Source organism: Hymenobacter miniatus, assembly GCF_016427455.1.
In the GTDB taxonomy this organism is placed as follows: domain Bacteria; phylum Bacteroidota; class Bacteroidia; order Cytophagales; family Hymenobacteraceae; genus Hymenobacter; species Hymenobacter armeniacus.
Map to the genome: position 1 here is coordinate 1 of NZ_JAELXR010000014.1, position 57,671 is coordinate 57,671.

43 protein-coding genes, 1 tRNA gene and 1 riboswitch (1 of these 45 running past the window's edge) are annotated in these 57,671 nt (G+C 64.3%); of the genes, 16 read left to right on the forward strand and 28 right to left on the reverse strand.

Annotation, left to right across the window (positions count from 1 at the left end; translation table 11 throughout):
- Positions 1 to 285 precede the first annotated feature (285 nt).
- Positions 286 to 358 (reverse strand) — tRNA-Gly (locus tag JAO73_RS18600).
- A 92-nt stretch (positions 359 to 450) separates the two neighbouring features.
- Between JAO73_RS18600 and JAO73_RS18605 the strand changes: the two genes are divergently transcribed.
- Genes JAO73_RS18605 through JAO73_RS18615 form a run of 3 tightly spaced genes read left to right on the forward strand, consistent with a single transcriptional unit; the run spans position 451 to position 2,404 of the window.
- Complete coding sequence (locus JAO73_RS18605; protein ID WP_198978733.1) at positions 451 to 720, forward strand: hypothetical protein; 270 nt, start codon at positions 451 to 453, stop codon at positions 718 to 720.
- Between the two features lie 29 nt (positions 721 to 749).
- A complete protein-coding gene (locus tag JAO73_RS18610; protein WP_198978734.1) occupies positions 750 to 1,295 on the forward strand; it encodes a GNAT family N-acetyltransferase in 546 nt (181 codons plus the stop codon).
- Between the two features lie 17 nt (positions 1,296 to 1,312).
- Positions 1,313 to 2,404, forward strand: coding sequence for an alpha/beta hydrolase family protein (locus JAO73_RS18615; RefSeq protein ID WP_198978735.1), 1,092 nt, complete (start codon positions 1,313 to 1,315; stop codon positions 2,402 to 2,404).
- Between the two features lie 21 nt (positions 2,405 to 2,425).
- Here the strand turns inward: JAO73_RS18615 and JAO73_RS18620 are convergent, their stop codons facing one another.
- The gene (locus tag JAO73_RS18620; RefSeq protein ID WP_198978740.1) at positions 2,426 to 4,696 is read right to left on the reverse strand and encodes a B12-binding domain-containing radical SAM protein; all 2,271 of its coding nucleotides are present in this window, start codon (positions 4,694 to 4,696) and stop codon (positions 2,426 to 2,428) included.
- A 110-nt stretch (positions 4,697 to 4,806) separates the two neighbouring features.
- On the opposite strand from JAO73_RS18620, the gene JAO73_RS18625 reads away from it, so the two are divergent.
- Positions 4,807 to 5,307 carry a hypothetical protein gene (locus JAO73_RS18625; RefSeq protein WP_198978741.1) on the forward strand — a complete coding sequence of 167 codons (501 nt, stop codon included), beginning with the start codon at positions 4,807 to 4,809 and terminating at the stop codon, positions 5,305 to 5,307.
- A gap of 27 nt (positions 5,308 to 5,334) precedes the next feature.
- Here JAO73_RS18625 and JAO73_RS18630 read toward each other — a convergent pair whose 3' ends face one another.
- Complete coding sequence (locus JAO73_RS18630) at positions 5,335 to 7,074, reverse strand: hypothetical protein (RefSeq protein ID WP_198978742.1); 1,740 nt, start codon at positions 7,072 to 7,074, stop codon at positions 5,335 to 5,337.
- Between the two features lie 224 nt (positions 7,075 to 7,298).
- Here JAO73_RS18630 and JAO73_RS18635 point away from each other — a divergent pair, with 224 nt between their 5' ends.
- Positions 7,299 to 7,649, forward strand: coding sequence for a four-helix bundle copper-binding protein (locus JAO73_RS18635; RefSeq protein WP_198978743.1), 351 nt, complete (start codon positions 7,299 to 7,301; stop codon positions 7,647 to 7,649).
- 180 nt (positions 7,650 to 7,829) lie between these two features.
- Here the strand turns inward: JAO73_RS18635 and JAO73_RS18640 are convergent, their stop codons facing one another.
- From JAO73_RS18640 to JAO73_RS18650, 3 genes are read right to left on the reverse strand one after another with little or no spacing between them, the layout of a single operon-like run.
- Positions 7,830 to 8,402 carry a helix-turn-helix domain-containing protein gene (locus tag JAO73_RS18640; RefSeq protein WP_198978744.1) on the reverse strand — a complete coding sequence of 191 codons (573 nt, stop codon included), beginning with the start codon at positions 8,400 to 8,402 and terminating at the stop codon, positions 7,830 to 7,832.
- Between the two features lie 5 nt (positions 8,403 to 8,407).
- Positions 8,408 to 8,767: a hypothetical protein gene (locus tag JAO73_RS18645; protein WP_198978745.1), complete on the reverse strand. Its 360-nt coding sequence runs from the start codon at positions 8,765 to 8,767 to the stop codon at positions 8,408 to 8,410.
- A gap of 54 nt (positions 8,768 to 8,821) precedes the next feature.
- Positions 8,822 to 9,406: a thioredoxin family protein gene (locus JAO73_RS18650; protein WP_198978746.1), complete on the reverse strand. Its 585-nt coding sequence runs from the start codon at positions 9,404 to 9,406 to the stop codon at positions 8,822 to 8,824.
- A 173-nt stretch (positions 9,407 to 9,579) separates the two neighbouring features.
- On the opposite strand from JAO73_RS18650, the gene JAO73_RS18655 reads away from it, so the two are divergent.
- Complete coding sequence (locus JAO73_RS18655; protein ID WP_198978747.1) at positions 9,580 to 9,849, forward strand: hypothetical protein; 270 nt, start codon at positions 9,580 to 9,582, stop codon at positions 9,847 to 9,849.
- An 87-nt stretch (positions 9,850 to 9,936) separates the two neighbouring features.
- Here JAO73_RS18655 and JAO73_RS18660 read toward each other — a convergent pair whose 3' ends face one another.
- From JAO73_RS18660 to JAO73_RS18680, 5 genes are all read right to left on the reverse strand, one after another.
- Positions 9,937 to 10,974, reverse strand: a complete 1,038-nt coding sequence (locus tag JAO73_RS18660; protein WP_198978748.1) for a YncE family protein — start codon at positions 10,972 to 10,974, stop codon at positions 9,937 to 9,939.
- 27 nt (positions 10,975 to 11,001) lie between these two features.
- Positions 11,002 to 12,963, reverse strand: a complete 1,962-nt coding sequence (locus JAO73_RS18665) for a TonB-dependent receptor plug domain-containing protein (RefSeq protein WP_198978749.1) — start codon at positions 12,961 to 12,963, stop codon at positions 11,002 to 11,004.
- Between the two features lie 162 nt (positions 12,964 to 13,125).
- Positions 13,126 to 13,349, reverse strand: a riboswitch (cobalamin riboswitch).
- A 15-nt stretch (positions 13,350 to 13,364) separates the two neighbouring features.
- Positions 13,365 to 14,219 (reverse strand): transporter, encoded by an 855-nt coding sequence (locus JAO73_RS18670; RefSeq protein WP_198978750.1) that lies wholly within the window; start codon positions 14,217 to 14,219, stop codon positions 13,365 to 13,367.
- Between the two features lie 83 nt (positions 14,220 to 14,302).
- The gene (locus JAO73_RS18675) at positions 14,303 to 16,762 is read right to left on the reverse strand and encodes a TonB-dependent receptor (protein WP_198978751.1); all 2,460 of its coding nucleotides are present in this window, start codon (positions 16,760 to 16,762) and stop codon (positions 14,303 to 14,305) included.
- A gap of 95 nt (positions 16,763 to 16,857) precedes the next feature.
- Complete coding sequence (locus JAO73_RS18680; RefSeq protein WP_198978888.1) at positions 16,858 to 18,180, reverse strand: Nramp family divalent metal transporter; 1,323 nt, start codon at positions 18,178 to 18,180, stop codon at positions 16,858 to 16,860.
- A gap of 272 nt (positions 18,181 to 18,452) precedes the next feature.
- On the opposite strand from JAO73_RS18680, the gene JAO73_RS18685 reads away from it, so the two are divergent.
- Positions 18,453 to 19,439, forward strand: coding sequence for a cation diffusion facilitator family transporter (locus JAO73_RS18685; RefSeq protein WP_198978752.1), 987 nt, complete (start codon positions 18,453 to 18,455; stop codon positions 19,437 to 19,439).
- A gap of 93 nt (positions 19,440 to 19,532) precedes the next feature.
- Here the strand turns inward: JAO73_RS18685 and JAO73_RS18690 are convergent, their stop codons facing one another.
- Positions 19,533 to 22,166 carry a T9SS type B sorting domain-containing protein gene (locus JAO73_RS18690; protein WP_198978753.1) on the reverse strand — a complete coding sequence of 878 codons (2,634 nt, stop codon included), beginning with the start codon at positions 22,164 to 22,166 and terminating at the stop codon, positions 19,533 to 19,535.
- A 536-nt stretch (positions 22,167 to 22,702) separates the two neighbouring features.
- Between JAO73_RS18690 and JAO73_RS18695 the strand changes: the two genes are divergently transcribed.
- A complete protein-coding gene (locus JAO73_RS18695) occupies positions 22,703 to 25,147 on the forward strand; it encodes a T9SS type A sorting domain-containing protein (protein WP_198978754.1) in 2,445 nt (814 codons plus the stop codon).
- A 79-nt stretch (positions 25,148 to 25,226) separates the two neighbouring features.
- Here JAO73_RS18695 and JAO73_RS18700 read toward each other — a convergent pair whose 3' ends face one another.
- Positions 25,227 to 26,627 (reverse strand): PQQ-dependent sugar dehydrogenase, encoded by a 1,401-nt coding sequence (locus JAO73_RS18700; RefSeq protein ID WP_198978759.1) that lies wholly within the window; start codon positions 26,625 to 26,627, stop codon positions 25,227 to 25,229.
- A gap of 146 nt (positions 26,628 to 26,773) precedes the next feature.
- Here JAO73_RS18700 and JAO73_RS18705 point away from each other — a divergent pair, with 146 nt between their 5' ends.
- Positions 26,774 to 27,226 carry a GNAT family N-acetyltransferase gene (locus JAO73_RS18705; RefSeq protein WP_198978761.1) on the forward strand — a complete coding sequence of 151 codons (453 nt, stop codon included), beginning with the start codon at positions 26,774 to 26,776 and terminating at the stop codon, positions 27,224 to 27,226.
- 23 nt (positions 27,227 to 27,249) lie between these two features.
- On the opposite strand, the gene JAO73_RS18710 is transcribed toward JAO73_RS18705, so the two are convergent.
- The 9 genes from JAO73_RS18710 to JAO73_RS18750 form a co-directional block, all read right to left on the reverse strand.
- Entirely contained in the window at positions 27,250 to 28,140 is an 891-nt protein-coding gene (locus JAO73_RS18710; protein ID WP_317191246.1) for an ABC transporter permease, read from the reverse strand.
- A gap of 71 nt (positions 28,141 to 28,211) precedes the next feature.
- Positions 28,212 to 29,333 (reverse strand): glycosyltransferase family 61 protein, encoded by a 1,122-nt coding sequence (locus JAO73_RS18715; RefSeq protein WP_198978762.1) that lies wholly within the window; start codon positions 29,331 to 29,333, stop codon positions 28,212 to 28,214.
- 4 nt (positions 29,334 to 29,337) lie between these two features.
- Positions 29,338 to 30,408, reverse strand: coding sequence for a glycosyltransferase (locus JAO73_RS18720; RefSeq protein WP_198978764.1), 1,071 nt, complete (start codon positions 30,406 to 30,408; stop codon positions 29,338 to 29,340).
- Between the two features lie 123 nt (positions 30,409 to 30,531).
- A complete protein-coding gene (locus JAO73_RS18725; RefSeq protein WP_198978766.1) occupies positions 30,532 to 31,512 on the reverse strand; it encodes a glycosyl transferase in 981 nt (326 codons plus the stop codon).
- 69 nt (positions 31,513 to 31,581) lie between these two features.
- Complete coding sequence (locus tag JAO73_RS18730) at positions 31,582 to 32,586, reverse strand: glycosyltransferase family 2 protein (protein WP_233169284.1); 1,005 nt, start codon at positions 32,584 to 32,586, stop codon at positions 31,582 to 31,584.
- 222 nt (positions 32,587 to 32,808) lie between these two features.
- Positions 32,809 to 33,759, reverse strand: a complete 951-nt coding sequence (locus JAO73_RS18735; RefSeq protein ID WP_198978768.1) for a glycosyltransferase family 2 protein — start codon at positions 33,757 to 33,759, stop codon at positions 32,809 to 32,811.
- The gene (locus JAO73_RS18740; RefSeq protein ID WP_198978770.1) at positions 33,756 to 34,811 is read right to left on the reverse strand and encodes a glycosyltransferase family 2 protein; all 1,056 of its coding nucleotides are present in this window, start codon (positions 34,809 to 34,811) and stop codon (positions 33,756 to 33,758) included. The genes JAO73_RS18735 and JAO73_RS18740 overlap by 4 nt, the downstream gene beginning before the upstream one ends.
- A gap of 10 nt (positions 34,812 to 34,821) precedes the next feature.
- Positions 34,822 to 35,706, reverse strand: a complete 885-nt coding sequence (locus tag JAO73_RS18745; protein WP_198978774.1) for an FkbM family methyltransferase — start codon at positions 35,704 to 35,706, stop codon at positions 34,822 to 34,824.
- Between the two features lie 32 nt (positions 35,707 to 35,738).
- The gene (locus JAO73_RS18750) at positions 35,739 to 37,001 is read right to left on the reverse strand and encodes an ABC transporter ATP-binding protein (RefSeq protein WP_198978781.1); all 1,263 of its coding nucleotides are present in this window, start codon (positions 36,999 to 37,001) and stop codon (positions 35,739 to 35,741) included.
- A gap of 334 nt (positions 37,002 to 37,335) precedes the next feature.
- Here JAO73_RS18750 and JAO73_RS18755 point away from each other — a divergent pair, with 334 nt between their 5' ends.
- Entirely contained in the window at positions 37,336 to 39,465 is a 2,130-nt protein-coding gene (locus tag JAO73_RS18755; protein ID WP_198978782.1) for a right-handed parallel beta-helix repeat-containing protein, read from the forward strand.
- Positions 39,466 to 39,569: 104 nt separating this feature from the next.
- Here the strand turns inward: JAO73_RS18755 and JAO73_RS18760 are convergent, their stop codons facing one another.
- The 4 genes from JAO73_RS18760 to JAO73_RS18775 form a co-directional block, all read right to left on the reverse strand.
- Positions 39,570 to 40,640 (reverse strand): acyltransferase family protein, encoded by a 1,071-nt coding sequence (locus JAO73_RS18760; RefSeq protein ID WP_198978784.1) that lies wholly within the window; start codon positions 40,638 to 40,640, stop codon positions 39,570 to 39,572.
- A gap of 100 nt (positions 40,641 to 40,740) precedes the next feature.
- Complete coding sequence (locus JAO73_RS18765) at positions 40,741 to 41,352, reverse strand: DNA-3-methyladenine glycosylase (protein ID WP_198978786.1); 612 nt, start codon at positions 41,350 to 41,352, stop codon at positions 40,741 to 40,743.
- 5 nt (positions 41,353 to 41,357) lie between these two features.
- Positions 41,358 to 43,268, reverse strand: a complete 1,911-nt coding sequence (locus JAO73_RS18770) for a carboxypeptidase-like regulatory domain-containing protein (protein ID WP_198978788.1) — start codon at positions 43,266 to 43,268, stop codon at positions 41,358 to 41,360.
- A gap of 80 nt (positions 43,269 to 43,348) precedes the next feature.
- Positions 43,349 to 44,350 (reverse strand): aspartate-semialdehyde dehydrogenase, encoded by a 1,002-nt coding sequence (locus JAO73_RS18775; protein WP_198978793.1) that lies wholly within the window; start codon positions 44,348 to 44,350, stop codon positions 43,349 to 43,351.
- Positions 44,351 to 44,893: 543 nt separating this feature from the next.
- Here JAO73_RS18775 and JAO73_RS18780 point away from each other — a divergent pair.
- The 4 genes from JAO73_RS18780 to JAO73_RS18795 all read left to right on the forward strand — a co-directional run bounded on the left by JAO73_RS18780 (position 44,894) and on the right by JAO73_RS18795 (position 52,399).
- Positions 44,894 to 46,666, forward strand: a complete 1,773-nt coding sequence (locus JAO73_RS18780) for a right-handed parallel beta-helix repeat-containing protein (protein ID WP_198978794.1) — start codon at positions 44,894 to 44,896, stop codon at positions 46,664 to 46,666.
- Between the two features lie 268 nt (positions 46,667 to 46,934).
- The gene (locus JAO73_RS18785; RefSeq protein ID WP_198978795.1) at positions 46,935 to 49,505 is read left to right on the forward strand and encodes a lamin tail domain-containing protein; all 2,571 of its coding nucleotides are present in this window, start codon (positions 46,935 to 46,937) and stop codon (positions 49,503 to 49,505) included.
- A 69-nt stretch (positions 49,506 to 49,574) separates the two neighbouring features.
- Positions 49,575 to 51,146: a DUF1800 domain-containing protein gene (locus JAO73_RS18790; protein ID WP_198978797.1), complete on the forward strand. Its 1,572-nt coding sequence runs from the start codon at positions 49,575 to 49,577 to the stop codon at positions 51,144 to 51,146.
- Between the two features lie 35 nt (positions 51,147 to 51,181).
- Positions 51,182 to 52,399, forward strand: a complete 1,218-nt coding sequence (locus JAO73_RS18795; protein WP_198978799.1) for a DUF1501 domain-containing protein — start codon at positions 51,182 to 51,184, stop codon at positions 52,397 to 52,399.
- A gap of 152 nt (positions 52,400 to 52,551) precedes the next feature.
- On the opposite strand, the gene JAO73_RS18800 is transcribed toward JAO73_RS18795, so the two are convergent.
- Together JAO73_RS18800 and JAO73_RS18805 are read right to left on the reverse strand one after the other, a co-directional pair.
- Positions 52,552 to 53,313, reverse strand: coding sequence for an alpha/beta fold hydrolase (locus JAO73_RS18800; protein ID WP_198978800.1), 762 nt, complete (start codon positions 53,311 to 53,313; stop codon positions 52,552 to 52,554).
- A gap of 105 nt (positions 53,314 to 53,418) precedes the next feature.
- On the reverse strand, positions 53,419 to 54,549 hold the full coding sequence (locus JAO73_RS18805) for a LacI family DNA-binding transcriptional regulator (protein ID WP_190928701.1): 1,131 nt from the start codon (positions 54,547 to 54,549) through the stop codon (positions 53,419 to 53,421).
- A 258-nt stretch (positions 54,550 to 54,807) separates the two neighbouring features.
- Between JAO73_RS18805 and JAO73_RS18810 the strand changes: the two genes are divergently transcribed.
- Positions 54,808 to 55,839, forward strand: a complete 1,032-nt coding sequence (locus tag JAO73_RS18810; RefSeq protein WP_198978802.1) for an arabinan endo-1,5-alpha-L-arabinosidase — start codon at positions 54,808 to 54,810, stop codon at positions 55,837 to 55,839.
- A gap of 143 nt (positions 55,840 to 55,982) precedes the next feature.
- Positions 55,983 to 57,671, forward strand: partial view of a bifunctional transaldolase/phosoglucose isomerase gene (locus tag JAO73_RS18815; protein ID WP_198978804.1) — the 5' portion only. It continues 1,131 nt past the right edge of the window; 1,689 of the gene's 2,820 nt are visible here — the first part of the coding sequence; its start codon is at positions 55,983 to 55,985; the stop codon falls past the right edge of the window.

Consider the following 57,671-nt stretch of genomic DNA (forward strand, 5'->3'; position numbering starts at 1 on the left):
GAACCGGCGCCAGTGCGGCGCCGAACCGGCGCCAGTGCGGCGCCGAACCGGCGCCAGTGCGGCGCCGAACCGGCGCCAGTGCGGCGCCGAACCGGCGCCTTTACTTCGCACTTCGTGCGAAGCCCCTATTTTGAAATGCTATGCTTGGCTCTAACCAAGCACAATGCGGATAGTATGCCATACAATAACACTTTAGAAGACCTAAAGGCATATTGTTTAAACCGTCGTTTAAACCAAAAGTAAAACAGCCACCTAGCTCAGAAGCTAAGTGGCTGTTAATCAATGAGCGAGAAACGAGGTTCGAACTCGCGACCCTCAGCTTGGGAAGCTGATGCTCTACCAACTGAGCTACTCTCGCAGGGTGACTTGGTGTGTCAAAATTACGTTAAAGAAACGGATTAGCAACTGGCACCAACCCCAACTTAGGCCTTCGCGTAATAATCAAACGCTATGCCTACTCCTCCCCTACCTCCGCCTACGCGCCGCTTGGTCGGTTTTCTACTCGTGCTCAGTGGGGTGTTGCTAGGCATTGGGATGATGCTGAAAGTATACGTGTCCGTGTACATGTGGTACGTAAATGGCGCGCAGAGTGCGCCGGCTTTGCTGCTTTCGGCTTATTTGGTGGGGTTGCTGGCCAGTGGCTTGCTGGTGCGCATGGGCCTGCGCATGCGGCGCGGCGAAAGCGACCGCCGGGACCCCAACACCAACGAAATGCTGTAACTCGCCGCCCGGCGGGCGACCTTTGTCTCATGTCATCTCCTCTGCGCATCTCATTGGCCAAGGCCAACGCCGGTACGGCGGCCCAACTGGCTGACCTTGGCCGCCAAACGTTTCACGACACCTTTGCGGCCTCTAATGGCCCGGCTGACATGGCCGCCTATCTTGCCGAGAACTTCGGGCCCGACATTCAACTGGCCGAGCTGCAAGACCGCGAAAACACCTTTTTGCTGGCCCACATGCAGAACGAGTTGGTTGGCTATGCCAAGCTGCGTGACAACTCTTCGCTGGGCCTCGCGGAGGGGCAGAACCCGGCCGGACGCCTCGAAATTGAGCGGCTGTACGTGCGCGACGATTGGCAGGGCACGGGCCTGGGGGCGGCGCTGATGCGCGGCATTCTGGCCTTGGCTGAGCAACTGCACTGTACGGCGGTGGTGCTGGGCGTGTGGGAAAAGAACGACAAAGCCCGGGCCTTTTACCAGCGGTTTGGGTTTCGGGAAATTGGGCAGCACGAATTCCGGCTGGGGCAGGACGTGCAAACCGACCTCATCTTGCGCAAGGGCCTGGCCGGGCGCTAAACCCGCTACTTTTGCGCATGCTTCTTCCCCCCGCGTTCTGTTCGACCAGCAAGCTGCCCGTCCGCTTATGCTTGTGGCCCGCGCTACTGGGCATGGCGCTGAGCATCGTGGCTTGCCAACCGGAGCAAAGCGGCGACACGCAGGCCACTCCGCCACCCGTGGGGCATTTTGAAGGCAGCCTCAGCCCGGCCAAGCAGCCCGAGCTACGGGCCGCGCTCGACATCAACCACCCGAGCCCGGGGCACTACGAGGCCGAACTGACCGTGCCCGCTGTTGGCACGCTGAGCTTCGTGGCCGACACCATCTTGTTTGCCAACCGCCGACTGACTTTGCGCCGCCCGGCCCGGCCCGGCCACGTGCTCACCCTCACGCAGGACGGGGATTTTTGGCACGGTACCCTGGCGCTGGATTCGGTCACGATGCCCGTCATTCTGCTGAAGCGCGGGACGCCCCGGCCCCGTACGTATCGGGTTGAGAAATCGCCCCGGCCTAACGGTCCGTTTTGGCTGTTTGCTCCGGCCGATACCAGCACGCCCGGCCCTGCCTTGGTGTTGCTGCCCGATTCTGGCACTGCTCCCACTGCCGCCCTGTGGGCCGACGCGCTGGCTCGAAACGGCATTGTGACCTTGCTGTTGCCGGCCGATGATTCGTCCAACACCTCCAACACCACGTTCCTCCAAAACGCTTTAGACGTGCTGCGTCACACCGCCGGGGTCGACACGGCCAACGTTGGTGTGTGGGCGGCGGGGGCGCAGCCCGTCGGCACAACCTTAGGAATTTACCTTTCGCGGGGTGCAAAGCAAGGGCAGCCTCAATCCGATGAAGGCAGCATCCGTCTGTCGTTTTTCATTGCTCAGAATGCGCAGTTGGACGATGCCAGCCGCAAGACTTTCCAGAATATGAAGGCGGAGCGAGTGCCGGTGTTGGGCTTGTATGGCGGCGGAAACGCCCGGGCCGCCGCGGCGCTCCAGCGGGTGTTGGGCGGGCGGCGTGGCACCGTGCGCGTGTACCGTAGTACGGGGCCCGATTTGCTGGTGCCGGGCGATGTCAGCCCGCGCTTTGGGGCGGGGCTGCCGGAAGACGTGCTGCAGTGGTTGCCGCGGAAGTAACGGCGGAGGCAAGCCCGGCTTTTATACCAGCAGCAAGCCCTTTTCGCGCAGCAACGCCCAGGCCGGGCTTTGCAGAAATGCTTCGAATGGGCCTTCCGACGTTGGAAAACCGGCTGCTGCGTCCTTGAGCAGCACTTTGGCGTCGTAGTCGTGGCTGAGTCGCGTGAGCAGCTGGTGCAGCCAGCGGCCGGCGGCCTCGGTGGTTTTTACTTCGAAGTCTTCGGCTTGCTCGTAGCAGGTAAGCACGGCGCGAGGAGCTTTTTTGCCCGCTTCAATGCGAATATCGGGGGCGTTGCCGAGCCAGAACAGGCGCTGGTTTTGCCGGGTAAAATCCGGCTTTTCGGGGGCTTGCAGGGCCTGCTGCACGAGGTGGCGCGGGGTGCTGGGGCGCGGCGTTTTGAAGTCGAACCAGGTGTGCAGGGGCTCGTCGAGGGCCACGTGGTGCAGGTAGTTGTAGAGCGACTTGGCCAAGCCGGGGCCGAAGGCCTCGTGGTCGGCCCCGAGGGGGTCGTCGTGCCAGAGGTCGTTCCAGGCGAAGCCGGCGGGCGCCGGCCCGATGGCCTGCACCTGGTACTTCGCCGGATTCTTGCCCACGGGCGAGTGGGCGGTCATCGAGAAGCGGTGCCAGTAGCCGCTCTGCACCACACCGGCAGCGAAAAGCTGGCGCACCACTTCCAGGCTGTCGATGGTTTCCTGCGCCGTTTGGGTGGGAAAACCATACATCAGGTAGGCGTGCACCATGATGCCGGCCTGGGTGAAGCCATCGGCCACGCGGGCCACCTGGGCGATGGTGACGCCCTTTTCCATGAGGGCCAACAGGCGGTCGGACGCCACTTCGAGCCCACCGCTCACGGCAATGCAGCCCGAGGCGGCCAGCAGCCGGCACAGGTCGGCTGAGAAGGTTTTTTCGAAGCGAATGTTGCCCCACCACGTGATGGGCACGCGGCGCTTAAGCAGCTCAATGGCGAGGTCGCGCAGGGCCAGGGGCGGCGCGGCTTCGTCCACGAAGTGAAAGCCGGTTTGGCCGGTTTGCCGGATGATTTGCTCGATGCGGTCGACCAGCAGGGTGCTAGGGGCCGTTTCGTAGCGGCTGATGTAGTCCAGGGTCACGTCGCAGAACGAGCAGCGCTTCCAATAGCAGCCGTGGGCCACGGTGAGCTTGTTCCAGCGGCCGTCGCTCCAGAGGCGGTGCATGGGGTTCAGCACTTCCAGCACCGAGAGGTACTCGGTGAGGGGCAGGTCGGAGTAGTCGGGCGTGCCCACTTCGTGGTGCGGCACGTCGGGGTGCGGGTGGTTGATGTACTCAATCTGCCCCTGCTCGTTGCGCAGGAAGGTGCGTTGGAGCTGGTCGCGGGCGGGCGGACGGTAGAGCACGGCCTGCAATGCGCAATGCACCCCGTCTGGAACATCTTCCTGACGGGCTTCTTGCTCCGTGGAGTGGCCCAGGTATGCCAGCAAGCGCAACCAGGGGCCCTCGCCGTCGTCCAGGGTCAGGTAGTCGATGTAATCGAAAAAACGGGGCTCCTGAATGGTGCGCAGCTCGGTATTGGGGTAGCCGCCGCCCATGACGGTGGCCGTGGCGGGGTTGATTTCCTTGATGTGCTTGGCCAACCGCAACGCGCCGTAGAGGTTGCCGGGGAAGGGCACGGTGAAACCCACCACGTCGGGCTGCACGCGCGCCAGCAAGGGCTCCAGTTCCTCCAGCAGCATGCGGTCGAGCAGGCCGGGGGCGGCTTCCAATTCGTGGTGCAGGGGCTCGAAGCTGGTGGCCGAAAGGGCCAGCTTTTCGGCGTAGCGCGAGAAGCCAAAGTGCGGGCCCACGGTTTCTTTGAGCAGGTCGGCCAGGTCTTCGAGGTAGAGCGTGGCCAGGTGGCGGGCCTGGTCGGTGAGGCCCATGGTGCCGAAGGCAGTTTCGAGGTCGGCCACGTGGTCGAAGCGGCTGGCTTCGGGCAGGAAGCGGCCGTGGCAGATGCGCGGGGCCAGCGTGAGGTCCTTGTTCTGCAGAAACCGAATGACCGGACCGATGGTGGCCAGGTAGCGGTGCTGCAGGCGCAGCATGCGCCGGGCATTGTCGCTGAGGTCGAACCCGCCGGCTTCAATTTCGGCAAACACCCGCCGCAACCCATCCACCGAAAACAGCCGCAACACCAGCTGCAGGCCCAAGTCGGCCTGGGTCACGTCGTACCCACGCCCGCCCAAAAAGCCCTTGATGTAAGCCGTGGCCGGGTACGGGGTGTTGAGCTGCGTGAGCGGCGGCGTGAGCAGCAGGATGCGGGGCGAAGCAGTAGGCACAGTGGCAAGTAACCCGGCTGGAGCGTCCGGGGTTCATTTCCCGGCAAAGGTCGGGCACAGTGGGCCGGGAATCTTGCGCAACCATCTCCTGAAAAACGCTACTTTTCTATATGAAAACCTCGCTCCTCCTGCCACCTGCCGCCCGGCGCGCGGGCTGGGTGGCGGCGGCTTCGCTCACCGGCTTGGTGGCCGGCTCGCTGGACATCGCGGCCGCCTGCACCCAATACGTGCTGCTGACCCACAAGCCACCCGTCAACGTGCTGCACTTCGTGGCCAGCGGCCTCTTTGGGCCGGCGGCCCTGGCTGGCGGGGCCAGCATGGCCCTGGCCGGGCTGGCGTTTCACTACGGCATTGCGTGCACCTGGGCGCTGGTGTTGTATTGGCTCTACCCGCGGTGGTCGCTGCTAAGCCAGCTGCCGCCCCTGCTGGTCGGCCTGTTCTACGGGGCCGCGGTATGGGCCATTATGAACCTGCTGGTGGTGCCGGCCTCCCAGATTCCGCCACGGCCCTTCACCCTGCCGTCGGCGGCCATGGCGATGGGCATTCTGATGGCGTGCATCGGGCTGCCCATTGCCTGGCGGGCCGCCCGGTACTACGGACGGCGCCCCTGACTAGCCCCGCCAGCCGTTTGGGCCGGCTCACATCTTCATGCCGCTCATGCGCCCCGAGCTCATGCCTTTCATGCTCATCCAGGGCGCGGTCAGGCGCAGGTACACCGAGGCCGAGAGCGGCAGCTTGCCATAGCCGGGCCCCACGTAACCCACCACGCCGTAGTACCGGTCCTGCTGTAGTGCAGTCGGAATGAAATAGCCCGTTAGCTGGCCGCCCACGCTCAGTTCCGGCCCGCGAGCCCCTCCCAAACTAGCTAATCGGTAGCTTGCCCCTACTGTTAACGCGTTAATGTTGAACGGCCCGCCTCGTAGCGGCTCGCCGGCCGGAGTAGAGGCGTAAAAATCCAGCTCCTCGCCGTCCTTCTGCACAAACTCGTAGCGGCCGTAGAACGTGGGGCGGCCCAGCGTGAGGTTGGTTTCGGCCAGCAGGGCGTGCTCCTTGCCGCCGTGGGCTTCGTTCAGGCCCCACACCAGGGCCGAGGCCAAGTAGCGGCGATCGCTCCAGGTGCGGCTGTGCAACACGCTGGCGGTGGTGCGGGTCACGTCGTCTTCGGGGTGCAGGTCTTCGGGGCTTTTGATGAAGGCGCGGCTCACCTGCAGGGCCAGGCTGCTGGTGGGGTTCCAGTTGAGGCGGCCAGCCCAGGAGTCGGCCCGCGGCCGGTCGAAATCGTAGCGGTACTGGTCAGGCTCGCGGCCCGTGAAGTTGCTGCCCTCCAGCTTAAACTGCTTGTAGCGCACGCCCAGCGTGGCCACCCCGAAGGTGATGTGCGTGGCATCGGTCCAGTGGTGCGAGAGGGGCGCATCGGGGTTGGGCATGGCCGAAATGCGGTGCATGAAGGCCACCGGACCAATGGCCGGCTCGCCGGGGTAGCCCAGGTAGAGGCTCACGTCCACGTCCTCGCTCACGGCGTGGGTGTAGCCCACGGTCAGGCCCGAAATCAGGTCGTGCGGGTGCTGCTTGTCGATGAGCGGCTGGTTTTTATACGACTCGCCGGTTTGGAACAGGAGCGGGTAGCCGCCGTTGGTTTCGGTGAGCGGGTCGAGGCTCACCATCAAACTCAGGTTGAGCAGGCCGCGGGCCCCGATTTCGCGCTGGGCCATGGCCATGCCCCAGTTCGGCCCGTCGACGGCGTTGGCGTGGCCGCGCTTGCCGCTGTTGTTGAAGTTCTGGCTGGTGTAGCGGGCGTAGGCAGCGCCGTGGTACATCAGCATCCAGGGGCCCTGGTGCTGCATCCACATGTACATGGGCGTTTCGTCGGGGTGCCAGCTCGTGCCCGAGCCGTTGCGGTTCATGGGCAGGCGGCGCGAGAAGGCATGGCTCATGCCGCCCATGTGCATGCTGCTGTCGTGGGCCATCCCCATGGCGCCCATATCATGGCCGCTGCCCGCCATGTTCATGTGGTGCATCTGGCCGGTTTTGGCAGAATCCACGGGCGTGGCGCCGCCCATGTTCATGCCGGGCATCATGTGTTCGTGGCCGGAGGGCTGGCTGGTATCGGCCGGCGCAACCGGGGCTGTGCGGGGCGCAGGAGCGGCAGCCGGGGAAACCGTTGTTTTGCCTGTTTGGGGCGCGGCGGCGGGTTTGGGCGTGGCTAGCCGCGGTTTGGCAGGTGTGGCTTTGGGCTTAGGTTTGGGCTTAGGTTTGGGCTTAGGTTTGGGCTGAGCCGGCATGGGCATGCCCATGTGCTCGTGGTCCTGCGCGGCGGCCGTCAGGCACGGCACGGCGGCCAGTAACCCGGCCGTTATCAATTGCTTAAGAAATAGCATTGCCTTCAAGGGAAATAGCGAGAATAATTCCTCTTAATACCCCGAAGCGTGCCCGATGGTTAAGGCATCATTTTACCAAAAACCTACAGCATCCCGGGGTCAGCCCCGAATTGTGTGAGCGGGGAAGGCAAATTGTGCACGTCCCTGAGCCGATTTGGCGCGTAAAGCAGGAAACGGCTGCCCGTCAAGCTTTTCTTTTCACCTAACTCCTCATTGCCATGCACATGCCCACTGCTTCTCCCCGCTCCCGCCGCGACAACCGCGCCGTGCTCGACGCCCTCAGCCGCTGCATCGCCGCCTGCGAGCTGTGCGCCGACGCCTGCCTCGACGAAGAAGACCCCAAGATGATGGTGCCCTGCATCCGCCTCGACCGCGACTGCGCCGACATCTGTCGCCTCACCGCCGCCTTCATTGCCCGCGGCTCCGACCACGCCCAGCACGTGCTGCGCGAATGCCTCGAAATTTGCCAGAAATGCCACGACGAATGCGCCCAGCACCAGCACGACCATTGCCAGCAATGCGCCCAAGCTTGCCAGGCCTGCGTGGAAGCGTGCAAGAGCTATCAAGGCGCTTAACCGGCATTGCAAGGGCGAAGCCCGCGGCAATCCGTCTTGTCACTACCCAACTCGTTCATATAGCAAAAAGCCCCGGCACTGCGCAGTGCCGGGGCTTTTTGGTTGAGTTTGTCACGCTACATGGCGGGCCGCTGAAAACAGGACGGATTGCCGCGCTGCGCTCGGAATGGCGGGCGTTGCCTACGCCAGCGCGTCGAGCGACATGCGCTCGGGCAGCATCAGGCGGCGGAATTCGCTCACCGAGTAGCCCGTTACTTGGCGGAACTGGTTGCTCAGGTGCTGGCCGGAGCTGTAGCGCATCTGGTCGGCTATCTGGTTCAGGGTCAGCTCGCCGTAGCTCAGCAGCTCCTTCACGCGCTCTATTTTGAGGCGAATGAGGTATTTCTCGATGGTGAGGTGAGCGGTGCGCGAAAACACCTTGCTCAGGTGCGAGTAGGTGGCCGCAAACCGGTCGGTCAGGAAAGCCGAAGTGGTGAGCGGCGAGCGCGCCGTGCGCAGGTGCTCCAGGTACTCGGCCAGCGTGGCCTTTATTTGCTCGGTGAGCTGCTCGGCCCGGCCGCGCAGCAGCTCGAAGCCGGCGGCGTGCAGCAGCGGCGCCAGGGCTTCGGGGTCGGCGGGGGTGGTTTCGTCGAGCTCGGCCACGCCAAGGGTGACGGCCTTGGGCCGATAGCCGGCCCGCTCCAACAAGCTGTGTACGGCCTCCACGCACCGGGGGCACACCATATTTTTGATATGCAGTAGGTTGGTTTTCAAGAGCTTTATCTGATTTCGGGCCGCCGCGAAGCAGCCGGTGAAGAATGAGAACGAGCCGTTGCAGAACCGGCAGCAGTCCGGCGCGGGCGAGGCGCCGGAGTGGAAACCTCCGCCCAGCCGCGTCCGAACCAATGCCCCGTGGCCCACGTCACAAACGGGACCACGGCCAGGAACGTGACCGCCAGCAGCCAGAACAGTACGAGAAAGGCAGAAAAAAGTCGACCAAAAAACTGGTCGCTCACCCCAAACAAATAAACAATCAGCATTAGTGCCAATGCCAAGCTGACGCCGGCCAGCACGCCCACGCGCTGCCAGGGCCAGGCGGCAACGTGTTTTTGGAGGCGACGGCGCAACGGCAGCGGCATACGGCAGGGAATTGGGAGGGTGAAAATAGCGCAAAAAATGCTTGGGTCAAGGGCTTAGCTCAGCAGGGCCAACAATTCGCGCTGCACGGCCTGGCCGTTATCGGCCTCGTACCAAGCGTTCATTGTCTTAACTATCTGATTGGTGTGCAAGGATTTATCGGCGTGCAGCTGATGAGCCAGCGTCTGTGCTTCGGCCGGGCGCGGGCCCCAGTCGCCGAGGTCGGCCCCGGTGGCGGCGTCGCGCCGAATGAGCTTGGGAATGCTGTTGCCGCCGTTGGTTTGGTGGGCGGCCATCAGGGCGGGGTGGTCGGAGCGCAGCAGCACGTGCAGGCGCACGCGGCCGGCGCTCACGTCGGCCAGGTGGGCCAATACCGGGAGGGTGTGGGCGGTGTCGCCGCACCAGGCCTCGCCCAGCACTAGCCACTGCTCGGGGCGGGGCAGGTTGGCGAGCGTGGCCACCAGCTCCGGCAGCAGCGGCTCGGCGTAGGCGCGGTCGAGGTGGGCCTGGTTCTGGTCGGTGAAGCGCACGTAGGCCGGGTTCTGGTCGGGGCCGCTGGTGCGGCGCTCGGCGGCCAGCGTGCTCACCAGCTGGCGAAACTCGGCGTAGGCGAAGGCAGGCGAAGGGATGGAACTGGGCATCAGGAAGTAAGTGAGGCGAGTGGGGCCGAAGCGCAACTTTGCGCAACCTTGCAGCGGCTCCTGTCGCTACAACCGTACCCCGGGCCTACGGTTCGGGTTGCGCGGCGGGAAGTTATTTTTCTACCTTGCACCGTCGCATCCCTCAACCCCTTCACATTTGCTCTTTCATGCTGTTGAAATCACTCCTCCGCCCCCTTGCCGTGGCTTGCGCCCTCACCGCCACGTTTAGCGCCTGCAGCTCGGGCACCAAAGAAGGCGATACCAACGTGGAACGCGGCTACACCAAGAAAGGCCCCGCCGCCCCCACCGACGGCGTGGCCAACGGCGACTCCGTGACGGCGGGTGTGCAGCGCCCCAATGGCCCGCATCAGCCCACCGGCAAAGAGCTGTACAAAGCCGCCGAAGACGCCAAAGACCGCAACCACGACGGCCTGGCCGACTAACTGCCCGCCCCCCCCCTGCTCCACGAAAAAACCCCTGCCCGAACCGGGCAGGGGTTTATTTTTTGCAGAAAGAAAGGCAGGGCAATGCTAGCGGAACAAGAACGCGTTGGGGCCCACGGCCACGCCGAACGAGTCGATGGGGGCGCCGGCCACGGTGTAGCGAATCACCTTGGCGTCGCCGGTGAAGGTGGAAGTGCCGGCGTAGATGGTGTTGTCCTGCGGGTCGATGCCCAGGCCGTAGAAATTGCGGCGGATGAGCGGCTTCGCCGTCAGAGCCGTGGCCATCGGGTCGAGGGCATAAGTCCCCGTGCCGAGCGACACGTAGACGGTAGAGCCCGTGGCGTTGGTGCGCAGGTTGCCGTTGGTGTAGTCGCTGGCCAGGGCAATGCGCGTTTGCTGCGTGGGCTGGGCGGGGCTGAAACGCACGAGGAAATCCTGCGCCGCGCCGTACTTGCTGCACAGCACCCAGATATTGCCGTTCACGTCGCGCACCAGGTTTTTGGGCCCGTCGGGCACCGCAATGCTCGACTCCACTGCATCGGTGGTGGTGTTGATGACGCTGAGGGTGTTGCCGTCGCTGTTGGCCACGTACAGCTTGTTATCCACCAGCAGCATTTGTTCGGGGTTCACCCCCACCGTCAGGCGCTTGCCGATGGTGTTGGTGGTCAGGTTCAGCACGGCCACCCGGCCGGCGGAGTAGGCCGGGAAGCTGCCCTGCCACTCCGTAACGTAGGCTTTGGCGGTGCCCGCAGCCAGCAGGTAGCGCGGCTGCGAAAAGCCGCCGATGCCCACCGTGCGCTTGAAATCAGCCAGGCGCACCACCTGCACCGAGTCGGCGCCGTTCACCACGAGGTAGGCGTTGTCGCCCACGATGGTCATGTTCTGCACAAACGGGCCGAGGCGCTTGTTGCCGTTGGCTGGCGCGTACACGTCGCGCACCACCGTTTTCGTCGACTTGTTGTAGAGGCTGATGGCGCCGTTGCTGGTGCCTTCGTTCACCACGTACACCGCGTTGGTGACGGTGGGCACTTCCGGGGTGATGACCTCTTTGTCGGGGTTGCAGGCCGTGGTCAGCAGGGCCAGCAGGCCGAAGGCGGAGAGGTAAGGAAAGGAATTGAGCTTCATAAAATGAATGTGAATGGATGTTGAAAATCAGCGCCAGGCCACGCGCAGGCTCAGCACCGCCGAGCGGGGCGGCATGGCGCGGCCGGCGTAGGTCTGGTAGCGGGTGTTGGTGAGGTTGTAGCCCTGCACCAGCAGCGTGAACCGAGCCGGGCCCACCGTCAGATGGCGCCCCACGCTGCCCTGCAGCAGGAAATAGCCCGGCAAAAAATCGTTGGCCGACACGGTGGTGTAGCGGTAGCTGCTGAAACTGCCGCTGGCATTCAGCAGCCAGTGCGTGCGCCAGGTGTGCTCGGTGCTGAGGGTGGCGCCGTGCAGCGGCACGTACGCCAGCTGGGTGTCCAGGGGGTCGTCGTCGCCGAGGTAGCCTTGCTGCTTGTGGGCTTGGGTGAGGGCGTAGCTGGCCCGCACGGCGGCCTCGTAGCGCGGCCGCTTCCAGCCCAGGGCCGTGCTGGCTTCCAGGCCCTGGGTGCGCACCAGCCGCAGGTTGCGCGGCGAGTAAAAGCCGCCGGGGCCCGGTATCCACTGCACCCAGTTGTCGACGAGCTGGCGGTAGGCGGTGAGCTCGGTGCGCCAGTGCAGGCGGGCGGGGCCGGCGGCCTGGTGGTCGTACACGGCGCCGGCTTCGTAGCCCACGCCGGTTTCGGGCAGCAGGCCGGGGTTGCCGCCGGGCCGGTAGTACCGCTCGTTGAGGGTGGCGGCGCGGTAGCTGCGCGAGGCGCTGGCTTTTAGGGTGATGGCGCGCGTTTCGGTTTGCCACAGGTCCCATTCGGCGCCGGCGGTGGGCGCCAGCGGCGGGCGCTGGTCGGGCACAACGGCCTGGCGCAGGTTGGCGGTGAGGCGCAGCGTGGGCGTGGCATCGTAGCGCAGCAGGCCAGAGGCCGCCAAGCGGTTTTCGCGAATGCGGCTTTCGTAGCCGTCGGCCACCGCTTCAAAGTGCTGCACTTCGCCGCCCAGCTGCAGGCTGATTTTATTTCCCAGGGTAAACGAATGCTCGGTTTGGGCCTGGATGGTGCTCAGCGTGGTGTATTGCGGCAGCAGCGTATCGTCGCCGTATACGAGGCGGTCGTGCAGCCAAGCCACGCGCACCGTGCCCTCGTAGCGCCGGCCCACCCGCTGCCGGAAGGCGGCCAGCAGCCGGGCGCTGTGGTCGGTTTCGAGGCCATGGCGGTTGGCAGCGCCCAGCGCCGGTTGGATTTGGCGGTTGGCCCCCGTGAGCCAGGCGGCCAGGCTGAGCTGCCCGCCGGTGCCCACCAGCAAGCGCGCATCCTGCGTGAAATTCCATTGCCGGAAAGCCGCATTGGGCTGGCGCGGGGCCGCGGCCCCGTTTTGCTCCGGGCCAAGGGAAAAGTCGTTTTGGGCTTCGCGGTACAAGGCAGTGGTGCGCAAGGCCAATCGCGCCGCGCCGTAGCTGGCCTCCAGGCTGCCCGCGCCCTGGCCAAAGCTGCCGCCCTCGGCCTGCACGCTGCCGCGCAGCCCTCCGCCCAAAGCAGGCTCGCCGCTCAGCAGCACCGCGCCGCCAATGGCGCCGGTGCCGTACAGCGCCCCGCCGGGCCCGGGCTGCACGCGCACCTGTGTATTGCCGCCCACCGGGAAAAGCGAAAAATCGGCTTCGCCCAACGAGGAGAAATTGATGTTGAACCCGTTCCAGAGCACCGCGGTGTGTCGCGCCGACGTGCCCCGAATGCTGATGGACGCCAGTTGGCCCGGCCCGTAGTTTTTGAGGTAGAGCGGCGCGCGGGCCGCCAAAGCTTCGGCCAGGGTGCCGGTGCGGTACTGGCTGAGGGCTGCCGAATCGAGCACCAGCTGGCGCGTGCCGAGCGCGTAGCGGCTGGGCTTGCTGCCGGCCACCGCCACGTCGGGCAGCAGGTGGCTTTGCCCGGTAAGGGTATCGGCCGCGGCTTGCCCCTGGGCCGGCAGGGCCCGCGCCACGGCAATGGCCGCGGCCAGCAGCCCGGCCAGCCGGCGTGTGTGCAAAAGGGCAACTAGCATCCGAATCAAATTCTCAGTTAAGAAAATTCGATTCAAAATCCGCCGTCAGCCCGCTTCTTGAGAGAAGCCGGCTAGCGTCAGACCGAGGCCGAAAAACAGGGGTAATGAGGCCACCCGAGGGCGGCCGCTGCTTTCTTTCTCCATTCGTCCTCCGCGAATGCTGAACCTGTGAACGCCCGGGCAGGTCTCCTGGCTTGCTCCGCCGAGTGGGCCGCCTTCCCATTCCTGGCCGATTTTTCACGTGAAAAACCGGCACTGAACAGTGGCATTGAGGCCCACCCCGATGTGGAGCGTACAGTTGCGGGGACAGCTCCGGCTTCGTACCGGATTCCCTTTTCAGCCGCGCCCCGCGATTGGGGGTTGGCACCTTGGCGGGGCAAAGATAGGCACGGGCGCGGCGTTTAGCGGCGGAAGGTGAAGCCCACGAAGTACTCGTGGTCGCTGAGGCGGTTCAGGGCTAAGTGGGTGCCGAGGTCGAGCTGCAGGTTGGGGGTGAGCTTGAAAATGGGGGCAATGTTGGCCGACGCCTGCCAGCGGCGCTGCTCGGTGTCCCACATGGCCACGGCTTCGGCCACGAGGCCCAGCTTCTCCGTGAAGTCGTATTCCAAGGCGGTGGAGGGCACGAAGCGCAGGTAGCGCTGGTCCTGGTCGCGGTCGTAGTTGAGGTCGGTTTCCAGCTGGGCTTCGAGGTTGGCTTTGTCGCTGAGCTCGATGTCGACGGGCAGCACCACGCCGTATTCGGGAGCGCCCTCCCCCACCGCGCCGCCGCTGGGCAGGCGCGCGTAGCCAATCACGGCCATGGCAAACTTGCCCTGCTGGTCGTCGCCAATGAAGTTGTGCTTCACGCGCAGCGTGAGGTCGCCAAAGCCGGCGTGGCGCTCCTCCCAGTCGGTGGCCTCGGTGGCGCGCTGCTTGGCAATGGCGTAGAGCGGCACTTCCAGCTGCAGGTCGGTGCGGCGGCCGAGGCCGAACTTGAGCATGGTGTAGGCCACTTTCAGCTCCCGTTCGCGCTGCTCGTCGCCGGTGCCGCTGTTGCGCAGGCGCAGCAGGTCCATTTCCACCTGGGCATGGCCGGCATCTACGGTAAACGGGCTTTCGGTGACGCCGGGGCGGTCGGGCTGCAGCTCGCGCAGGCGGTTGCGCGGCACGGGCTTGCGCCAGCTGAAATGGGCCGAGTCGTAGGGCGTGGGTTTGTGGTCATTCTGCGCCCGGGCGTAGGTGGGCAGCAGGATAAGCAGCCAGAAAAAGTGCTTCATGCGGCCGTCTACGCAGAAAGGCCCGGGCGGTACCGTTTTCGCATTATTTCTTCGGCCTAAGCCCAACCCCACCCTTTCGGTTTTTAAAACGGCACCAGCACTTTCACGCCCACGTTGCGGCCGGGGTTGTAGATGCCCGTGCGGCCGGTGGGCGAGCCGGCGTAGTATTCGAAGTACTTCAGCCGGTTGAGGTGGGCCTGGTAGGCCGTGTCGAAAACGTTATCGACCTGCACGATGAGCTGCAGCAGACCGCGCCCGGCGCGGTTGGCGTAGGTGGTGCCCGCGCCCAGGCCCAGCAGCGCGTAGCCGGCGGTGGCGGTTTCGGTGTTGTCGAGGGCGTAGAAACGGTTTTGGGCCGCGCTGCCGTCCACGGTGGCCCGGAAGTAGGTGCCCGTGAGCCGGCCCGCGTGCGCCGGCAGCGTGGCGCGCACCTCCGTGCGCGCCCGTAGCGGTGGAATAAGGGGCAGGTAGCGGGCGGCGGCGGCCAGGTGCTCGGGCGCAGTCGAAGCGGCATTCTGCCCGTTCACGTAGGCTGCGCTGCTACTCCAGGCCAGCCAAGGCAAGGCGGCCGGGCGCCAGCTTAGGCTGGCTTCGAGGCCGTAGAGCCGGGCGGCGGCCTGCTGAAACTGGTAGGTGGCATTCCCCGGCACGATGACGACCGGCTGGCCGGCCTCGTTCAGCAAGCGGCCCTGGTAGATAAAGTTCTGCACGTAGTTATGGAACAGCTCCACCGAAGCGTCGAGCTCGGGCTGGTGCCAGAGCACGCCCACGTCCTGCTGCCAGCTGAATTCCGGCTGAAAGCCGCGGTTGCCGAGGTACACGATGTGGGCGCCGGGGTCGAGGCCGTTGGAGCCGATTTCGGGAATGTTGGGGGCGCGGTAGCCGCGGGCTAGGTTGGCGCGCAGCGTGAGGCGCTCGGTGGCCACGTAGCTGGCCCCCAGGCTGGCCGACACGCCCCAGTAGCGCTGCCGAAACGCCGGAAACTGCAGCGCGGCGTCCGGGGTACGGGGTCCGCCGGCACCATCGAAACCGGTGGCGGGGTTGGGCGCCACGTAAAAATCCGACCACGTCACCAGCCGGGTGTCGTAGCGCATGCCGCCGCTCACTTCCAGCTTGCCAAAGGCCTTCTTCAGCAGCACAAAGCCGCCGGCGTCCAGCAAATCGTAGTTAGGAATGGGAAAATCGGTGGCGTTCTGGTGGCGGTTGAGCTGGCCCATGCCATTGCTGCCCAAGCTGGCTTCGAAGCCGTGCCAGGTGGGCAGGTGGTAGCGCACGTCGTAGGTGTAGGTGGTGAGGCGCAGGGCCAGGCCCGCCTGGGCCGGCGCCGTGGGGTGGTTGAACTCCTCGCGCTGGTTTTGCTGGGCGCCCAGCAGCAGGTGCAGCTCGCCGCCCCCCAGGCGCACCTGCGTTTTGGTGAACACCCGGTAGTGGCGAATGCGCTGGTGCAGCGGCGCAATGGTGTAGGAATGCAGGTCTTCGTCGCTTACCAGGGGCCGGTTTTTGATGTCGTCTGTCCCGCTCTCAAACACCTGCCGCGTGAAGCGGCGGCTGAGCGAGTCGCGGCTGCCGTCGGGGATTTCCTGGCGGTTGTCGTAGAGCGTGAGGTACCAATGCGAGCTGCCCCAGGGCTTGCTCACGCCGGCCATGCCCGTCAGGGTCAGCTCCCGGAAACCGGTGTTGTACACGGGGCCGTCCACGCTATTCCGGTAGTCGCGCGCCAGGCGGTGGCTGGCCCGGAAGCTGGTTTGAAAGCCGTTTTTCTGGTAGTTGAGTCCCAGCGAATTGCCCACCAGTCCGTTGTTGGACTGATACTCGGCCAACGCATCGCCGTGCAGCTCGCCTTCGGGGCCGCTGGGCAGGGCGGGCAGCAGGTTCACCACGCCGGCCACGGCGTCGGAGCCGTAGAGCAGGCTGGCCGGGCCTTTCACCACCTCCACCCGTTCGATGTCGTAGCCATCCACTTCCACGCCGTGCTCATCGCCCCACTGCTGGCCTTCCTGGCGCAGGCCGTTGTAGAGGGTCAGCACGCGGTTGTAGCCCAGCCCGCGAATGAAGGGCTTCGACACGTTGGGGCCCGTCGTGACGGCGCTCAGGCCCGGAATGCCGCGTACGGCGGCGTCAATCACATTGGTGTTGGCGTTGAGGCTGATTTCGCGGCGGCCCAGCGTGGCAATGGGCACGGGGCTGCGCCGCACTTCGGTGGCCCGGCTCACGCCCGTCACCACCACATCGGCGAGGGCGGCAGACGCAGGCGCCAGCGTGAACTGCACGTCCGTGGCGGCGCCGGTGGCCACGGTGGCGGCGCGCGTGGCCGTGGCGTAGCCTACCGCGCTGGCCACCAGCCGCGCCGGACCGGCCGGCACGGCAGCTATCTCAAACCGGCCATCCCCGTCGGCGGTGGCGCCCAAGCTGGCGGCCGGCAGCACCACGCTGGCGTACGGCACGGGCCGTCGCTGCTCGTCGCGCACGGTGCCGCGCAGCGTGCCCGTCTGGGCGCACAGCAGCCGGGGCAGCAGCAGCAACGCAAGTAGCAGGTGTTTCATGGCCCTCCGGATTATTATCCGGTTTTAATAATATCCTTCATTCACAGTGAAGAAAGCGTAGCCATTACTCGCTGTCTTCCATTTTACCTTCTCTCCTAGCCCACGGCGGTTTGCCAGAGCAGGTAGGCGTTTAGGGCGATGATGATGGCCGACACCGACCACGCCAGCACGCGCACCACGGGCCGGTTCACAAACACGCCCATCTTGGCTCGGCTGCTGGTAAACAACACCAGCGGCACTACCGCAAAGCTGAGCTGCATCGACAGTATCACCTGGCTGAAAACCAGCAGTTTTTCTGTGCCGCTTTCGCCGTACACAATGGCCACTACCAGGGCCGGCACCACCGCCACCAGCCGCGTGATGAGCCGCCGCACCCAAGGCCGCAGCTTGAGGTCGAGGAAGCCTTCCATCACAATTTGGCCCGCCAGGGTGCCCGTCAGGGTCGAGTTCTGACCCGAAGCCAAAAGCGCTACCCCAAACAGAATGCTGGCCGCGCCTGCGCCCAGCACCGGCGCCAGCAGCTTGTAGGCGTCCTGAATCTTGGCCACCTCATACAACCCGTGGTGATGGAAGGTGGCCGCCGCCAGCACCAGAATGGCCGCGTTGATGAAAAACGCCACAAACAAGGCCACCGTCGAGTCGATGGTGGCAAACTTGATGGCCATGCGCTTGCCGGCCTCGGTCTGCTCGATGGCCCGCGTTTGCACGATGCTGGAGTGCAGGTACAGGTTGTGCGGCATCACGGTGGCGCCCAGGATGCCAATGGCCACGTACAGCATGCCCGGCGTGGTGATGACCTTGGGCTGCGGCACCAGCCCGTGCGCCAACGCCACCCAATCGGGCCGCGACACAATAATCTCGTAGAGGAAACAGCCGAAAATGAGCACCGTGAGGCCTGCCACGATGCTTTCGATGATGCGGAAGCCTTTGTTTTGAAAAAACAGCACCACCAGCACGTCCAGCGTGGTGAGCACCACGCCCCAGGCCAGCGGCAGCCCAAACAGCAGGTTCAGGGCAATGGCCGAGCCGATGACTTCGGCCAAATCGCAAGCCGCAATGGCGATTTCGCACAAAAACCACAGCATCAGGCTGATGGGCCGCGAGTAATGGTCGCGGCAGGCTTGGGCCAGGTCGCGCCCGGTCACGATACCCAGCTTGGCGGCCAAGTGCTGCAGCAGCATGGCAAACAGGTTGGAAATCAGCACCACCGACAACAGCGTGTAGCCGTAGCGGGAGCCGCCGGCCAGGTCGGTGGCCCAGTTGCCGGGGTCCATGTAGCCCACGGCCACCATCAGGCCCGGCCCCCAAAAGGCCATCAGCTTGCGCCAAAATGAGGCGTCGGCTCCCGGCACCTTGATGCTGGCATACACCTCACTCAAGGAATTGGCGCGGCGCGGATGGCGCCAGCCGGCGTCCATGGAGTCGACTTTGGTATCGGTAAGCGTGGAAGGTGGCACGGTAAGCAGTTGATTCAATGCAAAGTTAATATATTTTTAGGTCAGTCTAAAAAATATTTTCGACTGCCTTAAATACAGATTTCCCCAGAAAAGGTTTCGTCGCTCGGCGCGAATTATGCGTCCCGTCTGGCTTGTTGCTACCGACTTGGCAATTGCTCTACGGCCGTTGGCGACGCGAGGTGGTCCCACTGTTGCCGTTGGGTGCCCGACCTTTGCCCCGAAACCCGTCTTGCATGAACCATTCCACCACCAAGCGCCGCTTTGGCTTGCTGTCCCTCGTGGTCAGCGTCGGGCTGGTCGCCGTTAAGTTCTACGCCTATTATCTCACCCGCTCCCAGGCCGTGCTCACCGATGCGCTGGAGAGCATCATCAACGTGTTTACGAGCGGCTTTGCGCTCTACAGCCTCTACCTCACCAGCCTGCCCAAGGACGAAAACCATCCCTACGGCCACGGCAAAATCGAAAACCTCTCGCTGGGCTTCGAGGGCGGGCTGATTTTCATGGCCGGCGCCTTCATCCTGTACCACGCCTCGCGCGGGCTGCTGCACCCCCACCCCGTGGCGCGGCCCGACTGGGGCGTGGCGTTGCTGGCCAGCACTGCGGTGGTGAACCTGGGCGTGGGCCTGCTGCTGGTGCGGGCCGGCAAGCGCCTGAAATCGGTGGCGCTGGTGGGCGACGGGCAGCACCTCTACATCGATGCCCTCACGTCCATTGTCTCGTCGGGGGCGCTGGTGCTGGTGGCGGCCACCGGCGTGGTACGGTTCGACTCGGGCGCGGCCCTGCTCTTGGGCGGCTTCATTCTGGTGAACGGCTGGCGCATGCTCCGCCGCTCAGTGTCGGGGCTAATGGACGAAACCGATACGGCCATCGTGGCCGAGGTCATTGCCGAGTTGCAAGCCCATCGCCGGGCCCCCTGGATAGACGTGCACAACCTGCGCGTGCAGCGCTACGGCGCCAACCTGCACATCGACTGCCACATGCAGATGCCTTATTATTTCACCCTCGAAGAAGTGCATTCTCAGCTGTTCGACATCGAGGAACTCATCAAGGAACGGTTCGCGGTTGATGTCGAAATGTTTGTGCACGCCGACCCCTGCACCTTTGCTGCCTGCTCGCTGTGCCTCATGGCCGAATGCCCGGTGCGCATGCACCCCTTTCGCCACCAAGTAGCCTGGAACATCCAAAACGCCATCAAGAACGAACGTCACCGCCTCGCCTAAGCGGCACGCCGAACCAACAGCACTAAAATTAAAAAAGGGTGCCGCGAATATCGCGGCACCCTTTTTTGGGTGAGGGCGGAAGGTGAGCAGCGCTTAGCGCACCACTTCTACCCAGCCTTTGGTTTGCACACCTTTGTTGTCGGTGAGCAGGTAGTAGTACACGCCAGCGGGTTGGTTGTCGCCGCCCCAGTTGTTGGCGTAGTTGGATTGCTCGTACACCTTGCGGCCCCAGCGGTTGAAGATTTCCAGCTTGCTGGTCGTGCTGTTGACCGACGAGATGCGGAAGAAGTCGTTCTGGCCGTCGCCGTTGGGCGTGATGATGTTCGGCACCTGCAGGTCGGGCACGAAGACGATGCGTTCGGCCACCAGCGTGCCGCAGGGGTTGGCCGAGCCGGTCACCGAGGTGGTGAGGCGCACACGGTAGTAACCGGCCTGGGTCAGCTTCAGCGGAGCGGGAGCAGCCGCCGAGCTGAAGGTCACGACGGGGTCGGCCACAGGGGAGTTACTCAGGTCCTTGAAGCGCTGGTACGTCCAGGCGTAGGTGGTAGGAGCACCGGCCGCGCCCACAACCGGCGTGGTCTGGTTGGTGAAGGTGAAGGTCACCGGCGGGCGGTTGTTGTACTTGCCAGCCGCGCCGGTCGAGTCAGCCGCGAATTTGGCGGTGATGACGGCCAGGCCCAGCACCTGCACGGTGGAGGTAGCGGTGCACGCATAAGGCGAAGCGCCGCGGGCGGTAACGGTGTAAGTGTTAACACCGAGTGCCGTGGGGGTCACGGGGAGGGTGGCACCGGTGTTGTTGGGCGCGGTAATGCCCGGGCCGCTCCACGTATAGGTGTAGGTGTCATTGAGGTTGCTGCCGACACCGGTGGGGCGGGTAGCAGTGGCCCGCAGCGTTACCGCAGTGCCGATACAAGCCGACGGTACTGAAGCCGTGGCCGCTACCACAGGCTGCGGCACCACGCGCACCAGAATGGACGTAGTGTCGCCGCAAGAACCTTGAGCAAAGCCCAGCGTGGGCGAAGCCGTGAGGCGGTAGCGGGTCGTCACGGTGGGGCTCACCACAATCTGCTGATTGGTGGTCACAGCGGGAAGGCCGTTGCCGCCGGCGTTGGCCACCGACCACTGGTAGGTATATACTTGCGCTTGGGTGGTGTTGGTGGCGATGCGGCGAATCGAGTCAGGACGTACTACGCCGCCTTGCAGCGTGAGCGAGCCACCGGGGCAGATGGCGTTCGACGCCGGCGTGGTGTTGCCGATGCCCGTGGCACCCACAATGGCCGAAGCCGTGGCCACAAAGCCTTTGTAGATGCGAATTACTACTACGCGGTTTTGCACGCCCTTGATGGGGCAGTTGTTGTCCTCCACGCGGATGTTGAGGCGAATGGTGCGGCCGAGCGTGGTGGGCGAGGGCTGGAAGAAGAACACGCCGCGGGGGTTGGTGGTGCCGTTGCCGGTCAGGCTGAAGGTGCCCACGTCACCCGAGTCCAGCAGGTTGGGGTCGGTGTTGATGTTGGCGGGCAGCGTCACGGTCAGCAGCTGGTTGGCGCTGGGCGTCTTCAGGTTGTCGGGGTCGGTGAAGTTGAGTTCCACACGCGAGTAGTTGCAGGTACGCACGTCGATGCGGGTGGTATCGGTCGTGTTCACGGTCTGGGTACCCGACTTGGGCGTTACCGGCGTGGCCGTTACGGGGTTGGGCGTGGTGTTCGGGCCGCAGTCAATGACGATGATGTTGGCCTCGCGGCGCACCGTGCCGATGACGCGGCGCACGCCGTTGATGCGGCGGTACTCGGTGATGAGCACAGCAATCTGGTACTTATTGTTGCCCGAGTTGGGCGCCGCCGTGGCATCAAATACGCCAGGAGTGAAGGACAGCGTGCGGGCTTGCTGGTTGAAGGTGAGCGTGCGGACTACACCGGTCTTAACGGGGCAGGTGCCGACGGTATCGAAACCTAACTGGATGGGGTTCGTGGGGCTATAGAGACCGGTTGGCAAGCCCGGGAAGTCATACACGCAGAGAGGATTCTGACTCAGAATTTTGGTCACGCGCGCGCTGCCGGGGAAGGTGTTATAGGTAACGGGGGTGCCGCAGGCGCGCAGGGGCGCGGCCAGGGTGTAGACGAGCGAGTCGCCGTCGGGCTCGGTGGCCGAGTAGGTGATGGTGGTGGGCTGCTTCCAGCACACGTACTGAATCGGAATGTCCTGCGGGTCGAACTGGGGCGAGTTGTTGGCCACGGCCGTCGTGCCCTGGTTGCGGTTGTCGAGCGTGGCTTCCACGTACATGTCGCCGGCTTGAACGTTGGCCAGCGTGGGGCGGGCGTTGGAGAAGGTGCTCAGCGTCCAGTTGCCCGGCGTCAGGGTCACCGTTGCCAGGTAGTTGTACACATCGTAGTTGGGCAGGCCCGCCGGGCCCTGGCACGGGCCGGCCGAGACGGCGGCGCAGAAGGGGTTGCCCGCTTCCACGGCGCCCTGCTGCACGAACTGCGCCGTGACGGTGGCCGTAGCGTTGCAGCCGCCGTTGCGGCAGGAGAGCAGGAAGTCGTTGGCCGAGGGCGTGATGCCGGTGCAGTCGCGATACAGGCGGAACTTGACGCGGTACTGGTTATTGCCCAGCGAAACGTAGGTCATGTCGCCGCCCAGCAAGTGCGACGCCCGTGCTTCCTGCGCGCTGCCCAAGAGCAGGCCGCACGCGAAGAGCAGCAGGGTGAAGGAGTGTAATATTTTTCTCATGGGTGAAAAAAAGGGGTGAAAGGGAGTGAAAAAAGACGGTTGAGGGTGGTTCCGACGAATCGGCGAACCAAGATAACGGTAGAAAAGGGCAAGGGCAAAATATGCCTTTGAAATGCCCTATGATAGCAGCAAATTAAGGGCCAAACTTCACAAATTTTTGACGAAATGGAACTTATTTGTGATTTTTATTTGGGTTCCAACTTCCATCATATGGTGCATCGGTGCGTGCGCTGTGCGCTGCCGAAAAGAGCTTGTGGTTAATATAAAGGCACATTAGCTACGAGCAAGAAGCCGGCTGCCCTTATCCTCAACCGTAGTAATAGGCTAGTTTTTGAGGTCAAAAGTGCTATTCCGCTCATTCATGCGCTTTATTTGCCGCTATGGTAGTGCTCTACATCTTCCGAACGGCTGGTGCCAGTTGCGCCCTCTCAAGCTTTTTGCCTACATTACACTACTAATAAGGTCGGCATTAGCGCGCTGGCTGTCCGGACTTCGTCATACTCCACCCGCATTTTTTACCTTTTTCCCTTCACCCAATGAATACACCTTTACATGCGCGGCGGCGCGGGCCTTTGGGCTGGGCGCTGCTTTTGTTGACAGCTTTGCTGTTTAACCGGCCCACCCAGGCTCAGACTGTTGACACGTATACGCTGGCGGCCAGTGCGGGCACGTTCACGCCGCTACCCGCCACGGCCACGGCCGTGACCACCATCAGCACCGACGACGCTATTACCGGAGCCATTCCGCTGGGCTTTAGCTTTGTGTTTGATGGCGTTACGTACACGCAGGTGTACGCCAACTCCAACGGGTGGATTTCCTTCAACGCCTCGGCTCCGGCCAACGGCACGGCGGCCTATAGCAATGCCCTGGCCACGGTGAGCGCGGCCTCGCGGCCCATGGTAGCCCCGTACTGGGACGACCTGGACGGCGTGAACGGCACAGCGTCGTACCAGACTACGGGCACGGCCGGCAGCCGAGTCTTCACGTTTCAGTGGCTGAACTGGCGCCAGCACAGCGCCACGGCGGCGCCCCAGTTGTCTTTTCAGGTGCAGTTGGTGGAAGGCACCAACTTGGTGCGCTTCGTGTACCGCCCCGAGCCCGCGGCCATCACCAGCACGGCCTCGATTGGCTTGGCCGGCGCAGGCACGGGCAGCGGTTCGTTCCTGTCGCTGAACAACACGAGCACGACTCCGGCGGCCAGCTCTACCACCGAAACCAGTAACATTGCCACGGCTCCGGCTGCGGGCCAGACGTATACGTTCACCCCGGCCGCGCCCGCGGCCTGCCCCGCTCCGCGCAACCTGGCCGCTACCGTGACCAGCAACTCGGCGGTGCTGACCTATAGCGTGACCAATACGCCGGCGGGCCCCTTCACCATTCTGTACGGCCCCACCGGCTTCAACCCGGCCCTGCCAGCTTCCGCCACCAACGTGTATTCGACGGCCACCGCCACCGGCACCACGTTCACCATCACCGGCCTGACGCCTCTGACGGGTTACCAGTTCTACATTGTGCAAAACTGCGGCGGCACGGCCGGCAGCAGCACGCGTTCCAATGCGGGTAGCTTCACGACGGCCGCCGTGGCGCCGGCCAACGACGACTGCGCCGGCGCCATCAACATTCCCGTTCAGTTTGGGGGTTGCACGGCGCCCACCATGGGCAACAACACGGCCGCCACGGCCTCGACGGGCGCCCCGGCGCCCACGAACTGCACCACGGGCGGCGGCACGGCCGAATACCAGGGCGGCGACATCTGGTTTAAGGTGACGGTACCGGCCACGGGCACCGTGACGCTCGAAACCTCGGGCACGGGCGGCCCCGTTACCGACACGGGCATGGCCGTGTACTCGGGCACCTGCACCACCCTCAACCAGATTGAGTGCGACGACGACGACAGCCAGAACGGCCTGTTCTCGCTCATTGCCCTCACCGGCCGCACGCCGGGCGAAGTGCTCTACGTGCGGGTGTGGGAGTACGGCAACGACACGTTTGGCCCCATTGGCGTGTGCGCCACGTCGCCTTCCAACTGCGCCGTGCCCACCGGCCCCACCGCCAGCAACCTCACCAACACGACGGCTCAGCTGACGTGGGTGGCCCCCGCCGGCACGCCCGGCACCTACGACGTTGAGTATGGCCCGCAGGGCTTCACGCCGGGCACGGGCACCACGGTCGCCAACATTTCGGGCACTACCACCACGCTCACCGGCCTTACCCCCAGCACCGCCTACTGCTTCTACGTGCGCCAGAACTGCGGCTCCACCAACGGCAGCAGCACGTTTGTGGGTCCCATCTGCTTCACCACGCCGCTCACGGCCCCGGCCAACGACGAGCCCTGCGGCGCCATCACCTTGGGCACCACTACCATCACGGGCTCCAACGTGGGCGCCACCACCAGCCTCCAGAACGGCATCAACGTGCCGGCCTGTGCCCCGGCCGCCGTGCCGAAAGACGTGTGGTACGCTTTCACCGCCACCGCCGCCACCCGTGCCATGACCGTTACGGGCACGGCCGCCGGCTCGGTGCGCGTGTACACGTCGCCGAGCTGCTCGGCTGGTCCGTTCACGCAAGTGTTCTGCCAGGCTGGTCCCGGCAACAACCAGAACGTGGGCCCCATCAACATCACAGGCCTGACGGTGGGCACGCGCTACTACGTGGCCATCAGCGGCTACGGCAGCTCCGACACGCCGGGCACCTTCACCATTGCCGGCACGCCCACGGCTACTCGCGCCCAGGCTGACACCGAAGCCCTGCTGGTGTACCCCAACCCGAGCAGCACCGGCCAGCTCACGCTGCGCCTCAGCGGCCCCACCGGCCTTGGCCAGGCCACGCTGCTGAACGCACTGGGCCAGACCGTGCGCACGCAGGCCCTGAACGGCACTGCCGAGCAGACGCTCTCGACCCGCCACCTGGCCGCTGGCCTCTACACGCTGCGCGTGACCGTGGGCGAGCAGGTGCTCACCCGCAAAGTGGTGCTGGAATAGCCTCCGCGTTGTTTCATATCAAAAAGCCCCGGCGAGTGCCGGGGCTTTTTTTGTGTTGGTACCGGCGGGTTGGGGCGGGCTATTCTACCACCAGCCGGCGCGTGGCACGACCGGCTGCCCCCTCAGCTTCTACAAAGTAAGTACCGGCGCGCAACGTGCTCAGGTCCAGCGCAGCGGTGAGGGAGCCGGGGCGAGTGGCGGCCACGGGGCGCCCCAACACGTCGCGGATGGTGAGGCGCGTGGCCGGCGCCGCCAGCCGCACCGTGGCCGAGCGCCGGGCCGGGTTGGGAAAGACGTCGAAAGAGAGGTTTGCTTCGGGCCGGATGGCCGATGCAAACGAACGGTTTTCGAGCACCAGAATGCGGTCGTCGGTGGCAGCGGGGGTGCTTATCTGGCCGCGCAGGTTGCTGGTGCCCACGTATACTTTGCCCGCGGGCGATACGCAAATGGCGCGTAGCCGGCCAAACAGGCCCGCCAGGTAGTCGGTGCGCCCGGTGATGGCGGTGCCCGCCGCGTCCAGCGGCAGCTGCAGCAGGCGCTGGTCTTTGAGCACAGCCAGCAGCAAGCTACCGCGCCAGCCGGGGATGGCCGGGTGGTCGTAGTAGGCCAGCCCGGCCGGCGCGATGGTGGGCGTCCAGGTATAAAGCGGCTCGCGCACGTTGTTGGCGGCGCAAAAGGTTCTTTCGGCGGCCAGGTTGCAATAGCCTTCCACGTCGGGCCAGCCGTAGTTGCGGCCGGCTTCAATCTTGTTAATCTCGTCGTCGTTGTTGGGGCCGTGCTCCGAGCTGTAGAGGCTGCCGCTGGGCAGGCGCACGAGCCCCTGCGGGTTGCGGTGGCCCAGCGTATACACCAGGCTGTTGGGCGCCGGGTTGTCGGTCGGCACGGTGCCGTCGAGGTTCATGCGCAGGATTTTACCGTTGAGCGAGGTCGGGTTTTGGGCCAACGACGCCTGCGAGGCATCGCCGGTGGTCACGAGCAGCGTGAGGTCGGGCAGAATGAGCAGGCGCGAGCCGCTGTGCGTGTTGAAGGCCGTGATGCCGCCCAGCAGCACGAGCGGGGCCGTCAGGGTGTTGGCCGTGGCCGAGTAAGTGTAGCGCACCACTTTCTCCTTGAGGCTGCCGGCGTCGGTGTAGTTGTACACCACGTACACGTAAGGCGAGGTGGCAAACTGCGGGTGCAACACCATGCCCAGCAGGCCGCTCTCGCTCACGGTCGTCACATCGGGCAGGGTGAGCAGGGGCAGCACCTGCCCCGTGGCCGGATTGATGCGGCTGATGCGGCCGTAGCGTTCCGTGGCCCACAAGAAATTATCAGGGCCCCACAGCAACTCCCACACCACGTCGAGGTTGGTGGCCACGGCCGAGACCGTGACGGTGGTGGCGCCCACGGCAAAAGTGCTGAGCGCAGGCGCCTGCCCAGCCGCCGCCAGGGGCGCCGCGCCGGCCCAGGCGGCCAGCACAGCAAAGCGTAGCGTTTTCATAGTAATTGAGTAATGCAGTGAGAATAAGCAGACGTGGGGTTGGAAATGCTAACGCATCGGCCCGGCCTCTGGATGTGCAACCGCTGCCAACGGCCGCGGGTTTGTAGCTTGCTGCCCCTGCTTCATTCCTTCGCCTTTTGCCGCTCATGCCCGACTTCATCACCGAAACCCGGCCCGATGGCTATTCCCTTAGCACCGACCCGGCCCGGCTCGACGTGGCCGCCGTGCACCGGTGGCTGAGCGAAGAATCGTACTGGGCGCGGCACATTCCGCGGGCCACCGTGGAGCGCGCCATTGCCCACTCCCTGAACTTCGGACTGTATGCGCCCGACGGCAGCCAGGCTGGCTTTTGCCGCGTGGTGACGGACCGGGCCACGTTTGCCTGGCTCTGCGACGTGTTTGTGCTGCCCGCGCACCGCGGCCGGGGCCTTTCCAAATGGCTGGTGAGCCGGATGCAGGCCCACCCCGACCTGCAAAACCTGCGGCGCCACCTGCTGGCCACTTACGACGCGCACACGCTGTACCAGCGCTTTGGCTACCAAGCGCTGGACCGGCCCGACCGGTGGCTGGAAATCAAACAGGCCAACCCCTACGGCTAAGCGTTGGGCCAGTTCCGATGACGCTACACGGTATCGGTGAAGCTCCGTTGCGTGCGATTGAAAATAACGATGCCGAGCAGCAAGATGACGACGGTCAGCAACGCGCTCAGCGCCAAGCCGTGCCAGCTAAACGTGCCCGAGCCCAGGAAGCCGTAGCGCAGCGTTTCGATGATGGGCGTGATGGGGTTGGCTTGCAGCAGCCACCGGTAGTGCGCCGGCACGCTCGACACCGGATAGATGACCGGGCTGGCGTACATGGCCAGCTGAATGCCAAAGCCAAGCAACACAGCCAAGTCGCGGTACTTGGTGGTGAGCGCGCTGAAGACCATGCCAATGCCCAGCGAGAGCAGGCCCATGAGCCCCACCAGCACGGGCAGCAGCAGCAGATAGGCATTGGGGTGTACCGTGCTGGTATTCACCCAATAATACGCCCATACCGCCAAGAACAGCGCAAACTGCACGGCAAAACGGATGAGGTTGGAGAGCACAATGGACAGCGGCATGGCCAGCCGCGGAAAGTACACCTTGCCGAAAATGGCCGCGTTGTCGCGAAAAACGGACGCCGTGGCGGTCAGCGTTTGGGCAAAGTAGTTCCAGATGGTGACGCCCGAGAGGTAGAACAGCAGCGCCGGCAGGCCGTCGGTCGAGAGCCGGGCGATGTTGCCGAATATGACCAGGTACATGAGCGTGGTGAGCAACGGCTGCGCCACTATCCAGATGGGGCCCAGAATGGTTTGCTTGTACGAAGCCACAAAATCGCGGCGCACGAACAGCAGCACCAGGTCGCGGTAGCGCCACACGGCCGCCAGCCCCAACTGGAACAAGCCCTCTTGTGGCTCAATGATTTCGGTCCAGTAGGCGGGCTCTTCGGCCGCGGGCGAAGACGCCGGAGGCGTGCTAATATCTGTATTCACGTAGAGACGAAGTAGTTCGTGTCGGCGAGGCGCATCGGCCAAACCCGACAAAGAGCAGTGTGGCGAAGAGCTTAGGTTGATACTTCGCGGGTGCTGGCCAAGGCAAGCGTGGTGACACCCTTCAGCAACTCCATGTCAACGACCACATCCGATTGGTTGCCCAGCCGGGCGTCGACGCCCTGACACGGGCAGATGTAGAACTCCAGCCCCAAACAGGAAGCCAGCCGCAAATAACACGGGTCGCTGTATTCTCTGTTATGAATTTCCACAACCCGGGCCGTATCGGGCAGAAACAGCAGGTTGGTCATGTTGGCGCCGTGCACGGCCAGCAACACCTCCGTCTCCTGCATCAGCCGGACTTGCTCCAGCAACGTCAAGTGCTCAAAATACACCTTTTCGAAGCCTTCCTGCTGCAGCCACGCTTCCACTTCCGGCTCGTTGAGCAAGTTGCGCGGAAAGCCCGCGGCCCGCGCCGCGTACACCCGCCGGAACGAGCGCACCGGCTCGGGGCACAGCGCCTTGAGTAGCTCCTGCCGCACCTGCCGCACGAGCTCGGGGCGCTGGGTGAGCGAGGCGGCCGTGAGGTCGGGCAGAATCACGGTTTGGGCGCTCAGTATTTGGCGGGGGTTGAGGGGCAGGTGGTCGGTGAAGCCCAGCAGGCGGGCGCTGGTCGCAATAAACTCCGGCACCGGGTGCAGCGCCGACACCCGCGGCAGCAGCAGCTTCATGCCGGGGTAGCGGCTGCGCAGCACCAGCAACCGGGGCAGGCTGTCAATCAGCCAGTGGTAATAGTTTTCCGTCGACCACTGGTTGTGGCACACGGCAATTTCGGTGTCGCTCACCCTCACTTTTTCGCCCACCCACTGGCGCAGCAGCAGCGTGTCCTGAAACCGGCTCAGGAAACTACGGCGCACAATGCTGGGCTCGAAAAGCCGGAAATTATTGAACACGGCACCGTCCCAGGTCACGTGTACGTTGCGCAGGGAGTAGATGTGGTAGGGCAGGAAGTGCACCGGCAGCGTGAGGCGGGCCACCAGGGCGCGCGTGAGCATGGCGGCATTGGCGGGCGGCGTGGGGCGGTAAGACGCGCGGGCCGGAAACGTTTTCTCCACCACCGCGCCCTGCCACCCCGGCAAAGACCTGGCAATTCGGTTTACCAGGGCATCCCCGACGGCCTTTATCAACTTATACATACATTCAGGCGGTTAGGGAGGCTTTGGGTGAGCGCAGGCGTTGTTGGAAGCCCCGCACCCGTTCGTAGTATGCCCGCACTTGGCCGTAGTGCCACAGCATTTCGCGCATCACCACCAACGCGTGGCGCTGGTTCATCAGGGGCAGTCGGTTGTTGGCGAGCCAAGCGCGCACAAAGGCCGGCTGACATACGTTTTTGCATACGCCCCACGCGGCGTACCCCAGGTCCTTGAGCAGGTTCGCAGGGACGGAGCCGTCGGGCCGGCCCCACAGGGCGTTGCGGTAGGCGTTGAGGCGGGGCGTGGCCCGAGCCGAAGCGTAGAACAGCCGGTCGCGGTAGTCCTCGGTGAGGCGACCCGGCGCCATGTGGTGGCGCAGGTGCAGCCGCGACGAATACCACACCTCGTAGCTCAGCAGCTGGGCGGCGTAGCACAGCTCGTCGTCTTCGCCGGCGGTCAGGTTGGCTTCGCCCTGGCGCCCCGTAAAGAGGCTGGCAAACCCGCCGGTTCGCAGCCGTTGCCAGATTTCGGCGCGCACCAGCATGCCGGCCCCCCACAGCACGTTGCGGCCCACCGGCCCGTCGGCCAGCGGCGCGAAGGCCCCGCCCACGCGGTCGAGCTGCGGCCCCGACGCGTAGCAGTGCTGAAAGTCCGGAAACCACGCCGGCGCCTCGCCGTCGAAGGTGGCCGTGTTGGGCCCGCCCAAAATGCCGATTTGCGGATGGGCCTCCAGCAGTTCCACGCCGGTGCGCAGGTAATTGCGGTCGAGGCGGTTGTCGTCGTCGACGATACAGGCGTAGCGATACGAGACGTGGTCAATGGCGCGCTGCATGGCCACTTTGTAGCCCGGCCGAGGCTCGTGCAGCTGCCGCAGCGGCGCGGGCGCGCCCAGCGCCTCCCAGGCTTCGCGCGCCAGTCGGGCGCTGCCGTCGGTGCTGGCGTTGTCCACAAAAATGACTTCCCACGCAATGCCCGCCGGGTTTTCCTGCGCAGCCAGGCAAGCCAGCGTTTCCGCCAGCCGCGGCGCACCGTTGTAGGTGCACAGAAGAAAAGAAACACCCAGCTTATTCTCTGGCATAATTGCAATAATAACTTAAATACATTCCATAAATCGCAAATAAACGCGAGTTGTTTGCAAGGAATGGCAGCGGGGCTACGGTAGATAGGCCGCTGAACAATACGCGGCCGCCTGAGAAACGGCTTAGTCGAGCATGGCCCGCAGGCGACGCAGCACCCTATGCTTGAGCTCAGTGTAGCTGCGATAGTTGGGCTTCAGGGCCTGGCGATGCAACTCGCCGTAGTAGGGCTTCAGGGTTTTCAAAAATTCGCCGCGATGGTTGAGAACCTGTTGGCGGTATTCCGTAAAAAGCGGCAGCAGGTCGGGCCGGTTGCCGAAGGTGAAACGGTTGTGGTAGGAGCTGATGACGTCCGGCGCCTTGATGTTGTAGTGGCTAAAATGGAAGAAGGCCAGCTCGGCGCTGCCGTTCACCCACCACCTGCCGGCGGCGTCGCGGCTCAACGTGCGCTCGTGCAGGTTCCAGTTGGCCACGTTGTAGCCAGGGTCGCGAATGATGTAATACGATTCGAAGAAGGTTGGCACGTAGTTCATCCAAATCTGGTCGTAAAACAGCCCTTCTATGGCATTGCGAAAGCCGTACTGCAGGCAGCGGTCGGCCCACCAGTCCAGAAAAAAAGCCAGCTGCGGGTGCCGGGCCAGCGCCACAAATCCCAGATTGAACACGCCAGTGGGCAAAATGTGTACGTCGTTGGGCCAAAACTCGTCGTCCACAGGCGTGAGCATGTGGGGCGTGAGCGTCACCATGGCCTGCTCCAGGCCGTGCTGCACGGCGGCCAGGGGCGCAAACACCTCAATGTCGGGGTCGAGGTAGATGGCCTGGGTAGCACCCAGTTTGAAAAAGAAGTGCTGGAAATAATAGGGTTTGGCCGTGGTGCTGAGCTCGATGATGTCGAATTTCTGGCTCAGTTCCCGCGGGTCGGGCATGGCGATGTCGGTGACGGGCAGCACCGTGCAGCCCAGCGCTGAGTAGTCCACCTGGTCGGAGAGCAGGTCAACGAGCCCGATGTACACCTCGAAATCGGGGTGATGGCGCTTGATGGAATCAACCAACACCCCGGCCGAGCCTAAGTAATTGTTCGAGCAAATGGTGAAGGCAACTTTCATCGTAAACAGCAAAACGTGGAGGGAACAACGGCCCGCGGGCCCCGGCTGCGCGCCAAACCGGGCGGAGGTTTACCCTTTACGAAATTTTTCCAGCATGTACTTAGCCCACGACCGCACCACGTGCCGGTAGATGGCCGGGTGGCGGCTTAGCTCGAGCGACTTGCGCACCAACCGGTGCACGAAGCCCCAGTCTTTGGTGGTTTCGGCCAGTTGGTAGGCCGCGCCAATAACAAAGTGCGCGTAGTGCTGCCCCGACACCTGGGCCAGCCGCCGACGCTGCGCGGCGGGCACGTGCGCCTGCACGCGGGCCATTACCTGGGCCAAGTCCGTCACCACCTCGCCCGTCTGCAGCTTATTCGAGGAAATGGACTGGGTATGGCCGCGGTACTCGGCCAGGACGTCGGGCGTATACGCCACCGGGTAGTAGCGGGCAATGCGCACCCACATTTCCCAGTCCTCGCCGTAGCTGTTGCCATAAAAGCTGCCCAGCGCCTCGTACACCGAGCGCCGCACCACCGTCGACACGTACTGCATGCGTTGGTATTCGGCCAGGCGCAGCAGCCAGTTTTCGAGAATGCCGTCGGCCTCGGCCTGGGGCGTGGGCACGCCGTTGGGGCGGCCGGCCTCGTCGATGTAGGCGTAGTGGCTCACGGCAGCGCCGGCCTCCGGAAAGCGGCGCAGCAGGTCGTCGAGCTTGGCGTAGAAGCCGGGGCGCACCCGGTCGTCGCCGTGCAGCAGGTGCACCACGTGGCCCCGTGCCCGGTTGATGCTGGTTTCGAAGTTGCGGATGCTGCCCACGTTGCGCGGCTGGCGGTAGTACCCCACCCGGCCCTGTCCAATGGCGGCCACCAGCGCCTCCACGTCGGCATCGGTGCTGGCGTCGTCCACCACCTCAATCTGCATGTGCTCGGGGCCGGGGGCCTGGGCTAGCACGCTGTTCAACGCGTCGGGCAAAAAAGCAGCGCAGTTATAGGCCGGAATCATCACCGACCACCGGGGCCGGTCGGGGGAGTCGGCCAGCGCCGCAATGCGGGGCGGGTTTTGCGGAAATCGTTCCGGGTCGGGGTAGGTCATGCAGCTGGCAGGCGCTAAGGCAGCGTCCCGGCTAGGAAGGGCGAGAGTGTAAAGGCCGCCGGACAGCAACCGCCGGCAAGCGAGCTTCATGGGCAGCCCTGCACCATCCCAACCGGGAAGGCAGGCCCGTGTTCTGTTTCGCTACTGATGGGCGCTCAACAAGATGCTTGCAGGGTCAAAATTACGCTAACGCCCGTCTTTACGACAAATTATATTCATTTATTATTTTTTTATTGCATTACGCGCATGCCGCCGCAGCCAGTAAACCACGTCTTTGGCACTTGCCCAGTACCGGCCGCTATCAAGCGCCAGTTGGGCGAAGCCCAGCAAGCCGCGCCGGAATTGGGCGTGCTCCAAGTAGTAGCTGGCGTTTTCCAGCCGAATTTCGTTGAGCAACGCTTGGTTTAGCGCCACGAGGCTGGCATCGCCCAACCCGACCAGCAGTGGCTTAAGGTGCACGCGCAGTCGCTCCACGTTGGCCACTACGCGGGCGCGGTCCTGGCTGGTGCTGCGCGAGTGCACGCGCACCAACGTCTGGGTGCCGGGCAGGTCCTGGTAGTCAAATACCTGCCCGCCAGCCGCGCACCGCAGCCAGAACTCCCAGTCTTCGACCGCGCCCAGCCGCTCCGAAAACGCCCCTACGGCCTCGAACACCGACCGCCGCAACAAGGGCGCGTGAATGACCACCCGGTTTTCGACCAGCAGCGGGCGCAGCACCGCCGCCCCCGTGCCGTGCAAGGGCACAAACCACGCGGTGGTGTCCTGCATGTCGAACGAGCGGCTGAGCACGGCCGGCTCGCCGTGGCGGAAGTAGCGCACGTCGCCATACACCACGTCCACGGTGGGGTGCGCGGCCAGGTAGGCCAGCTGCGCCTCCAGCTTGCGCGGCGGCAGCAGGTCGTCGGCGTCCAGAAACTGAATGAATTGGCCGCGTGCCTCGCGCAGGCCGTGGTTGCGCGCCGCCGAGGCCCCCGCGTGGGGCCGGGCCAGGTAGCGGATGCGCGGGTCGCGGGCCGCGTAGTGGGCCGCCACGGCGGGGGTCGAGTCGGTCGAGCCGTCGTCTACCACCAGGCACTCCCACTCGGCGTGGGTTTGGGCCAGCACCGAGGCCAAGGCTTCGGGCAGCAGGGCGCCGTAGTTGCGGCACGGCACAATGATGCTTACCAGACTCATGCGGCGGGCGTTGAAGGTGAAGGACTTGGCACGCGCCAGCCCACGGCGCACTTGGCCAGCAGCTTCAGGCGGGCCATTGGGCCCAGCGGGTCCGGAAAGGGCTTGGGGGCCAGTAGCACCGGCCGCGCGTAGGCCCAGCCGTGGCGCTCAATGGCGATGACGGCCTCTTGCCAGGCCGCGGCAAACAGCTCCTCAAACCACGCAGCCGGGTAGGCCTGCAGCCGGGCGTTCTGGCTGGCTATGGTGCGCATGGTGGCCAGCAGCAGCTGCAGGTCGTGGGCGGTGCGCGGGCGAGTGGCGCGGTCCAGAATGCGCAGGTACCCCTCCCACTCGGCGGGCGTGAGTTCGAAGCCTTTGTTGAGCAGCTGGCGGCGGCGCGTTTCGTTCACGCTGGCCAGGCGCTTGGCGGTGAGCACCTGGCTGGTTTGGGTGGGGTGCACGCGGTAGGCCAGCAAGGGCTCGGGCAGGTTGGCCAACTGCGTCACCCGGCTCAGCTCGTACCACAGGCGGTAGTCTTCGGCGGGCATGGCGGCGGCGTCATAGCGCAGGCGGTGTTGGCGCACGATGTCCGTGCGCAGCAGCACGGTGGGGTGGCCAAAGGGGCTGCTGCGCAGCAGCCAGCGCCGGATTTCGGCATCGGTTTCGGGCACCGGCACCAGGCCCTGCCGGCTGCCAAACTCGCGGTAAGCCGTGCCGCACAACCCAATTTCGGGATGGGCTTCGAGCAGGGCCACCTGCCGGGCCAGGCGGTCGGGGTCGGCCACGTCGTCGGCGTCCATGCGGGCCAGGTAGGGGCCGCGGGCCAGCTCCAGGGCGTGGTTGAGGTGGGTCACGTAGCCCACGTTGTCGGCGTAGTCGAACAGGCGAATGCGCGCGTCGGTGAAGCCGCGCAGCAGCATGCCGCTGCCGTCCGTGGAGCCGTCGTTGAAAATCAGCAGCTCGAAATCGGTAAACGTTTGGTTCAAAATGCTCGCCACGGCCTCTGCCACGTAGGGCGCACTGTTATACACCGGCATCACCACACTCACCAACGGCGCACTAGCAGCAGGCATGGGTCAGCAGTTAAGGGTGAAGGGCGTGCAGGGGCAGCGACGCTCCCTCGCGCATGCCCACCAGGTATTCGCCGCTTTGGCTGATGCGGAAGCCGGCCTCCTGCAAAATGGCCTTGATTCGGTCCTCAATCCGGTACTCGTCGTGTACTTCAATGGCAATCACCCGCGTAATGGCCAGAAACGCCAGCCCCTCGCGGGCTTCGTTGAAAATGTACCGTTCGCCGCCTTCGATATCAATTTTCAACAAGTCGATGGCCGTCACGCCGTGCTGCGCCGCAATGTCGTTGATGCTGACGGCATCCACGTGTTCCGCGAGGTTGCCGCTGGGCGTTTCCGTCAGGGCAATGGACCAGTCCTGGCCGTCGCGAAACGAGCGGTCGAAATAGAGCCGGGCCGCCTTGTGCCACACGCCGGTGGGCAGCAACACGGCCGCCACGGCATTGGCGGCAACATTTTTTTGCAGGATGCGAAAGTTATCGGGCGCGGGCTCGACGGCAAAAATGCGGGCTTCGGGAAAGGCGTGGCTTAGCCGAACGGCCGCCAGCCCGATGTTGCTGCCAATATCGAAAATGGTGCGAATGGGCAGCTCCCGGGCCCTAACCAGGTCGATGAGCGGCGCCAGCTCGTGCCGCACGTACAGCTGCCAGAGCACCAGCAGGTCGCTGGACAGCTTGCGGCAGAAGAGCTTAATGCCCCGGGCTTCGCTCGTCAGCACAAAGCAGTCGCCCTCGCTGGCCACGCGGTAACCGTCGGCCTTCAGGGCGTTGAGGCGTTCGTTTTCCTCCAGAATGTCGGCGGAGCGGCCCGTGAGGCGCTTCCGCACGGTGGCGCCCACCAGCTGCAGCGCTTCGGCCGGGCTCCACTTGGCGAAGGTGTTGCGAAAGGTGGTCATCATAGGAACGGCGGCGAAATCGACAAAAACAAAGGCTACTGGCAGTCCAGCACCTGCGCATACGGCACAATGGCGCCGTGGTCGCGGGTGTGCGGGAAAGTGCGGCCCTTGGTGGGCGAGGCAATGATGTCGAAACGCACGATTTGGTCTTCAAAATCCAGCGTTTCGGTGTTGTGGCTGCCGGCCCAGAAGCTCAGGTAGTACTCGCCGGGCACCAGCGGCGGCAGCTCTACCTGAATGTGCACCTGAGTGGTTCCATCCGGCTTGTATTTCAGGAACTTGTCGAGCGTGGGCAGGGCCTGCATGAGCGGGCTGCCGGCACTGTCGGCCACGTCGATGGCCACAAACGCGGCCGGGTGCGGCGCGTTGTGGCAATACGTGAGGGCCAGGGTGAAGCGGCAGTTTTTTTCGTCCTGCGTCAGGCCCAGCATCACCGCATCGGTCAGTTTCAGGGCTTGCGCGGGTGCGTTTGGGCCGTGCCACTGCTCGGCGGCCTGCTGCTTGCGGGCGTGGGCATACTGGGCAATGGTATGGGCAGTGGGTCCCAGGCAGCTCACCTGGCCCTGCTCCAGCAGCAGCGCCTGGGTGCACAGGTTCTGCACGGCGTTCATGTCGTGGCTCACGAAGAGCACCGTTTTGCCGTCGTTGCGGCTCACCTCCTGCAAGCGGCCCAGGCACTTGCGCTGAAACTCGGCGTCGCCCACGGCCAGCACCTCGTCCACTATCATGATTTCGGGCTCCAGAAACGCGGCCACGGCAAACGCCAGGCGCACGTACATGCCGCTGCTGTAGCGCTTCACGGGCGTGTCGATGTAGCGTTCCACGCCCGAGAAATCCACGATTTCATCGAATTTGGCCCGAATCTCGGCCTTGCTCATGCCCAGGATGGCGCCGTTGAGAAACACGTTTTCGCGGCCCGTCAGCTCCGGGTGGAAGCCCGTGCCCACTTCCAGCAGCGAGGCCACCCGGCCCCGCAGCTTCACGCGCCCCGTGGTGGGCGCCGTGACTTTGCTCAGGATTTTGAGCAGCGTCGACTTGCCCGAGCCGTTTGGCCCGATGATGCCCAGCACCTCGCCCTGCGGCACGGCAAAGCTCACGTCCCGCAACGACCACACGAAGTCGCTGTCGCCCTTCTGGCTGCGGTCGTTGGCTTCGCCAATCTTTGCGTAGGGGTCCTCGCGCTTGCGCAGGCGGGCCCAGGCCCGGTTCAGGTCCTGGCTGAGCGTGCCGGTGCCCACCTCGCCCAAGCGGTACAGCTTGCCCAGGTGCTCAACTTGTAAGGCGGCCGGAATGCTCATGAAAAAACAAGGAAAAGAAAAGGTTGCCAGCCCAAAGGGGCCCAGCCAGCGCGCACAATGCTACCTCATCTTGGCAAAGCCACATAAAGGCACCCTAAGAGCCGGCGAAGATACGAGGCAAGCCACGCCGAGGGTGTGCGGCCGGTGCCCCGCCACGCCCGCCGCGGGGCGTGGGTGGCTGCCCTGTGGCTGTGTCAACAAAACACCATGGGGCAATCCGGCCCGCCGCATTTGCCAGCAAGCATTTTTAATTACACAAACAAATTGATTTGCTGTGCCTTTCATGGGCCGCGTGCAGTTAACTTTGTCATTCTTCCTTTTAGATATATTTTATATGAGAAGCACGTTTATACTGATTCAATTGCTGGTTTTGGTGGGCGTGCTGAGTGCGCGGGCCACCACTTATTATGTGAACAATGCGGGCGACGACGCCAACGCCGGCACTTCGGCGGCGCAGGCTTGGCGCACCCCGGCTCGCGTAAACGCCACCGCCCTGCTGCCCGGCGACCGGGTGCTGTTTGCCGGCGGCCAAACCTTTGTGGGCAGCCTGCGGCTGCGCCGCTCCAGCCAGGGCACGGCGGCGCAGCCCATTCTTTTTCGGTCTTATGGCACGGGCCAAGCCCTGATTTCCAGCGGCGCCGATGTCGGCTTCTCGGCGCGCAACTCGGCCGGGGTTGAGCTGCGCAACCTGGCTTTCGCAGGCACGGGCCGTCTCAACAACGTGACGTCGGGCGTGTACTTCTTCAACGATTCAACCAGTGCGAATCTGCAGTACCTGCGTTTCGACAGCCTCGACATCAGCGGCTACCGGGGCGTGGGGCTGGAGGTGGCCAGCTACAACGGCACGAGCGGCTACGACAACGTGCGCATCACCAACTGCCAGCTCCACGCCAACGGCGAGGGCGGCCTGACTTCCTACGCTGAGTTTCCTCTTATCGGCCACCACAACTGGTACGTGGGCTACTGCAACGCCTACGACAATTCCGGCCGGCCCGAAATCAACAATGCACCTACCGGCAACGGCATCGTGGTGTCGGGTATTGACGGGGTGATGGTGGAACATTGCACGGCCTACCACAACGGCTGGCTCAATGCCCGCCCGGGCGGCCCGGCCGGCATCTGGGGCTGGGACTGCAACGACCTCACCATTCAGTACTGCGAATCGCACCACAACCAGGCCGGGGGGCACCGCGACGGCGGCGGGTTCGACCTCGACGGCGGCTGCACCAACTCGGTGCTGCAATACAACTACTCGCACGACAACGACGGCCCCGGCTACCTGCTGGTGCAGTTTTACGACGCGCGGCCTATGCACGACCTGGTGGTGCGCTACAACATCAGCGAGAACGACGCCCGCCAGCAAGACCAAGGCAGCATCCTAGTTTACTCGGAGCCGTGGCTGGGCGGCATCGTGAACGCCGATATCTACAACAACACCATCATCCTGAACCGTCCCACCAACGGCTCGTCGCCCAGCGCGGTATACCTGCTGAGCGGCGACATTTCGGGGTTCACGGTGCGCAACAACATCCTGCAGGCCGACCCCGGCTTGTGCTTCGTCCGAACTTTTACCACCACGGGGGTGCGCTTCGAGGGCAACAACTATTGGTCGCCCAACGGCTCCATGAAGTTTGACTGGAACACGGCGCAATACAGCACGCTGAGCGCCTGGCGCACGGCCTCGGCACAGGAAACGCTGGCCGGTGGCACCCGCGCCACCGGCATGAGCGTCGCCCCGGGCTTTGCGAGCACCGGCGCCGGGGCGCAGGCGTTTCTGCTCGATGCGACTTCGCCCCTGCTGGGTCAGGGCCTCAACCTGCTGACGGAGTTTGGCCTCAACCCCGGCCCGCGCGATTTTTACGGCCTGCCCACTCCAGCGGCTACTGTTCCCGGCAACGTCGGTGCTTCGGAGGCCCGCCTGGACATCACCACCCCGCTGCCCGTGGAATTGGCGCGCTTCACGGCCGAGCCACAGGGGGCCGACGCCGTGCTGCATTGGGCCACGGCTTCGGAAAAGAACAACGACCGGTTTGAAATAGAAGCCAGCGCCGACGGCCGCGCCTTCCGCCGCGTGGGCCAGGTGGCCGGCCACGGCAGCAGCGCCCAGCCGCACGACTACCAGTTTGTGGACCTCGGCATTGCGCGCCACGGCACCAGCCGTGTATTCTACCGCCTGCGGCAAGTAGACCGCGACGGCACCTTCAGCTATTCGCCCCTGCGCACGGTAGCAGTGAGCGGCGCTGCTGGCCTGGCCCTGTTCCCGAACCCAACCACGGGTTCGGCCTCGCTTACGGGCGTCCAGCCCGGAACGGTGGTCACGGTATCTGACGCCGTGGGCCGACCAGTCCTCACGACCACAGCCGACGCTACCGGCACCGCCATATTGGCCCTGCCGCGCGGGCTGACGGCCGGGGTATACGTGGTGCGCACGGGCGCCACCGCTTTGCGTCTGAACGTGCAGTAGCACCTTTCACATGTCCGTTCCGCATCAATTCACCAAGCGGCAGCTATGGCTCTGCCTCCTAACCGGGCGGCCCGTAGGCATTTGCTCCCAAGGCGTTTAGCCACTTAGAGCCAGCGGTTGCGCAACTGCATGATGGGAACCTCGAAGTACTTGTGCAGCAACGCCGAAAGTCCCCAGGAGAAGAGCCACACCAGCCCAAACGACACCAGCGGGGGCAGGGACACGAATGTGCCCAACGGGTCGACCAGGGTGTACATAACCAGCGAGCGGTGCACCAGATACAGCGGATACGAAATCAAGCTGACGTGCGTCAGGACGCTGGCGAAGGTCCCGTGCCCGGTTTTCCACTGGCTGAGGTAAGGCAGTAGCATCAGGGTGGCCGCCGAGGTGAGGCTAAAGGAAAAAACGTAGGTAAATAAGCTGCCCAATGGGAGTTGTACCTGGATGAGTAGCAAAAGTGCGAGACCAGCCAGCAGCAGCCCCTTTTTGTGCTTGGCCCATTGCGTCGGTAAGTAGCGGGCGAGGTAGGCGCCCACCACCCCGTAGACCAGGCTATCGAGCCGCGTAATGACGATTTTACGAAACTGCTGGTCCCAGTCGTAAGTGGCTGGCGATGGAATGTGCAGGAATTTATAATACCGGTACCCGGTCACCAGCGTCAATACGGCCAGTGCAGTGTACAACACGGCTTTGCTTATGCCCAACCGCGTGAATTTGGTGAGCAGAAAGATGGCCAGCGGCACAAGCAGGTAAAACCACTCCTCCACACTCAACGACCACGCCTCGGCGAAGAATGGAGGATGCGGATTTCTGAAATTCTGCAAAAACACCCAGTATTTGGCTATAGCCGGCCATGCTACCTCGGCCGGACGCAAGACCATGAGTGCGGCCAGCACCAGGAAATAAGGGGGCAGCGTCCGCATCCAGCGCCGGCCCCAAAAATTCAGCAGCACGCGTGGCTGCCGGTCGTTCCTTTCCAAGGTTTTGATGAATATGCCGCCTATCAGAAAGCCCGAGAGGACAAAAAACGCCGTCACGCCGTCAAAGATGAGCCAACCGAGCACCGCCACCGCTTGGCTTGGCAAGTAGCTGAGCGAGTGCCCCAACACGACCGTCAGCACGGCAAAAGCGCGTAATACATCCAGGCCGTAAATGCGGTTTGATTCAGAAGACATTGCGTTGGGGAAGAAGACGTAAAGCTACTGGCAGGCCGGCAACCATCGGCCTGTGGTCTTACGCCAGCAGTTGAAAAGCGCGGGGCGACCAGCCGGGGCGTTATTTCGCCGGGCTCGTCCACTTGCTATCGCGCAGGCGAAAACGCCACGGCAACCCGGCGGCCTCCGGACCGGCGTACTCCAGCCCGACGCGGGGGCTGGCGACCACCTCGGCTTCCGCCACTTCCTCGCCATGGTCTTCAAACCAGAGCACCTCGCCCGTCACGGGCAATCCGGTGAGGGCCGGCGTGATGCCCAGCGCCTGGCTCATCACGCCCGGCCCGGCGGTGAGGGCACGCTTTGCCTCAGCAAGGCCGCGGCGGCGCAGCATCTCCTCAATGCCCACGGTAGGCTCGATGGCCCGGATGAGCACGGCGTCGGGGTGCGCGGCGTCGTGGGTGGCGATGTTGAACAGCGCGTAACGGTTGTATACGGTGTAGACGTAGGCCGTGCCGCCGGGCACATGCAGGCCCTGCGCCTGGTGGCGCTTGCGTTGCAGGTGCATCGTGAGGGAGTCATCGCCTTTGTGCCGGTAAGCTTCGGTTTCGACCACCCGCCCGGCCGTGACCACGCCGTCGATGCAGGTGCAGAGGTGTTTGCCGAGCAGGTTGCGGGCAATGGTCAGCACATTGGCGCGCTGAAAGAAGGCGGCGGGCAGCTTGGAATGAGGCATGGACTTCAACGAACGCGGTAGCGCAGCCCGATGCTCAGCAGCCAATGCTGCTGCCGCCACGGCAGGTGCGTGGTGGGCTGGTCGTTCACGCGCAGGTCTACGTCGGAAGCGGGCAAATCGACGGCAGCGCTGCTGCGGAACAGGAAAAAGCCGCTCTCCTCGTCCAACTGCAGCTGCGTTTTGGTGCGTAGCGGCACCAGGTAGCTGGCATCGGCCACCAGTTCAAACCTATGGCTCAGCTCCACACCCAGGCCCAGGCTGGGGCGCACGGCGTCGGTCACCGTCTGGACGCGGGCGCTCAGCTCGTCGGCGCCGAGGTGGGTGCCGGCCACGCGCAGGCCGCTATCGGGGTTGTCGAAAGTGCCCAGCGGCAGGGCCACCGTTTGGCGAATGTAACCCAGGCCGGCGCGGCCGTAGAGCGGCCGGTGGCCGGGGTTAAAGTTGTGCTCATACGCCAGGCCGGCTTCCCAACCGTCGCCCTGCAATTGCCGGTACAGGCGCTGGGTGGCCAGGCGCACAGCCAATTCCCGCGTCAGGGCGTATTGGTATTCGAACTGCGTAATAACAGCAAAACCTTGGGCGCGCACCTGGGCTGTGCGCTGCATTTGCAGGCCGTAGCCGGCCGGCGTGTAGGCCACCGCCACGCCGGCCGCGGGCACGGCCAGTGGCCACGCCCCCACCTGCGTGCCGTAGCTGAAGCGCTTCAGAAAGCGGTCGAAGGCGCTTAGCTTTTTCTCCTGCGGGTCGGTTGCGGCCTCGGTGGGCTTGAACAGGGAATCGGCCTGCTGCTGGCGCTGCTGGTCGAACAGGCTTTTTTGCAGCGCCGCTGGAGGCAGCAGCGTGGTGTGTCCCTGCCAGAAGGCCGAGTCGTAGGCCACGGTATTGCGCAGAAAAACGTCGTTGTACTGCGCCCGCTCCGCATAGCCGGGCCGGGGCGTCTGGGCCGTATCGATGGCCGTGGTCAGGAATTCGCCGAAGTAGTTCAGCGGTGGCCCCACGGGCAGTTTGGCTTTGGTTTGCCACCACACGGTTTTCAGGTGCCAGCGGCCGGCGTACGGCTGGTAGGCCACGCGCAGGGCGCGCGCGTCGGCCACGTCGCGCACCCCACGCCGGAGGCCCGCGGGCGTGTAGTGCCATTCGGCCCCGAGGAAGGCGTAGCTGTCCTGCTCGATGTACATGCGCCCCTCGAAAGCAGCCCGGCGGTTGCCGGCCTTCGGCCCGAAGGTGATGACGTATACTGGCCGGTCCTGAAATGTGCTGCCGGGCGCCAGGCGGTAGTCGTAGTCCTTGAAATGGGCGGGGTCGATGAATTCCGAGCGGCGGTGCACAAAATCGCCCATGTGCGCGATAAACGGCCCGCCCGCCCAATCGATGCGAACAGGCGTGCGGTCGCGCCGCAAATCGACCTTGCGCGACTGCTTTATCTGAATTTCGCCCTCTGCCGTGCGCTTTTTATACGACTCCTTGAAAGCCAGCACCAGCCCCTCGGCTAGGTAGCGCGGCTGCCCGGCCTCGTCGTTGTCCGACTCCCGATAGAAGCCCGTGAGCTGGGTGGGCCGCGTGGGGTAGTTGCGCGGAATGCGGGCGATGGCCTCCTTCACAATGCCCAGCACCGAGCCCGTCACCTGCACCTCGCCCAGCGCGGCCGGGCTGATGCGCAATTCGATGCGCAGCTCCGGGCCCGGCAGCGGCGGCAGGGCCTGGGTGTATTTGCGGTAGCCCAGCAGGGCCACCTCCAGTCGTTCGGCCTGCAGCGCCGCCGGAATGCGCAGGGCGAAACGGCCTTCGTCGTTGGTGCTCGTGCCGATGCGGTTGCCGGCCACACCCACCTGCGCGTTCGGAATGGGCTGGTGGGTTTCGGCGTCGACCACCTGGCCGCGCAGCAAAATGGGCCCCTGCGCAAGCGCGGAGCCCATTTTCAACACAAACATTAGCAATAGAAAGCAGCGCATGAGCGGGCCGTAACTTGTCGGACTCTCAACGCTGCTAGCCTGGATTAGTTGTGCGCTGGCGCCAGCTTGCCCACCAGGTATTCGGCAATCTGCACGGCGTTGGTGGCGGCGCCTTTGCGCAGGTTATCGGCCACCACCCACAGGTTGAGGGTGCGGGGCTGGGTTTCGTCGCGGCGCAGGCGGCCCACCAGCACGGCGTCTTTGCCGTGGCTGTCTTTGGGCATGGGGTATTGGTTGGTGCTGGGGTCGTCCACGAGCTCCACGCCGGGCGTGCGGGCCAAGATGTCGCGCACGTCGGCCAGGTCAAATTCGCGCTCAAACTCCACGTTGATGGATTCCGAGTGGCCGCCCATCACCGGGATGCGCACGCAGGTGGCCGTGACGCGGATGCTGTCGTCGCCCATGATTTTCTTGGTCTCGTTCACCATCTTCAGTTCCTCCTTGGTGTAGCCGTTGGGCTCGAACACGTCGATGTGGGGCAGCACGTTCAAGTCGATGGGGTGCGGGTAGGCGGGGTTGCTGGCGGCCTGGCCGGCGCGCTCTTCCAGCAGCTGGTCCACGGCTTTTTTGCCGGTGCCGGTCACGCTTTGGTAGGTGCTCACCACAATGCGCTGCACCTTGTAGGCTTTGTGCAGCTCATTGAGTGCCACCACCATTTGAATGGTGGAGCAGTTGGGGTTGGCAATGATTTTATCCTCCGGAGTAAGGGTGTCAGCGTTCAGCTCGGGCACCACCAGCTTCTTGGTGGGGTCCATGCGCCAGGCCGAAGAGTTGTCGATGACGGTGGTGCCCACGGCGGCAAAGCGCGGCGCGTGCTCCTTGCTCACCGAGCCGCCGGCCGAGAAAATGGCAATGTCGGGCCGGGCGGCAATGGCGTCGTCCATGCTCACCACCGGGTACTGTTTGCCCTGAAATTCAATCAACTGGCCCACCGATTTGGCCGAAGCCACGGGCAGCAACTCGGTGAGGGGAAACTGGCGCTCCGCCAGCACTTTCAGCATCTCGGTGCCCACCAGCCCGGTGGCACCCACTACAGCAATTTTCATGGGGTCAGAACTTCAGCAGCGGCCGGTTCGTAGCCGCCGGCCGCAAAGGTCGGCACGCGCTGGGCATATTATCATCCTGCTAGCATATTGGCCAAGCCATTCGCTGATGAATCTGGTCGGCAAGCCGCTCCGCCCAAGGACAGTCGAAAGGTGATGCCGCACCTCACAGCCGGGCAATTGCGCCAATCGGGGGGAAATATGAGCATTTCGTCTAAAAAATATAGGTTTTTGCACTCTTATTTAAAAATTGCATCGTCTAACAAACACGGCAAGAATAACCTAATTTGTATTTTGACGGAATAAATCCTTTTTAAAGCCAAATTTTAATGGTTAACCTGTGATTTTTTAATACACACAGTTCCATTAGCTTTGCGAGGACTTCCACAACATCACCCAAAAACGATGCGTAGAATTATACTTTTCCAATTTATACTTTTCTTCATCGCAATTAACGCCCGGGCCACGACGTATTACGTGAGCAATGCGGGCAATGACGCCAACCCAGGTACTTCGCCAGCGCAAGCCTGGCGCACTCCGGCCCGCGTGAGCGCCGCCACCTTCCACCCCGGCGACCGGGTCTTGTTTGCCGGCGGCCAAACCTTCAGCGGCAGCCTGCGGGTGCGCCCCGCCAGCCACGGCACGGCGGCCCAGCCCATCGTGTTTCGCTCCTACGGCATCGGCGGCCCGGCCGTGATTGCCAGTGACACCGCCGCCGGCTTCTACGCGTACAACAACGCCGGATTTGAGCTGCGCAACCTCACGTTTGTGGGGGCCGGCCGCCTCGTCACTAAGCATGCCGGGGTGCAGTTTTATAATGACTCGGCCAACGCCCACCTGCAGTACCTGCGCTTCGACAGCCTGGACATCAGCGGCTACCGCGGCGTGGGCCTCACCATTGCCAGCTGGAACGGCACGAGCGGCTACGACAACGTGCGCATCACCAACAGCCAGTTTCACGCCAACGGCGAAGCCGGCCTGTCGTCTTACTCGTACTTCCCCCTCCTGGGCCACCGCAACTGGTACGTGGGCAACTGCAAAGCCTACGACAACTCGGGCCGCCCCGAAATCACCAACACCCACAGCGGCAACGGCATCGTGCTCTCGGGCATCGACGGAGCCGTGGTTGAAAACTGCACGGCCTACCACAACGGCTGGCTCAACGGCAGCCGCGGCGGCGGGCCCGTGGGCATTTGGGGCTGGGAGTGCAACAACCTGACCATCCAGTACTGCGAGTCGCACCACAACGAAGCCGGCGCGGCCCGCGACGGCGGCGGGTTCGACCTCGACGGCGGCTGCACCAACTCGGTGATGCAGTACAACTACTCGCACGACAACGACGGCCCCGGCTACCTGCTGTGCCAGTTCGACTGGGCCACGGCCATGCACGACTTGGTGGTGCGCTACAACGTGAGCCACAACGACGCCCGCAAAGAGGACCAAGGCGCCATCATGATGTATTCGTCGGGCTGGGCCGGCGGCATCGTGAACGTCAACATTTACAACAACACCGTGTACCTGGACCGCCCCGCCAACGGCTCGACCCCCAGCGCGGTTTATGTCATGAGCGGCGACATCGCGGGCACCAACCTGCGCAACAACATCCTGCAAACCGCCACCGGCCTGCCCGTGGTGCGCACCTACACCGCCACGGGGCTGCGTTTTGAAGGCAACGCTTACTGGTCGCCCACCGGCGCCCTCACCCTGAGCTGGAACGGCGCCTCGTTCAACAACCTGAACGATTGGCGCACCGCTACCACTCAAGAAACGCTGGCCAATGGCACCCGCCCCACCGGCGTTTGCGCCAGCCCCTGCTTTGCCAGCACCACTCCCGGCGCGGCCCTTTCTACCGGCAGCCGCTTGCCAAACTTTACCCTGGGCTCTTCTTCGCCCCTGCTGGGCAGCGGCCTGAACCTGGCCACCGAATTCAACATCAACCCCGGCACGCGGGATTTCTACGGCGCAAACACGCCCGGCGCCGGCAGCCGGGGCAACATTGGTGCTTCCGAAGCCCGCTTGGCGCTGGCCACCCGCTCCGGCGCCGACAAGACCAACGATGCCACTTGGTGCCAGGTGTACCCCACCGTGGCAAGCAGCGAAATTCACGTGGTGGCGGAGAAGGCCTCGGCTCAGCCCGTGGAAATTCAGCTCGTGGACGTGCTGGGCCGCTCGGCCCGCACCTGGAGCCGCCCCGGCAACCAGTTGTCGGCCACAGGCCTAACGCTGTCGGTGGATGGCTTGGCCGCCGGCCGCTACGTGCTGCGCGTGCAAAGCGGCTCGCAAACGCAGCACCAGACGGTGCTGGTTGGCAATGAGTAAGTCACTCTTACCTCCGTTCGTTTAAATTCGGCGCGGAAAGGGCGTTCATCGACCTGCTTTTATTTCGAACAACTCACAAAATCTCTCGGACAATATATTGAACTTCAATATATTGTCCGAGAGATTTTGCATAATTTCCGATTCGTTCGCCGGGTCCGATGCTTCTTACCCCTATGGTGGCTTGCAACATAACGCCTTACATTAGTCACGGTTAAAACTCATTCGCCATTCGATGAAGGCAATTTTACTGTTACTCTGCTTCTTTCCATTGTGGGCATCGGCGCAGCTGCGCGACGACTTCGCCGACGGCAACTTCACGGCTAATCCTGCCTGGACGGGCGATGCTGCCAGCTTTCAGGTGGCCACGCAGCAGCTGCAGAGCAACGGGCCAGCCGCAACGGGCACCCAAATTGCCCTGAGCACGCCCTGCCAAGCCAGCACCGGCACGGTGTGGGAGTTTTGGGCCAATCTGAAGCTGGCCACCAGCTCGGGTAACCTGGCCGACGTGTGGCTGATGGCCACCCAAGCCGACCTTAAAAACACGAACAACACCGGCTATTTCGTGCGCCTGGGCGGCACGGCCGACGAGGTAAGCCTGTTTCGCAAAGACTCGACCCGGGCGGCCGTGCTGGTCATCGACGGCGTGGACGGCACGCTGGCAAGCACCACCAACAACTTGGTGCGCGTGCGCGTGACCCGCACCACCGCCAACCGCTGGACCTTGGAGCGCGACCTCACCGGCGGCCGCGCCTTTGTGGCCGAGGCGGCCCAGCCCATCGACGGCACTTACCAGCGCAGCGCTTACTTCGGCGTGTCGCTGCTGTACTCGTCGGCCAACAACCGCGCTTTCGCCTTCGACGATTTTGTGGTGAGCGACGCCACGCCGCCGCTCCTGGCCCGCGCCACTGCCGTCGACTCGCGGCAATTGGACGTGGTGTTCAACGAAGCCATGGACGCAACTACGGCCACCAACCCAGCTAATTATCGCCTGCAAAGCGGCGCCGTGCCCACGGCCGCGCGCTTTTTTTCGGCCGCCAACACCATGGCCGTGCGGCTCACGTTCGGGGCCGACTTTGCCACCCAAAACGTGCTGGAAGCGCGCAACATGGCCGACCTCTACGGCAACGTGGCGGCCGGGCCGCTCACGGCCGCCTTTGCCGGGCCACCCGCCGCGCCGCAAGTGGGCGACCTGATTATCAGCGAGATTTTTGCCGACGAGACGCCCCAGGTGGGGTTGCCGCTGTCGGAATACGTGGAGATTTATAACCGCAGCACCACCAAAGTCATCAGCCTGAGCGGCGTGAAGCTGGGCAAGCCCACCAGCACCACGGCCTTCGCCGTTTTTGCCGATACCGCCAAGCTGCTGCCCGGCCAGTACGCGGTGGTGTGCGGCAGCACGCGCATCAGCCAGTTCACGCAACCTGGCGTGAAGGTGTACGGCCCCACCAACTTTCCCTCGCTCAGCAACGGCGGCGACCAGCTGGTGCTGCGCGCCCGCGACGGCCGCACGCTCTTCGAAGTCACTTACTCCGACACCTGGTACCGCGACCCCAAGAAGAAGGACGGCGGCTGGAGCCTGGAAATGATAGACGCCAACAGTTTCTGCGGCGGCGCCGAGAACTGGACCGCCAGCACTGACCCGCTGGGCGGCACGCCGGGCAAAGCCAACGCGGTGCGGGCCACCCTGGCCGACGCCACCGCCCCCACCCTGCTGCGCGCCGTGGCCCTGAATGCCACCACCGTACGGGCGTACTTCTCGGAAAAGCTGGACAGCGTAGCGGCCGCCACGGCCGGCCGCTACGCGCTGGCGGCGCCCGGCCCGGCCGTGGTGCGCGCCGCCCCCATTGGCCCCGATTTCCGGCAGGTCGACCTGACCTTGGGCACGGCCCTGCAGCCCAGCCGCCCCACTACCCTGACGGTGCAAACCGCCACCGACTGCGTGGGCAACGCCAGCGGGCCCCTGCAATCGGCCGCGCTGGCCCTGCCCGAAGCGGCGGTGAGCGGCGACGTAGTGATTAATGAGCTGCTGTTTAACCCGCGCACCAGCGGCGTGCGCTTCGTGGAGATATTGAACCGGAGCAGCAAATTCATCAACCTGCAGGGCTGGCAAATCGGCAATCAGAAACCCGACGGCAGCGTGGATGCCGACGTGCTGAGCTCCGGGCCGCTGGTGCTGACGCCGGGCCAACTGCTGGCCTTTAGCACGAGCAGCAGCAACTTGCTGGCTTATTACCCGGCTTCGAGCGACGCGGCCAATCTGGTGCAGCTGAGCAGCTTCCCGACCTTCCCGGACGAGAGTACGGCCTTGCTCTTCAACTCGGTGGGCATTGAAATGGACCGATTGGCGTACAGCAAAAACCTGCACCTGAGCCTGCTTTCCTCGCAGGAAGGCGTGTCGTTGGAACGCATTCGCGCCAACGGGCTCAGCAACGGCAGCAATTTCCACTCGGCGGCCAGCGCGGTGGGCTATGCCACGCCCGGCCGGCCCAACTCGCAGGCCCAGGACACGCCCGGCGGCAACCAGGAGCTGACCGTGACGCCCGAAGTTTTCACGCCCGACGACGACGGCCAGCAGGATTTTGCCACCCTCAACTACCAGCTCGACCAGCCCGGCTATGCCGCCACCGTGACGGTGTACGACGCCTTGGGCCGCCTCACCCGCCGCCTGGTGCGCAACGAAACCCTGCCCACCACCGGCTTTGTGCAGTGGGACGGCGTGGACGACCGCGGCCACAAAGCCGCCGTGGGCTACTACATTTTGCTGGTGGAACTGTTTCGGCCCAGTAGCGGCGAAAAGCGCGAGTACAAGAAGACGGTGGTGCTGGGCGCGCGGTTTTAAGCGCTGCTTTATTTAAGACGCCTGTCCTCCCTCATTAAACGAAGTGCTCTGTTTCGCGTCTTACCCGACATGAACAGCGCCCAGCAACTTCAGCACCTGTACTGGCGCGCCGGCTTCGGCCCGCGCCCGCAAGACGTGGCCGCCGGCCTCAGCCCGCGCAAAGCCCTGCGCCAACTGCTGCACGACTCCGCCCGCTACGAGCCCTTGGTGGGCCCGGGCCTGAACTACACCGACCCGCAAGGGACGGTGATGACGGACCCCGCGTCGACCAAAACCAACCCCGTGCCCAACGGCATGGTGACCACGCCCGACCAGCCCGCGCCTCCCGGCGCGCCCGCGGCCCCGGTGGCGCCCCTGCGCCCGCGGGCGGCGTTCAAGGGCGGCACCATTGCGGCGGGCGTGCCGCGCCTGCGCCGCGCCGAACTCACGCCGCAGCAGCGCAAGATGCAGAACGAGGGCATCCGCGACGCCTTCAACAACATGAGCACGGCCTGGATGGACCGCATGGCTACGTCCTCGGCGCAGCTGCGCGAGAAGATGGTACTGTTCTGGCACGGGCACTTTGCCTGCCGCGTGCGCCAGCCCGCCGCCGCCCTGAGCCTGCACAACGCCATGCGCCAGCACGCGCTGGGCAAGTTCCCGGACCTGCTGCTGGCCGTGAGCCAGGAGCCGGCCATGCTGCAGTTCCTCAACAACCAGCAAAACCGCAAAGAGCACCCCAACGAAAACTTCGCCCGCGAGGTGATGGAGCTCTTCACGCTGGGCCGCGGCAACTACACCGAAACCGACGTGAAAGAGGCCGCCCGCGCCTTCACGGGCTGGGGCTACGACTACCAGGGCCGGTTTAAGTTTCGGGAAAAGGAGCACGACGCCGGCCCCAAAACCTTCCTGGGCAAAACCGGCAACCTCACCGGCGAAGACGTGCTGACGCACATTCTGACGCAGCCGGCCGCGGCCACGTTTCTGGTCACGAAAGTCTACCGCTTCTTCGTGAACGACGTGCCCAACCCGGCCCACATCGAGCCGCTGGCGCGGGACTTTCGCCGAAGCGGCTACGACATTGCCGACCTGATGGAGCGCCTGTTTTCGGCCGATTGGTTTTACGAGCCGGCCAACGTGGGCACCCACATCAAGAGCCCGGTGGAGCTGCTGGCGGGCATTCGGCGCACGCTCAACGTGAAGATTGACAACGAGCAGCCGCTGCTGGGCTACCAGCGGGCGCTGGGCCAAACGCTGTTTCAGCCGCCGAACGTGGCCGGCTGGCCCGGCGGCCGCAACTGGATAGACTCGTCGTCGCTGCTGCTGCGCCTGCAGCTGCCGGCCATTTTGTTCAAAAACGCGGAGTTTGCCGTGGCGCTCAAGCAAGACGAAAACGACATCGCGCCCAACCTCACCAAGGCCGAGCGCACCGTGCGGCCCGGCGCCGGCGCCCACCTGCCGCTGGCCCCGCTGCAACAGCTGCTGGGCGCCACGCCCGTGCCCCAGCAGCCCGAAAAGCTCAGCCAGTTCCTGCTGCAAACGCCCATTCGGCCCGAAAACCTGCAGCTGGTGCAGCAAGCCGCCCAGCAAAAAGAGCCCGCCGAAGCCCTGCGGGCCACGCTGGTGAGCCTGCTGAGCTTGCCGGAATACCAGCTGGCGTAGTTTACCCATCCTTTCCTCCTTTCTGAAACAAACTCATGGCTACCACCCGCCGCGACTTCCTCCGCAATTCGGCCCTGGCCAGCACCTTGCTGCTGGTGCCCAAGTTTTTGCACGCCCTGGACCGGGGCCCCGGCCTGGCCCGCCTGAGCGACGCCCCGGGCGCCCGGCGCCTGATAGTGGTGCAGCTCAGCGGCGGCAATGATGGCCTGAACACCGTTATACCGTTCCGCAACGACTTGTATTACAAGGCCCGGCCTACGCTGGGCATCAAAGAAGCCGACGGCATTTTGGCGCTGGAGAAGGACCTGGGCCTGCATCCGGCGCTGAAAGGGCTGAAGGGCCTGTACGACCAGGGCCATTTAGCAGTGCTGAACTCGGTGGGCTACCCCAACCCCGACCGGTCGCACTTCCGCTCGATGGACATCTGGCAGTCGGGCTCGGGCTCGGAGCAGGTGGTGAGCACCGGCTGGCTGGGCCGCTACCTCGACTCGAACTGCCCCGACTGCCAGCGGCCCTACAACGCTTTGGAAGTGGACGACACGCTAAGCCTGGCCCTGAAAGGCAGCCAGCGCAAAGGCTTGGCGCTGAAAAGCCCGGGCAAATTCCACCAAATCAGCCAGAACCGCCTGCTGGCCAAGGTGAGCAAGGAAGCCACCACCGAGCACCACAGCCAGGTCGACTACCTCTACAAGACGCTGGCCGAAACCGCGTCCTCGGCCGATTACCTGTACGATAAGTCCAAAATCTACCAGTCGACGGTGGCGTACCCGAACTCGGATTTTGGCAAAAACCTGAAAACCACGGCCGAGTTGATTAACTCCGGCGTGGAGTCGCGGGTGTATTACCTGGCCTTGTCGGGCTTCGACACCCACGTGCGGCAGCACGAGCAGCAGCAGCGCCTCTTCACCGACCTCGGCGACGGCCTGGCCGCGCTGGCCGCCGACCTGCAGAAGAACAACCAGTGGGACAACACGTTGGTGGTGGTATTCAGCGAGTTTGGCCGCCGCGTGGGCCAGAACGCCAGCAACGGCACCGACCACGGCACCGCCAACAACGTGTTTCTGGCCGGCGGCGCCCTGCAGAAGAAGGGCGTGGTGAACGACGCCCCCGACCTGCTCAACCTCGACCAGGGCGACCTGCGCCACCAGGTCGATTTCCGCAGCATCTACGCCAACATCCTGAAAGACTGGCTGGGAGCCGACGACACGGCTATTCTCGGCACGGGCTTCGAGCGCATGAGCGGGCTGGTGTAGCGGTGAGTTGGCGATACGGAACGTCATGCTGAGCGCAGCCGAAGCATCTCTACTACGAGAATAAATAATTACTTCAGTAGTAGAGATGCTTCGGCTGCGCTCAGCATGACGTTCTGTTAATCGACCAACCTAGCAACCTGCATGTCTGCCTCCTACCCCCCAAATACCGCCTCGGCCAGCGCCAGCACGGCGCGGCGGGTGGGCTCGGGCTGCTCCAGGTAAGCTAGGTGGCCGCTGCCTTCCAGAAACAGGGCGTGGGCTTCGGCGGGCAGGGCGGCCTGGCGCACGGCATCGTCGAAATGCACGGCCACGTCGTGCTTGCCGGCCACCATCAGCACCGGGAATTTGGCGTTGGCGAGCACCTGGGTGCGCTCGGGGCGGGCGGCCATGCCGCGCAGGGCGCCGGTGATGGTGCTCACGGGCGTGGCTTTGCCAATTTCTTCGAGCAAGCCGCGGGCGTCGGTGAGCTTGTCGCGGTTCGTCGGCGCGAAGAGCGGGCGCACGAAGGATTCCATGAACTTGGCCACGCCGTGCTTCTCCACAAAGCCGATGTTCTTTTCGCGGTTCTGGCGTTTCTCGTCGGTGTCGGCCAGGGCCGTGGAGTTGACGAGCGCCAGGCCGGCCACGCGCTGGGGCCAGCGTTCGGCTAGGGCAAGGGCCGCGTAGCCGCCCATGCTGTGGCACACTAGCAGCACCGGATGGGGGCAGTCTTTCTGGTTGAGGTAATCGATGACGTAGCGGGCCTGGGCCTCCATCGAAAAGTCGGGCACGGGCGCCAGGTTGGTGCCGTGGCCGGGCAGGTTGGGCATCAGCAGCCGGTAGCCGTCGGGGAAGGAGCGGGTGAAATCGGTCCAGACCTCGCGGCTTTCGGCAAAACCGTGGAGGAAGACGATGGTGGGCAGGGTGGTGCTCATGGGTGGGACGGCCTGTGGGTGCCGCAGGCCGCGCGACGGCCTGGGCAGGTTGGTTTCCCCAAAACTAGTCACGCCGATTCCAGCGCGGCGCCCGTCGTTCGGGCCTTAGTTGCGGCGCAGCACGCGGTGCTTCTGCAATTCACGCTCCTGGGGGCTGATTTCCGGCGAGTCGTCGACCCCGCTGCGCAGCGACGACGCCCGCACGAACAGCTGCGGCTGCAGCACCACCTGCCGGTTCGAAAACGCCGCGCCCTCGGCCTCCACCAGTTCGGTGAACAGCCGGAAGGTGGCCTGGCCCATCTCTTCGCAGCGCTGGTCCACGGAAGTGAGCTGGGGCTCGGTGACGGTGGTAAGGGCCTCGTTGCTGAAGCCGGCCAGGGCCACGTCTTCGGGCACGCGCAGGCCGCGGCTTTTCAGCAGTTGCAAAGCGCCCAGCACGGCCGAGTCGCCGGCCGAAAACACGGCGTCGGGCGGCTCGGGCAGGTCCAGAAGCTGGGCCATGCCCTCGCGGCCGGTTTCCACGGTGAGGTTGCTGTAGAGCATGAGGCTCTCGTCGGGCGCGATGCCGTGGTCCTGCAGGGCATCGAGGTAGCCCTGGCGCCGGTATTTGTAGATGTTCATGTGCAGCGGCCCGCCCAGGTGCGCCACCCGGCGGCAGCCCTGCGCCAGCAGGTGCTTGGTCGTTTGGTAGGCGCCCGCGCGGTCGTTGAGCACCACGGCGTTCACGTCGTTGCCTTCCAGAATGCGGTCGAAAAACACCAGCGGCACGTGGTGCTTGCGCACTTTTTCGAAGTGGTGGAAGTCGGTGGTGGAGCGCGACACCGACACCAGAATGCCGGCCACCTGCGCCCGCAGCAGGTTGTCGAGGTTCTTGCGCTCCTGCACCACGTCCTCGTTCGACTGGCACATGATGACGCTGTAGCCCGCCTTGCTGGCCGCCGTTTCGATGCCGTGCACCACCGAGGCAAAAAAGCGCCCTTCGATGTAGGGCACCATCACGCCCAGCAGCTTGCTCTTGCCTTTGCGCAGGGCCGCGGCCAGGTGGTTGGGCTGGTAATTGAGCTTCTTGGCCAGCTTGAGCACGGCCTGCTTGGTGGCCGGCCCGATGCTGTGGTGGTCGCTCAGGGCCCGCGAGATGGTGGTCATGGACACGCCCAGTTCCCGGGCCAGGTCGGCCATGGAAACGGGGCGAACAGCCTCGCTGGGAGCATTCTTGGCGTGGCGGCGTGCGGCCATTTTACAAAAGCGAAAAGACGGGAAATAAGGCGTAAAGCTACTGCGTCTGAAGAGTAAACGCGGCGAATGCAGACGCGCAGCGGCATTTTCCGGCCACCCAAGTTCCCGCCTCGGGCGCAAGGTTCGACGTTGCTGGCGACAAAAGCACTAGCAAGTTAAAATAATTTACACAAACGATTGTGAAAAGTTATACATTTGCCTGCGGCATAAGCCGACAACCTTTTACCCTCCGCTCACACAATCGTTAATGTAAGGAAGATGATAATTCAGAACCTTGTGGCGGCTGCGTTTCTGTTTCACTGCCTGGGAGCGTTGGCCCAGGCCGCGCCGCCGGCCGGGCGGCCGCCCCTGCCCATCGGGCCGCTGCCGCTAGGCGCCGTGCCGGCCCACGACCCGGTCATGATTCGGCAGAACGGCACGTACTACTTGTTTTGCACCGGCATGGGCATTGCGGTGTGGTCGTCGAAAGACCGGAAAACCTGGACGCCCGAAAAGCCCGTGTTTGCCGCACCGCCGGCCTGGGCGGTGGCGGTCATTCCGGGCTTCAAGGGCCACGTTTGGGCGCCGGACATTTCCTACGCCAACGGGCAGTACAGCCTGTTTTACTCGGTCTCGGCGTTTGGCAAAAACACGTCGGCCATTGGCCTGGCCACCAACCAGACGCTGGACCCGGCTGCTAAAAATTTCAAGTGGGTCGACCACGGCCGGGTCGTTCAGTCGGTGCCGGGGCGCGACCTGTGGAACGCCATCGACCCCAACCTGGCCCGCGACGCGGCCGGCGCGCCGTGGCTGGTGTTCGGCTCCTTTTGGGGCGGCATGAAGCTGGTGAAGCTCACGCCCGACCTCACCGCCCCGGCCCAGCCGGAGCAGTGGCGCACCGTGGCCCGGCGCCCGCGCGACCCGAGGCTGAACGACTCGCTGCCCGGCGACGGCGCCATCGAGGCCCCGTTTATTTTCAAAAAAGGCCGCTTCTACTACCTCTTCACCTCGTTCGACTATTGCTGCCGCGGCCCCGAAAGCACCTACAAAATGGTGGTGGGCCGCGCCACTGCCCTCACCGGGCCCTACGCCGACCGCGCGGGCGTGGCCCTGGACCAGGGCGGCGGCACGCCGGTGCTGGCCGGCGACAAAAACTGGTTTGGGGTGGGCCACAACGCCGTGTGTACGTTCGACAACGAAGACTACCTGGTTTTTCACGGCTACGACGCCGCCGACCGGGGCCGGCCCAAGCTGCGCATCGAAAAGCTAGCCTGGGACAAAGACGGCTGGCCGGTGGTGGCGGCGCCATAGGCCCGCCCGGGCAGGCGCCGCGGGGGCCCGCCGCGTTCGGCGGGCCCTCCTTTTCACCGCGGCCTTTCCGAATTATCCCCGTATAGCTTGAAAACAACGCCATTCATTCCGGACCTTTGGCGCACTTACTAACCGCACTTTCTATGAACCCTCTCGTTGCCATACGCGCGTTTGACCAGAGCCTCTGGCTGGATTTTATCAGCCGCCCCATTCTGATTAACGGCAAGCTACAGCGCCGCATCCAAGACGAAGCCCTGCGCGGCGTGACGTCGAACCCGGCCATTTTTGCCAAGTCCATCGGCGACTCGGCCGACTACGACTCGGCCATCAAGGCGCTGGCCCTGCAAGGCAAAACCACCGACGAAATCTACACCAGCCTGGCCGTGGCCGACGTGCAGGCCGCCTGCGACCTGTTCCGGCCCCTCTACGACAGCGCCGACAACGCCAGCGACGGCTACGTGAGCCTCGAAGTATCGCCGCTGCTCGTGAACGACACCGAGGGCACCATCGAAGAAGGCCTGCGCCTCTGGAAAACGGTGGACCGCCCCAACGTGATGATAAAAGTGCCGGCCACGCTCGAAGGCCTGCCCGCCATTCGCCGCCTTATCTCGGAAGGCGTGAACGTGAACGTGACCCTGATTTTCGGCCTGGAGCGCTACCGCCTCGTGACCGAAGCTTTCCTCTCCGGCCTCGAAGACCGTGCTGCCGCCGGCAAGCCGCTGGCGCGCATCGACTCGGTGGCCAGCTTCTTCCTCTCGCGCATCGACGTGCTGATTGACCCCATGCTGGAAAAAATCGCGGCCGAGGGCGGCGAGAAGGGCCAGCTGGCCCAAAGCATGGTGGGCGAAGTGGCCCTGGCCAGCGCCAAGCAGGCCTACCAGATGTACAAGGAAATTTTCGCTGGCCCGCGCTGGGAAGCCCTCAAGGCCAAAGGCGCCGAAACCCAGCGCCTGCTGTGGGCCAGCACCGGCAACAAAAACCCGAAGTACGACAACCTGAAATACGTCAACGGCCTCATTGGCCCGAAAACGGTGAACACCGTGCCAGTGGAAACGCTGGACCTGTTTGGTAAGGAAGGCAAGGCCGCCGTCACCCTCGAAGACAACCTCGACAAGGTGAAAGAGGTGCTGGCCCGCCTGCCTGAACTCGGCATCAACCTCGATGAGCTGACCCAGCACCTGGAGGAAGACGGTGCCACCAAATTCAAGGAGCCATTTGGCAAGCTGATGCAGTCCATTGAGCAGAAGCGCGCCCAGGCCGCAGCTGCCCAAATAGACGACGCCATTCTGCAGCTGGGCCAGTACCAGGCCGCGGTGGACGCCCAGGTGGAGAAATTCAACCAGCAGAACTTCACCGCCGGCTTCTGGGACAAGAAGGCCGACCTCTGGGTGCAGGACGAAGCCGGGCAGCACAGCATCCGCAGCTTCATGGGCTGGCTGCGCGTGGCCGAAACGATGGTGGGCGCCGTGCCCGAAATCGAAACCTTCGTGAACGAGGTGAAAGCCGCCGGCTTCAAGCACGTGGTGGTGATGGGCATGGGCGGCAGCACCATGGCCCCGATTGTGTTCAAGGCGTCGTTTCCGATGGGCGAAGGCGGCCTGCCCATGTCGGTGCTCGACACCACCGACCCCGGCACCGTGCGCCAGATTGAAGAATCGGTGCCGCTGGCCGACACGCTGTTCATCGTGGCCAGCAAGTCGGGCACCACGGCCGAGCCGCTGGCTTTTGGCGACTATTTCTACGCCAAGCTGAAAGAGCTGAAGGGCGACAAGGCCGGCGAAAACTTCGTGGCCATCACCGACCCGGGCTCCAAGTTTGTGACCGACGCCACC

What these genes read in the sequence shown, in the direction of transcription:
- JAO73_RS18605 (WP_198978733.1), top strand. Translation starts at nt 451, where the DNA reads ATGCCTACTCCTCCCCTACCTCCGCCTACGCGCCGCTTGGTCGGTTTT.
- JAO73_RS18610 (WP_198978734.1), top strand. Translation starts at nt 750, where the DNA reads ATGTCATCTCCTCTGCGCATCTCATTGGCCAAGGCCAACGCCGGTACG.
- JAO73_RS18615 (WP_198978735.1), top strand. Translation starts at nt 1,313, where the DNA reads ATGCTTCTTCCCCCCGCGTTCTGTTCGACCAGCAAGCTGCCCGTCCGC.
- JAO73_RS18625 (WP_198978741.1), top strand. Translation starts at nt 4,807, where the DNA reads ATGAAAACCTCGCTCCTCCTGCCACCTGCCGCCCGGCGCGCGGGCTGG.
- JAO73_RS18630 (WP_198978742.1), bottom strand. Translation starts at nt 7,074, where the DNA reads ATGCTATTTCTTAAGCAATTGATAACGGCCGGGTTACTGGCCGCCGTG.
- JAO73_RS18635 (WP_198978743.1), top strand. Translation starts at nt 7,299, where the DNA reads ATGCCCACTGCTTCTCCCCGCTCCCGCCGCGACAACCGCGCCGTGCTC.
- JAO73_RS18645 (WP_198978745.1), bottom strand. Translation starts at nt 8,767, where the DNA reads ATGCCGCTGCCGTTGCGCCGTCGCCTCCAAAAACACGTTGCCGCCTGG.
- JAO73_RS18650 (WP_198978746.1), bottom strand. Translation starts at nt 9,406, where the DNA reads ATGCCCAGTTCCATCCCTTCGCCTGCCTTCGCCTACGCCGAGTTTCGC.
- JAO73_RS18660 (WP_198978748.1), bottom strand. Translation starts at nt 10,974, where the DNA reads ATGAAGCTCAATTCCTTTCCTTACCTCTCCGCCTTCGGCCTGCTGGCC.
- JAO73_RS18665 (WP_198978749.1), bottom strand. Translation starts at nt 12,963, where the DNA reads ATGCTAGTTGCCCTTTTGCACACACGCCGGCTGGCCGGGCTGCTGGCC.
- JAO73_RS18670 (WP_198978750.1), bottom strand. Translation starts at nt 14,219, where the DNA reads ATGAAGCACTTTTTCTGGCTGCTTATCCTGCTGCCCACCTACGCCCGG.
- JAO73_RS18675 (WP_198978751.1), bottom strand. Translation starts at nt 16,762, where the DNA reads ATGAAACACCTGCTACTTGCGTTGCTGCTGCTGCCCCGGCTGCTGTGC.
- JAO73_RS18680 (WP_198978888.1), bottom strand. Translation starts at nt 18,180, where the DNA reads ATGGACGCCGGCTGGCGCCATCCGCGCCGCGCCAATTCCTTGAGTGAG.
- JAO73_RS18685 (WP_198978752.1), top strand. Translation starts at nt 18,453, where the DNA reads ATGAACCATTCCACCACCAAGCGCCGCTTTGGCTTGCTGTCCCTCGTG.
- JAO73_RS18690 (WP_198978753.1), bottom strand. Translation starts at nt 22,166, where the DNA reads ATGAGAAAAATATTACACTCCTTCACCCTGCTGCTCTTCGCGTGCGGC.
- JAO73_RS18695 (WP_198978754.1), top strand. Translation starts at nt 22,703, where the DNA reads ATGAATACACCTTTACATGCGCGGCGGCGCGGGCCTTTGGGCTGGGCG.
- JAO73_RS18700 (WP_198978759.1), bottom strand. Translation starts at nt 26,627, where the DNA reads ATGAAAACGCTACGCTTTGCTGTGCTGGCCGCCTGGGCCGGCGCGGCG.
- JAO73_RS18705 (WP_198978761.1), top strand. Translation starts at nt 26,774, where the DNA reads ATGCCCGACTTCATCACCGAAACCCGGCCCGATGGCTATTCCCTTAGC.
- JAO73_RS18715 (WP_198978762.1), bottom strand. Translation starts at nt 29,333, where the DNA reads ATGTATAAGTTGATAAAGGCCGTCGGGGATGCCCTGGTAAACCGAATT.
- JAO73_RS18720 (WP_198978764.1), bottom strand. Translation starts at nt 30,408, where the DNA reads ATGCCAGAGAATAAGCTGGGTGTTTCTTTTCTTCTGTGCACCTACAAC.
- JAO73_RS18725 (WP_198978766.1), bottom strand. Translation starts at nt 31,512, where the DNA reads ATGAAAGTTGCCTTCACCATTTGCTCGAACAATTACTTAGGCTCGGCC.
- JAO73_RS18730 (WP_233169284.1), bottom strand. Translation starts at nt 32,586, where the DNA reads ATGACCTACCCCGACCCGGAACGATTTCCGCAAAACCCGCCCCGCATT.
- JAO73_RS18735 (WP_198978768.1), bottom strand. Translation starts at nt 33,759, where the DNA reads ATGAGTCTGGTAAGCATCATTGTGCCGTGCCGCAACTACGGCGCCCTG.
- JAO73_RS18740 (WP_198978770.1), bottom strand. Translation starts at nt 34,811, where the DNA reads ATGCCTGCTGCTAGTGCGCCGTTGGTGAGTGTGGTGATGCCGGTGTAT.
- JAO73_RS18745 (WP_198978774.1), bottom strand. Translation starts at nt 35,706, where the DNA reads ATGATGACCACCTTTCGCAACACCTTCGCCAAGTGGAGCCCGGCCGAA.
- JAO73_RS18750 (WP_198978781.1), bottom strand. Translation starts at nt 37,001, where the DNA reads ATGAGCATTCCGGCCGCCTTACAAGTTGAGCACCTGGGCAAGCTGTAC.
- JAO73_RS18755 (WP_198978782.1), top strand. Translation starts at nt 37,336, where the DNA reads ATGAGAAGCACGTTTATACTGATTCAATTGCTGGTTTTGGTGGGCGTG.
- JAO73_RS18760 (WP_198978784.1), bottom strand. Translation starts at nt 40,640, where the DNA reads ATGTCTTCTGAATCAAACCGCATTTACGGCCTGGATGTATTACGCGCT.
- JAO73_RS18765 (WP_198978786.1), bottom strand. Translation starts at nt 41,352, where the DNA reads ATGCCTCATTCCAAGCTGCCCGCCGCCTTCTTTCAGCGCGCCAATGTG.
- JAO73_RS18770 (WP_198978788.1), bottom strand. Translation starts at nt 43,268, where the DNA reads ATGGGCTCCGCGCTTGCGCAGGGGCCCATTTTGCTGCGCGGCCAGGTG.
- JAO73_RS18775 (WP_198978793.1), bottom strand. Translation starts at nt 44,350, where the DNA reads ATGAAAATTGCTGTAGTGGGTGCCACCGGGCTGGTGGGCACCGAGATG.
- JAO73_RS18790 (WP_198978797.1), top strand. Translation starts at nt 49,575, where the DNA reads ATGAACAGCGCCCAGCAACTTCAGCACCTGTACTGGCGCGCCGGCTTC.
- JAO73_RS18795 (WP_198978799.1), top strand. Translation starts at nt 51,182, where the DNA reads ATGGCTACCACCCGCCGCGACTTCCTCCGCAATTCGGCCCTGGCCAGC.
- JAO73_RS18800 (WP_198978800.1), bottom strand. Translation starts at nt 53,313, where the DNA reads ATGAGCACCACCCTGCCCACCATCGTCTTCCTCCACGGTTTTGCCGAA.
- JAO73_RS18805 (WP_190928701.1), bottom strand. Translation starts at nt 54,549, where the DNA reads ATGGCCGCACGCCGCCACGCCAAGAATGCTCCCAGCGAGGCTGTTCGC.
- JAO73_RS18810 (WP_198978802.1), top strand. Translation starts at nt 54,808, where the DNA reads ATGATAATTCAGAACCTTGTGGCGGCTGCGTTTCTGTTTCACTGCCTG.